Annotated in this window: 58 protein-coding genes (2 of these 58 only partly in view); 34 read left to right on the top strand and 24 right to left on the bottom strand. The window is 69.5% G+C overall.

The features are described from left to right. On the top strand, positions 1-25 hold the final stretch of the coding sequence (locus BLV57_RS29395; RefSeq protein ID WP_091294142.1) for a M28 family peptidase. Its footprint begins 1,571 nt before the window's first position; 25 of the gene's 1,596 nt are visible here — the last part of the coding sequence; its start codon lies beyond the left edge, outside the window; its stop codon occupies positions 23-25. 16 nt (positions 26-41) lie between these two features. Then, complete coding sequence (locus BLV57_RS29390; protein ID WP_091294141.1) at positions 42-1,286, top strand: helix-turn-helix domain-containing protein; 1,245 nt, start codon at positions 42-44, stop codon at positions 1,284-1,286. A gap of 32 nt (positions 1,287-1,318) precedes the next feature. On the opposite strand, the gene dapE is transcribed toward BLV57_RS29390, so the two are convergent. Next, positions 1,319-2,398, bottom strand: a complete 1,080-nt coding sequence (gene dapE / locus BLV57_RS29385) for a succinyl-diaminopimelate desuccinylase (RefSeq protein WP_091294139.1) — start codon at positions 2,396-2,398, stop codon at positions 1,319-1,321. 46 nt (positions 2,399-2,444) lie between these two features. Between dapE and BLV57_RS29380 the strand changes: the two genes are divergently transcribed. The 3 genes from BLV57_RS29380 to BLV57_RS29370 all read left to right on the top strand — a co-directional run bounded on the left by BLV57_RS29380 (position 2,445) and on the right by BLV57_RS29370 (position 4,913). Next, the gene (locus BLV57_RS29380) at positions 2,445-2,855 is read left to right on the top strand and encodes a hypothetical protein (protein ID WP_091294137.1); all 411 of its coding nucleotides are present in this window, start codon (positions 2,445-2,447) and stop codon (positions 2,853-2,855) included. Position 2,856: 1 nt separating this feature from the next. Continuing rightward, entirely contained in the window at positions 2,857-3,834 is a 978-nt protein-coding gene (gene dapD / locus BLV57_RS29375) for a 2,3,4,5-tetrahydropyridine-2,6-dicarboxylate N-succinyltransferase (protein ID WP_091294136.1), read from the top strand. A gap of 83 nt (positions 3,835-3,917) precedes the next feature. Continuing rightward, positions 3,918-4,913, top strand: a complete 996-nt coding sequence (locus tag BLV57_RS29370) for a CHAD domain-containing protein (RefSeq protein WP_091294298.1) — start codon at positions 3,918-3,920, stop codon at positions 4,911-4,913. Positions 4,914-4,974: 61 nt separating this feature from the next. Here the strand turns inward: BLV57_RS29370 and BLV57_RS29365 are convergent, their stop codons facing one another. Then, entirely contained in the window at positions 4,975-6,330 is a 1,356-nt protein-coding gene (locus BLV57_RS29365; RefSeq protein ID WP_091294134.1) for an FAD-dependent monooxygenase, read from the bottom strand. 71 nt (positions 6,331-6,401) lie between these two features. Between BLV57_RS29365 and BLV57_RS29360 the strand changes: the two genes are divergently transcribed. Further along, positions 6,402-7,016 carry a TetR/AcrR family transcriptional regulator gene (locus tag BLV57_RS29360; RefSeq protein ID WP_091294132.1) on the top strand — a complete coding sequence of 205 codons (615 nt, stop codon included), beginning with the start codon at positions 6,402-6,404 and terminating at the stop codon, positions 7,014-7,016. 3 nt (positions 7,017-7,019) lie between these two features. Here the strand turns inward: BLV57_RS29360 and dapC are convergent, their stop codons facing one another. The 3 genes from dapC to BLV57_RS29345 all read right to left on the bottom strand — a co-directional run bounded on the left by dapC (position 7,020) and on the right by BLV57_RS29345 (position 8,727). Then, positions 7,020-8,105, bottom strand: a complete 1,086-nt coding sequence (gene dapC, locus BLV57_RS29355; RefSeq protein ID WP_091294131.1) for a succinyldiaminopimelate transaminase — start codon at positions 8,103-8,105, stop codon at positions 7,020-7,022. Further along, a complete protein-coding gene (fdxA, locus tag BLV57_RS29350) occupies positions 8,102-8,422 on the bottom strand; it encodes a ferredoxin (protein WP_091294130.1) in 321 nt (106 codons plus the stop codon). Before fdxA ends, dapC begins: the two co-directional genes overlap by 4 nt. Before the next feature lie 116 nt (positions 8,423-8,538). Next, a complete protein-coding gene (locus tag BLV57_RS29345; protein ID WP_091294128.1) occupies positions 8,539-8,727 on the bottom strand; it encodes a hypothetical protein in 189 nt (62 codons plus the stop codon). A 35-nt stretch (positions 8,728-8,762) separates the two neighbouring features. Between BLV57_RS29345 and BLV57_RS29340 the strand changes: the two genes are divergently transcribed. The 8 genes from BLV57_RS29340 (at position 8,763) to BLV57_RS29305 (ending at position 14,534) form a co-directional block, all read left to right on the top strand. Next, complete coding sequence (locus BLV57_RS29340) at positions 8,763-9,467, top strand: GNAT family N-acetyltransferase (RefSeq protein WP_091294126.1); 705 nt, start codon at positions 8,763-8,765, stop codon at positions 9,465-9,467. A gap of 10 nt (positions 9,468-9,477) precedes the next feature. Next, positions 9,478-10,440 (top strand): 2-phospho-L-lactate transferase, encoded by a 963-nt coding sequence (gene cofD, locus BLV57_RS29335; protein ID WP_091294125.1) that lies wholly within the window; start codon positions 9,478-9,480, stop codon positions 10,438-10,440. Further along, complete coding sequence (locus BLV57_RS29330; protein WP_245757564.1) at positions 10,433-11,770, top strand: coenzyme F420-0:L-glutamate ligase; 1,338 nt, start codon at positions 10,433-10,435, stop codon at positions 11,768-11,770. Before cofD ends, BLV57_RS29330 begins: the two co-directional genes overlap by 8 nt. Next, a complete protein-coding gene (locus tag BLV57_RS29325) occupies positions 11,767-12,303 on the top strand; it encodes an NUDIX hydrolase (RefSeq protein ID WP_091294122.1) in 537 nt (178 codons plus the stop codon). The genes BLV57_RS29330 and BLV57_RS29325 overlap by 4 nt, the downstream gene beginning before the upstream one ends. Positions 12,304-12,333: 30 nt before the next feature. Beyond that, complete coding sequence (locus tag BLV57_RS29320) at positions 12,334-12,822, top strand: hypothetical protein (protein ID WP_143047174.1); 489 nt, start codon at positions 12,334-12,336, stop codon at positions 12,820-12,822. 69 nt (positions 12,823-12,891) lie between these two features. Beyond that, complete coding sequence (locus tag BLV57_RS29315) at positions 12,892-13,797, top strand: hypothetical protein (protein ID WP_091294119.1); 906 nt, start codon at positions 12,892-12,894, stop codon at positions 13,795-13,797. Next, positions 13,794-14,198: a GntR family transcriptional regulator gene (locus BLV57_RS29310; protein WP_091294117.1), complete on the top strand. Its 405-nt coding sequence runs from the start codon at positions 13,794-13,796 to the stop codon at positions 14,196-14,198. Before BLV57_RS29315 ends, BLV57_RS29310 begins: the two co-directional genes overlap by 4 nt. Positions 14,199-14,243: 45 nt before the next feature. After that, a complete protein-coding gene (locus BLV57_RS29305) occupies positions 14,244-14,534 on the top strand; it encodes a hypothetical protein (protein ID WP_091294116.1) in 291 nt (96 codons plus the stop codon). 369 nt (positions 14,535-14,903) lie between these two features. Here BLV57_RS29305 and BLV57_RS29300 read toward each other — a convergent pair whose 3' ends face one another. Together BLV57_RS29300 and manB are read right to left on the bottom strand one after the other, a co-directional pair. Then, the gene (locus BLV57_RS29300; protein ID WP_091294114.1) at positions 14,904-15,800 is read right to left on the bottom strand and encodes a DNA-3-methyladenine glycosylase family protein; all 897 of its coding nucleotides are present in this window, start codon (positions 15,798-15,800) and stop codon (positions 14,904-14,906) included. Between the two features lie 2 nt (positions 15,801-15,802). Next, entirely contained in the window at positions 15,803-16,879 is a 1,077-nt protein-coding gene (manB, locus tag BLV57_RS29295) for a mannose-1-phosphate guanylyltransferase (protein WP_091294113.1), read from the bottom strand. A 139-nt stretch (positions 16,880-17,018) separates the two neighbouring features. Here manB and BLV57_RS29290 point away from each other — a divergent pair, with 139 nt between their 5' ends. Continuing rightward, positions 17,019-17,459, top strand: a complete 441-nt coding sequence (locus tag BLV57_RS29290; protein WP_091294111.1) for a hypothetical protein — start codon at positions 17,019-17,021, stop codon at positions 17,457-17,459. Positions 17,460-17,540: 81 nt separating this feature from the next. On the opposite strand, the gene BLV57_RS29285 is transcribed toward BLV57_RS29290, so the two are convergent. Further along, the gene (locus BLV57_RS29285; protein ID WP_176968859.1) at positions 17,541-18,407 is read right to left on the bottom strand and encodes a glycosyltransferase family 2 protein; all 867 of its coding nucleotides are present in this window, start codon (positions 18,405-18,407) and stop codon (positions 17,541-17,543) included. A 134-nt stretch (positions 18,408-18,541) separates the two neighbouring features. Here BLV57_RS29285 and BLV57_RS29280 point away from each other — a divergent pair, with 134 nt between their 5' ends. Continuing rightward, positions 18,542-19,075 carry a hypothetical protein gene (locus BLV57_RS29280; RefSeq protein ID WP_091294110.1) on the top strand — a complete coding sequence of 178 codons (534 nt, stop codon included), beginning with the start codon at positions 18,542-18,544 and terminating at the stop codon, positions 19,073-19,075. Between the two features lie 263 nt (positions 19,076-19,338). Here the strand turns inward: BLV57_RS29280 and BLV57_RS29275 are convergent, their stop codons facing one another. After that, entirely contained in the window at positions 19,339-20,490 is a 1,152-nt protein-coding gene (locus tag BLV57_RS29275; protein WP_245757563.1) for a glycosyltransferase family 4 protein, read from the bottom strand. A 34-nt stretch (positions 20,491-20,524) separates the two neighbouring features. Further along, the gene (locus tag BLV57_RS29270) at positions 20,525-21,589 is read right to left on the bottom strand and encodes a glycosyltransferase family 4 protein (protein WP_091294295.1); all 1,065 of its coding nucleotides are present in this window, start codon (positions 21,587-21,589) and stop codon (positions 20,525-20,527) included. Positions 21,590-21,607: 18 nt separating this feature from the next. Between BLV57_RS29270 and BLV57_RS29265 the strand changes: the two genes are divergently transcribed. The 6 genes from BLV57_RS29265 (at position 21,608) to BLV57_RS42995 (ending at position 28,912) form a co-directional block, all read left to right on the top strand. Further along, on the top strand, positions 21,608-22,531 hold the full coding sequence (locus tag BLV57_RS29265) for a glycosyltransferase family 2 protein (protein ID WP_245757562.1): 924 nt from the start codon (positions 21,608-21,610) through the stop codon (positions 22,529-22,531). Between the two features lie 30 nt (positions 22,532-22,561). Then, positions 22,562-25,075, top strand: a complete 2,514-nt coding sequence (locus tag BLV57_RS29260) for a glycosyltransferase (RefSeq protein WP_091294107.1) — start codon at positions 22,562-22,564, stop codon at positions 25,073-25,075. After that, positions 25,068-26,153, top strand: coding sequence for a glycosyltransferase family 4 protein (locus BLV57_RS29255; protein WP_091294106.1), 1,086 nt, complete (start codon positions 25,068-25,070; stop codon positions 26,151-26,153). Before BLV57_RS29260 ends, BLV57_RS29255 begins: the two co-directional genes overlap by 8 nt. 147 nt (positions 26,154-26,300) lie before the next feature. Further along, a complete protein-coding gene (locus BLV57_RS29250; RefSeq protein ID WP_091294104.1) occupies positions 26,301-27,284 on the top strand; it encodes an ArsR/SmtB family transcription factor in 984 nt (327 codons plus the stop codon). Positions 27,285-27,365: 81 nt separating this feature from the next. Beyond that, positions 27,366-27,920: an RNA polymerase sigma factor gene (locus tag BLV57_RS29245; protein ID WP_091294102.1), complete on the top strand. Its 555-nt coding sequence runs from the start codon at positions 27,366-27,368 to the stop codon at positions 27,918-27,920. Continuing rightward, positions 27,917-28,912, top strand: coding sequence for a CU044_5270 family protein (locus BLV57_RS42995; RefSeq protein WP_143047173.1), 996 nt, complete (start codon positions 27,917-27,919; stop codon positions 28,910-28,912). Before BLV57_RS29245 ends, BLV57_RS42995 begins: the two co-directional genes overlap by 4 nt. 50 nt (positions 28,913-28,962) lie before the next feature. Here the strand turns inward: BLV57_RS42995 and BLV57_RS42990 are convergent, their stop codons facing one another. The 3 genes from BLV57_RS42990 to rfbB all read right to left on the bottom strand — a co-directional run bounded on the left by BLV57_RS42990 (position 28,963) and on the right by rfbB (position 31,765). Next, a complete protein-coding gene (locus BLV57_RS42990) occupies positions 28,963-29,508 on the bottom strand; it encodes a hypothetical protein (protein WP_143047172.1) in 546 nt (181 codons plus the stop codon). 372 nt (positions 29,509-29,880) lie between these two features. Then, positions 29,881-30,765, bottom strand: a complete 885-nt coding sequence (gene rfbD, locus BLV57_RS29235; protein ID WP_091294099.1) for a dTDP-4-dehydrorhamnose reductase — start codon at positions 30,763-30,765, stop codon at positions 29,881-29,883. A 7-nt stretch (positions 30,766-30,772) separates the two neighbouring features. After that, positions 30,773-31,765: a dTDP-glucose 4,6-dehydratase gene (rfbB, locus tag BLV57_RS29230; RefSeq protein ID WP_091294291.1), complete on the bottom strand. Its 993-nt coding sequence runs from the start codon at positions 31,763-31,765 to the stop codon at positions 30,773-30,775. Between the two features lie 153 nt (positions 31,766-31,918). Between rfbB and BLV57_RS29225 the strand changes: the two genes are divergently transcribed. From BLV57_RS29225 to BLV57_RS29215, 3 genes are read left to right on the top strand one after another with little or no spacing between them, the layout of a single operon-like run. Continuing rightward, on the top strand, positions 31,919-33,472 hold the full coding sequence (locus BLV57_RS29225) for an LCP family protein (RefSeq protein ID WP_425426050.1): 1,554 nt from the start codon (positions 31,919-31,921) through the stop codon (positions 33,470-33,472). Next, positions 33,460-34,716 (top strand): LCP family protein, encoded by a 1,257-nt coding sequence (locus BLV57_RS29220; RefSeq protein ID WP_091294096.1) that lies wholly within the window; start codon positions 33,460-33,462, stop codon positions 34,714-34,716. The genes BLV57_RS29225 and BLV57_RS29220 overlap by 13 nt, the downstream gene beginning before the upstream one ends. Before the next feature lie 10 nt (positions 34,717-34,726). Further along, entirely contained in the window at positions 34,727-35,416 is a 690-nt protein-coding gene (locus BLV57_RS29215; RefSeq protein WP_091294289.1) for a TIGR03089 family protein, read from the top strand. On the opposite strand, the gene BLV57_RS29210 is transcribed toward BLV57_RS29215, so the two are convergent. From BLV57_RS29210 to BLV57_RS29200, 3 genes are all read right to left on the bottom strand, one after another. Next, positions 35,413-35,838: a DoxX family protein gene (locus tag BLV57_RS29210; RefSeq protein WP_091294094.1), complete on the bottom strand. Its 426-nt coding sequence runs from the start codon at positions 35,836-35,838 to the stop codon at positions 35,413-35,415. The two genes, BLV57_RS29215 and BLV57_RS29210, sit on opposite strands and share 4 nt — an antisense overlap. Before the next feature lie 105 nt (positions 35,839-35,943). Then, a complete protein-coding gene (locus tag BLV57_RS29205; protein ID WP_245757561.1) occupies positions 35,944-36,735 on the bottom strand; it encodes a DUF1206 domain-containing protein in 792 nt (263 codons plus the stop codon). A gap of 201 nt (positions 36,736-36,936) precedes the next feature. Further along, positions 36,937-38,109 (bottom strand): acyl-CoA dehydrogenase family protein, encoded by a 1,173-nt coding sequence (locus tag BLV57_RS29200; protein ID WP_091294092.1) that lies wholly within the window; start codon positions 38,107-38,109, stop codon positions 36,937-36,939. A 115-nt stretch (positions 38,110-38,224) separates the two neighbouring features. Here BLV57_RS29200 and BLV57_RS29195 point away from each other — a divergent pair, with 115 nt between their 5' ends. Both BLV57_RS29195 and BLV57_RS29190 read left to right on the top strand, forming a co-directional pair. Next, on the top strand, positions 38,225-39,868 hold the full coding sequence (locus BLV57_RS29195) for a class I adenylate-forming enzyme family protein (RefSeq protein WP_091294090.1): 1,644 nt from the start codon (positions 38,225-38,227) through the stop codon (positions 39,866-39,868). A gap of 89 nt (positions 39,869-39,957) precedes the next feature. Further along, positions 39,958-40,980 (top strand): hypothetical protein, encoded by a 1,023-nt coding sequence (locus BLV57_RS29190; RefSeq protein WP_091294088.1) that lies wholly within the window; start codon positions 39,958-39,960, stop codon positions 40,978-40,980. Positions 40,981-40,982: 2 nt separating this feature from the next. Here BLV57_RS29190 and purE read toward each other — a convergent pair whose 3' ends face one another. From purE to BLV57_RS29165, 5 genes are all read right to left on the bottom strand, one after another. Next, entirely contained in the window at positions 40,983-41,480 is a 498-nt protein-coding gene (gene purE, locus BLV57_RS29185; protein ID WP_091294086.1) for a 5-(carboxyamino)imidazole ribonucleotide mutase, read from the bottom strand. 9 nt (positions 41,481-41,489) lie between these two features. Then, positions 41,490-42,674 carry a 5-(carboxyamino)imidazole ribonucleotide synthase gene (locus BLV57_RS29180; protein WP_091294084.1) on the bottom strand — a complete coding sequence of 395 codons (1,185 nt, stop codon included), beginning with the start codon at positions 42,672-42,674 and terminating at the stop codon, positions 41,490-41,492. A 13-nt stretch (positions 42,675-42,687) separates the two neighbouring features. Further along, positions 42,688-43,839, bottom strand: coding sequence for a glycosyltransferase 87 family protein (locus tag BLV57_RS29175; RefSeq protein ID WP_245757560.1), 1,152 nt, complete (start codon positions 43,837-43,839; stop codon positions 42,688-42,690). After that, complete coding sequence (locus BLV57_RS29170; RefSeq protein ID WP_091294082.1) at positions 43,820-45,145, bottom strand: glycosyltransferase 87 family protein; 1,326 nt, start codon at positions 45,143-45,145, stop codon at positions 43,820-43,822. Before BLV57_RS29170 ends, BLV57_RS29175 begins: the two co-directional genes overlap by 20 nt. Before the next feature lie 115 nt (positions 45,146-45,260). Next, a complete protein-coding gene (locus BLV57_RS29165; protein ID WP_091294080.1) occupies positions 45,261-46,100 on the bottom strand; it encodes a GGDEF domain-containing protein in 840 nt (279 codons plus the stop codon). Positions 46,101-46,319: 219 nt separating this feature from the next. Here BLV57_RS29165 and BLV57_RS29160 point away from each other — a divergent pair, with 219 nt between their 5' ends. The 7 genes from BLV57_RS29160 (at position 46,320) to BLV57_RS29130 (ending at position 54,328) form a co-directional block, all read left to right on the top strand. Continuing rightward, positions 46,320-48,518, top strand: coding sequence for a sigma-70 family RNA polymerase sigma factor (locus tag BLV57_RS29160; protein ID WP_091294078.1), 2,199 nt, complete (start codon positions 46,320-46,322; stop codon positions 48,516-48,518). Positions 48,519-48,537: 19 nt separating this feature from the next. Further along, entirely contained in the window at positions 48,538-49,056 is a 519-nt protein-coding gene (locus BLV57_RS29155) for a GtrA family protein (protein WP_091294077.1), read from the top strand. Between the two features lie 225 nt (positions 49,057-49,281). Further along, the gene (locus BLV57_RS29150; RefSeq protein ID WP_091294075.1) at positions 49,282-49,821 is read left to right on the top strand and encodes a GtrA family protein; all 540 of its coding nucleotides are present in this window, start codon (positions 49,282-49,284) and stop codon (positions 49,819-49,821) included. Between the two features lie 371 nt (positions 49,822-50,192). Beyond that, a complete protein-coding gene (locus BLV57_RS44035; RefSeq protein ID WP_091294074.1) occupies positions 50,193-52,439 on the top strand; it encodes a sensor histidine kinase in 2,247 nt (748 codons plus the stop codon). Positions 52,440-52,459: 20 nt separating this feature from the next. Then, positions 52,460-53,086, top strand: a complete 627-nt coding sequence (locus tag BLV57_RS29140) for a response regulator (protein ID WP_176968870.1) — start codon at positions 52,460-52,462, stop codon at positions 53,084-53,086. Between the two features lie 163 nt (positions 53,087-53,249). After that, on the top strand, positions 53,250-53,882 hold the full coding sequence (locus tag BLV57_RS29135; protein ID WP_091294070.1) for a helix-turn-helix transcriptional regulator: 633 nt from the start codon (positions 53,250-53,252) through the stop codon (positions 53,880-53,882). A gap of 5 nt (positions 53,883-53,887) precedes the next feature. After that, on the top strand, positions 53,888-54,328 hold the full coding sequence (locus tag BLV57_RS29130) for a Pvc16 family protein (protein WP_091294069.1): 441 nt from the start codon (positions 53,888-53,890) through the stop codon (positions 54,326-54,328). Here BLV57_RS29130 and BLV57_RS29125 read toward each other — a convergent pair. The 3 genes from BLV57_RS29125 to BLV57_RS29115 form a co-directional block, all read right to left on the bottom strand. After that, entirely contained in the window at positions 54,315-54,764 is a 450-nt protein-coding gene (locus tag BLV57_RS29125) for a hypothetical protein (protein ID WP_091294067.1), read from the bottom strand. The two genes, BLV57_RS29130 and BLV57_RS29125, sit on opposite strands and share 14 nt — an antisense overlap. 133 nt (positions 54,765-54,897) lie before the next feature. Further along, complete coding sequence (locus BLV57_RS29120; RefSeq protein ID WP_091294065.1) at positions 54,898-56,184, bottom strand: ATP-binding protein; 1,287 nt, start codon at positions 56,182-56,184, stop codon at positions 54,898-54,900. A 3-nt stretch (positions 56,185-56,187) separates the two neighbouring features. Next, on the bottom strand, positions 56,188-56,606 hold the 3' portion of the coding sequence (locus BLV57_RS29115; RefSeq protein WP_091294284.1) for a response regulator transcription factor. It continues 268 nt past the right edge of the window; only the last 419 of its 687 coding nucleotides appear in the window; the start codon falls outside the window, past its right edge; it ends in the stop codon at positions 56,188-56,190.

The following is a 56,606-nucleotide window of genomic DNA, read 5'->3' as shown; positions in this document are numbered from 1 at the left end:
GAGCAGCTGGACCATCACGGTCTAGTCCCTACGGAGGTGGCGTGACGGCGGAGGAGGTCGGCGCGCGACTGCGCAGGCTGCGTGCGGAACGCGGCCTGACGCAGCGGGCGCTGGCGGAACCGCACTACACGGCCGCCTACGTGTCCTCTGTGGAGACCGGAGCGCGCACGCCGTCCGGCGACGCGCTCCGGCACTTCGCCGAGCAGCTCGGCATCGACGCTGACGAGCTGCTCGGCGGAACCTCCCCGCGTGACGTGGTCCGCCTCGATCTCGACCTGGCCTTGGCCGCGAGTGACCTCCTCGACGGCGTCGACGCTTCGGTCCGCCTGCGCCGCATCGCCCGCCGCGCCGAGCGCATGGGCAGGCGCCGCCAAGCGGGCCTGGCCTGGCTCTGGCTGGCCCGGTTCGCCTCGGGTGACGCGCGCGCGAAGCTGGTCACGGCCGCCGAAAGCGCGTTCACCTCGGATGTGCCGCCGTATCGCGGACTGGTGGTGCCGCTGCGCGCGGCCGTGCTGACCGACTGGGGCGAGCCGCACTACGCGATGCATCTGCTGCAGACGTGTCACGACGACCTGATGCGTGACGGCTACCCGCATCCGTTGCTGCTCTTGACTTTGCGCGCGCATCTCGCCGACGGCCATCTGCGGCTGGGGAACCTGGCGCAGGCGGCGCCGTTCGCCGACGACGCGCTCCGGCTCGCGCGCGGGCGTGACGACGTGCTGTCGGAGCTCATCGCGTATCAGCTCGATCTGTGCCGGTCGTTGCTGGCGGACGAGCACTTCACCGACGCCGCCTCGGCCGTGGCGATCGCCCACGACCTGCTGCACGAGCGCGCGCTGCGGCCGTCGATCGCCCGCTGCCTGCTGGTCCGCGCGCGGGTCCGGCCGTCAGGGGCGCTCGCCGACCTGCTCGCGGCGCGCGAGGCGACCGAGCCGGGCGACACCCGCGCGATCACGCTCGAACTCGCGGAGGTGAGCAGGCGGGAGGGCAGGCTGGACGAGGCGCTGGCGTTCCTGTCGGAGATCGAGGTCGACTGCGACGACCCGCTGGCGGCCGCCGTCCGCTACCAGCTCGGCGCGCTGGCGGTCTCGCGCGGCGACGCGTCGTCGGCCGAAGCGGAGCTGTCCCAGGCGATCGACCTGGCGACCCGGCTGGACGCGCGCGACGTGCTGGTCCGGTCGCTCGACCACGCAGGCACGCTGCTGATGTCGCAGGGACGGCTGTCCGAAGCCGCGGATCTCCTGCGCGAAGGCCTGCTCAAGCTGGGCGCTGAACAGGAGTCGTGAGTGTTTAGGCCGGTTAGAACCGGCCGCATCACTCACGAGTCCTTGAGGAAGGCCTTCAGCACCTGGGTGACCTGGCGGATCTCGCCCGCGCGCACGTTCTCCTGGCGGGTGTGGGCCAGCGTCGGGTCACCGGGCCCGAAGTTGACCGCGGGCATCCCCATCGCCGCGAACCGGGCGACGTCGGTCCAGCCCAGCTTCGCCACCGCCTCGCCACCGGCCGCCGCGACCAGCTCGGCGGCCGCAGGCGCGCCCAGCCCGGGCAGCGCGCCGGGCGAAAGGTCCACAACGGACACATTGAAACCGTCGAACACCTCGCGCAGGTGCTGCTCGGCCTGCTCGGGCGAGCGGTCCGGCGCGAACCGGTGGTTGATCGTCAGCACGGCCTCGTCCGGCACGACGTTCCCGGCGACACCACCCGAGATCTTGGTCGCCTGCAAGCCTTCGCGATACGTCAGGCCGTCGATGTCGACCACTCGCGCCTCGTAAGAAGCCAAGCGCCGCAACGGTTCCGCCAAGGCGTGGATGGCGTTCGAGCCCATCCACGCGCGCGCGGTGTGCGCACGCGCGCCGGAGGTGCGCAGGTCGATCCGCATGGTGCCCTGGCACCCGGCCTCGATCACCGCGTTGGACGGCTCGCCGACGATCGCGAGGTCGGCCCGCAGCCACTCGGGCAGTTCGCGCTCGATGCGGCCGAGGCCGTTCTTCGTCGCCTCGACCTCTTCGTTGTCGTAGAAGATGAAAGTCAGGTCGTGCCGGGGGTCCAGCACGGACGCGGCGAGGTGCAGGAAGACGGCGTCGCCGCCCTTCATGTCGACGGTGCCGAGGCCGTGCAGTATCTCGTCCTCGCCGGAACCCTCGCGGCGCAGCGGGAGGTTCTGGTTGACCGGGACCGTGTCCAGGTGCCCGGCGAAGATCACCCGCGACGGCTTGCCCAGCGAGGTGCGTGCGAGCACGGCGTCACCGTTGCGGACGACCTCGAGGTGCGGCGCCTGCTTCTCGAGCGCGGCCTGCACGACCTCGGCGATGGCGGCCTCCTGGCCGGATTCGCTGAAGATGTCCACCAGCGTGGCGGTGATCTCGACGGGGTCGGCGTGCAGATCCAGCTCAGGCATGCCCCGCACGCTATCTGGTCACTGGACCGGGGCTACCGTGGCATGCGTGCGCAAGACCTTCGCCGTGATCGCCCTGCTGTTCCTGCTGACCGCGTGTGGCCGGGAGGCCGGGCCGAAGCCGAAGGCGCCCGCGCCGGAACCGGGCCCCGACGCGCTGCCGACCAAGCTCACCGCGCTCAGCGTCGACCAGTGCTTCCTCGCGCCGAAGACCGAGGCGCCGAAGGGCTGTGAGAAGTACGTCACCGAGGTGGGCAACACCACCGGCACCGTCCGCAAACGCGTCCCCGAGGCTGGACCGGCCGCCGACGCCGTCGACGCGGCCGTGAAGGTGTTCCGCACCAGCTCGTGCAAGACCGCCTCGGCTCCCGGCGGGGCCTGCACGCAGGCGCTGGTGGACATGGCGAACTCGCTCGAGTCGGTCAAGACCACGGTGAACAGGCAGGCCACCACGGGTTAGCCTGTCCACCGTGAGCAACGCAGAAACGACCGGCGCGCGCGGCGTCGGACTGGCCACCGTCACCCCCGACGGCACCGTGCTGGACACCTGGTTCCCGCAGCCCAAGCTGACCGAGGCCGGCACCTCCGGTGTCGAGCGCCTGTCCGCCGAAGAAGCGGCCGAGATACTCGGCGACGCGGCCGTGGCGCTGCTCGGCCCGGACACCGACCGCGGGGTCGAGGTCGTCGCGGTGCGCGTGACCATCGGCAGCCTCGCCGACGCGCCCGCGGACGCGCACGACGTCTACCTGCGCCTCCACTTGCTCTCGCACCGGCTGGTCCAGCCGCACGGGCAGAACCTGGACGGCATCTTCGGCCTGCTGGCCAACGTCGTCTGGACCAACCACGGCCCGTGCCCGGTCGAGGGCTTCGAGTCGACCCGCCTGCGCCTGCGCGCGCGTGGCGCGGTCACCGTCTACGGTGTCGACAAGTTCCCCCGCATGGTCGACTACGTCCTCCCTTCGGGTGTCCGCATCGCCGACGCCGACCGCGCCCGCCTCGGCGCGCACCTCGCCAGCGGCACCACGGTCATGCACGAGGGCTTCGTCAACTTCAACGCAGGCACGCTCGGCGCCTCGATGGTCGAAGGCCGCATCTCGGCCGGTGTCGTCGTCGGTGACGGCACCGACGTCGGCGGCGGCGCGTCGATCATGGGCACGCTGTCCGGCGGCGGCAAGGAGACCATCTCGATCGGCGAGCGCTGCCTGATCGGCGCCAACGGCGGCATCGGCATCTCGCTCGGCGACGACTCGGTGGTCGAAGCGGGCCTGTACGTCACGGCCGGCACGAAGGTCCACGTCGACGGCAAGGTCGTCAAGGCCCGTGAACTGTCCGGGATCTCGGGCGCGGTCTTCCGCCGCAACTCGGCGACGGGCGCGGTCGAGGTCGTGCCGCGCACCGGCGTCGGCATCGAGCTGAACGCGGCGCTGCACGCCAACTAGCTTTCCCCGGAGCCGCGGCGCCTCGTCGCCGCGGCTCCGGTTTTGATCTAGGCCTCGCGCTGGGTTCACCTAGTATTCATGTGGTGACCGCCGAAACGTTGCCCGCGAAGAAGCGGGCCCGCCGCCTGCCCAAGACGACGACGCCTGCCGAACTCGGTCTCGGCGATCACCCGGCGCAACCCGGTCCCGGCGATCCGCCGGTCGACCATCTCCGCGCCCAGCTCGACACCCAGATCCGCGAACTCATCGCCCGCGAACCCGGCACCCGCAGTGGCGCCGACCCCGAGGATCTGCACCAGATGCGGGTCGCGCTGCGGCGCATGCGCAGCACGCTGAAACTGTCCGGCGGCCTGCTCGGGCCCGAAGCCGAGACCGTGCGCGCCGAACTCGGCTGGCTCGGCCAGTCGCTCGGCGAGGTCCGCGACTACGACGTCCTCATCGAGCACCTGCGCGAGGTCGTCGCCGAATTCGAGGCCCGCGACCAGCTGGCCGGGCGTGAGCTGGTGTCGAAGTTCGTGGCCGAGCGCGGTGTCGCCAAGCGAAAGCTGACCCGCCTGCTCGGCACACCCCGTTACGCCGCTTTGCTGGTGAGCGCCGCTCGGCTGGTCACCGACCCGTCGTCCCCCGTCGCTGTGTCCGATGTGGAGTCGCCGCGCGCGGTGATCAGCCTCGACAAGCCCTACCGCAAGCTCGCGAAAGCCGTCGGCAAGCTCCCGCTCGATCCGCCCGACGACGACCTCCACGCGCTCCGCATCCATGGCAAACGTTTGCGGTACGCCGCCGAGCTGGCCCAGTCCGCGGCCAAGAAGAAGCAGGCGGCCAAGATCAAGAAGCTGATCAGCGCGACCAAGGACCTCCAGACCGTCCTCGGCGACCACCAGGACGCCGTGGTCGCGGCCGACCGCATGCGCGCCGCGCTCGACACCCTCACCCCCCAGGCCGCCTTCATCGCGGGCCGCATCGCCGAGCGCGAACTCACCCGCCGCACCCAGGCCCGCGCCGCCTGGCCAGCCGTCTGGGCCCAGGTCGACACCGCCGCCGCCCCCACCCTCACCGCCTCACCCCTGACCCCCGGCTGACGAAAGCCCGAAAGCCACTTTCGTCAGATGAGACCTGACGAAAGCCACTTTCGGGCTTTGCTCAGGGGGCCACGGCGCCCACGTAGCCGTCGGGGCGGATGTGGAAGCGGCCGGTTCCGTAAGCGGACAGGGCGTGACCACCGAAGTCGGTGAACTCCGCGTCGCCGACCAGGACCCGGCCGGATGAGACCACCAGGTCGGTCGCATGGGGCCCGCGAAAGAGGTCGAACAAGCGCACGCGCTTGCCGTTGGCGTCGGTCAGCGGGGCGTCGGGCGCACGGTCGCCCGAGGTCAGCGGGCCGGGAGCCGGGCGGGTGTCCGAGGCGAGCGGCCCACCCCGGTAACCGACGCCGAGCTGGTGCGTCGACTCGTCGCGCTTGAACGCGTCGTCCTCGCCGTCGACGTGCTTCTGGAGCAGTCCGGTAGACAGGCCGAGCACCTCGGCCGCGACGGCCCGGCGCTCGGCCTCGTAGCTGTCCAGCAGCTCGGGCGAACCGTCGGCCAGCTTCCAGCCCAGGTTGTAGGCGTCCTGGACACCCGTGTTCAGGCCCTGGCCGCCGGTCGGCGGGTGAACGTGCGCAGCATCGCCCGCGAGGAAGATCCGGCCGACACGGAACCGAGCCGCGAGCCGGACATTAGGGCGCCAGATCGTCGACCAAGCCAGGTCGTGCATCCGCAGCGAGCGTCCGGAATGCTTGTCCAGCAACGCTTGCAACTGCTCCAGCGACGGCTCCGCGTCTACGAGCGGCGCACCGAACTGGAAGTAGTCGCCGCCCGGCAACGGGGTCAGCGCGATCCCGTCGTGCATGGCGCCGCTCGAGAACCAATAGCCGTAGTCATGGTCGAGGCCGTCGACCTTCACATCGCCGAGCAGCATCCGGATCGACTCGTCGGTCGTGCCCTCGAAAGCGATCCCCAGCGTCTTGCGCACGAAGCTGCGCCCGCCGTCCGCACCCACCAGGTAGTCGACGCGGACGGTCTCACCCGGCAGCGTCACGTCGACGCCATCCGAGTCCTGCGAGAACCCGATGACCCCGGTGTTCAGCTCAACGCGCACACCGAACTCCGCGAGCCGCGCGCGCAGGATCGCCTCGGTGTCGTTCTGCGCCAGCACCCACGGGTTCGGGTACGGCTGGTCCGGCGTCGGCTCCTTGAGCTCGCTCATCCGCCTGACGGCGACGAGCTCGCCATTCGCGTAGGCCCGCATCTCAGACTGGTTCGCGCCCGCCGCGAGCACCGCGTCGAGCACACCGAGGTCTTCGAAGACCTCCAGCGTGCGCGGCTGGATGCCGTCGCCGCGCGAGCCCGCCAGGTGCGCGGCCGCCTGGTCGACGATGCGGACTTCGACGCCACGCCTGGCCAGGTCGATGGCCAAGGTCAGCCCGGTCGGTCCGCCACCCGCGATGAGTACCCTCATGACTGAATCTCCATTCACTGAATTGAGATTCAGTTTGACCACTGCTAGCGTCCCTTGTCAAGGAGGGGTGGATGAATCGCAAGGAGAAGGCCGCCGAAACCGAGCTGGCGCTCAAGGAAGCGGCCAAGCGGGTCTTCGCCACGCGTGGCTACCTGAACACGAAGATCACGGACATCACCGCCGAAGCGGGCCGCGCGGCGGGATCGTTCTACAACCACTTCTCAGGCAAGGAAGAGCTGCTCGAAGCGCTGCTCACGGACATGTTCACGCAAGGCGACGAGTATGTCGCCGGCGATGACACGCACAGTCCCGACTTCACCGACCGCGCGGCGATCCGCTGGCATGTGGCGCAGCACTGGCACTTCTACCGCGAGCACCGCACGGAACTGGTCGCGCTGCGCCAGGCGGCACTGGTCAACGAGGACTTCGCGCGCCGGCTGCAGCGGCTCGTGACCGAGGGCAGCGACCACATGCGCGACCATCTCGCCTATATCCCGCAAGCGGGCCTCACCCCGGCAGGCCCGACCGACCTGCTGGTCTCCGCGATCGCGAGCCTGCTCGACCAGTTCGCCTACACCTGGCTCGCCGCGGGCGGCGACGGCTCCGGCCGCGCGCTCGACGACGACGAGGCCATCGACACCCTCACCAACCTGCTCCACCGAGGCCTGGCGGGCCAGGCGACCTAGGACTCAGGAGGTCAGGCGCTCCGCGGCCGCGGCGATGCGCTCGTCGGTCGCGGTCAGCGCGATCCGCACGTGGTCACGCCCGGTCGGCCCGTAGAACGTGCCGGGCGCGGCGATGATGCCCCGTTCGGCGAGCCACGAGATCGTCTTCCACGCGTCTTCGTCCCGAGTGGACCACAGGTACAGCCCGGCCTCGGAGTGGTCGACCCGGAAACCGCTGTCCTGCAACGCCTTCCGCAGCACCACGCGACGGCGTTCGTACCGGCCGCGCTGCTCGGTGAGCGCCGCGTCGTCGGTCAGCGCGGCGACCATGGCCTCCTGCACCGGCCGGGGCACGATCATCCCGGCGTGCTTGCGCACCTCCAGCAACCGCGCGACCAGCGCGGGGTCACCGGTGACGAACCCGGCGCGGTAACTGGCCAGGTTCGCGGACTTCGACAGCGAATGCACCGCCAGCAGCCCGTCCAGCCGTCCACCGTGGACGGACGGGTGCAGCAGCGAAACGGGCTCGCTCTCCCAGCCCAAAGACAGGTAACACTCGTCGGACACGACGATGACGCCGCGTTCCTGCGCCCAGGACACGACCTTGCGCAGATGCTCGACCCCGAGCACCCTGCCGGTCGGATTGGACGGCGAGTTCAGCCAGATCATCGCCGGCTTCTGCGGCCCCAAGGCCACGAGACTGTCAGCGCGCAGCAGCGAAGCACCGGCCAGCAGCACGCCGACCTCGTACGTCGGATACGCGACCTCGGGGATCACGACCAGGTCGCCCTGGCCGAACCCGAGCAGCCGAGGCAGCCACGCGACCAGCTCCTTCGAGCCGATCGTGGGCAGCACGGCGTCGGCGGAGACGCCCTCGATGCCATGACGGCGCCGCAGCGCCTCGACCGCGGCTTCCCGCAGCGCGGGCGTGCCGTGCGTGGTCGGGTAGCCGGGGATCTCCGAGACCGAAGCCAGCGCGTCCTGGATGCTCCGCGGCACCGGGTCGACGGGCGTGCCGACCGAGAGGTCGACGAGCCCGCCGGGGTGGGCGCTCGCGGTGGCCTTGTACTCCGCGAGCGAATCCCACGGAAAATCAGGGAGAGAGATCATTCGCCCTGCGGGGGCAGCGCCTTGACGAAGGCGGGGTCGTGCGCGGTCTTGCCGACCTTGGACGCGCCACCCGGGGAGCCGAGCTCGTTGAAGAAGTCGACGTTCGCCTTGGTGTAGTCGGCCCACTGGTCGGGGACGTCGTCCTCGTAGTAGATGGCCTCGACCGGGCAGACCGGCTCGCAGGCGCCGCAGTCGACACACTCGTCGGGATGGATGTAGAGCATCCGCTCGCCCTCATAGATGCAGTCGACGGGGCACTCGTCGATGCACGCCTTGTCGAACACGTCGACGCAGGGCTCGGCGATCACGTAGGTCACGGGACACTCCTGCTTTTTCGTCTGGCCAAGTTCACATGCCGCGTCGGCGACATTACGCGGTCTCACCGGCCTTCGGCTGGTGAGGCCACCCTTATCCGCCGTCGGGTTAACAGCGTTTATTCGGACTGCGCGCGACGCTTCCTGGGCGGCGCCACGCGGCTGTCACCGGTGACGACGAAACGAGGTTTAGGCTTGTCAGCCTGGTCCTCGTCCCCCTGCTTCGCGCCGACCGCACGATTGAACCCGGCCGAGATCTCCTTGACCAGATCTTCGTTGTGCCGATCGTCCTTGCGCGCGATGCTCATCGGTTCCTCCCGAACGTCCTTGCCACAATCTAACCGTGAACGCCGCCGAAACGCTCGAAGTCGCCTGCACTGCCGCCTGGGACCCGCTGATCAGCGAATCTCTCGGCCAGTGGCGGCTGCGCTGGGCAGGCGGTTTCACCGGACGGGCCAACAGCGCGCTCGCCGTCGGCGACCCCGGCGTCCCGATCGGGCAGGCACTCCGCCGGGTCTGTGACTTCGCCCACTCGCGGCACATCGAGCCCCGTGTGCACGCGATCAAGGACAGCGACATCGAAGACGCGCTGGCCGCCGAGGGCTGGAAACCGGACATCGAGTACGCGAACGGGCACGAAGTGACCGTGCTGACCGGGCCGCTGGGCGACGGCGACACCACGCTCGTGCTCGACGAGCCGGCTCCCGCTTGGTGGGAACTGACCACCGGCTCCGCCGACCCGTCGCCCGCCCAGCGGCACGTCCTGGCCACGGGCAAGGTCGGTTTCGGCATGCTCGGCGACTTCGCCGCCGTCCGCGGCGCGGTCGCCGAGGGCATCCTGCTCGTCGGCAGGCTCGCCGTCCGGCCGCCGCACCGCCGCCAGGGCCACGCCGTCACGCTGATGAACGCGATCGGCGCATGGGGAGCCGGGCATGGCGCCGCCCGGTGTGTGCTGCAGGTCTCGGTGACCAACGCCGCCGCGCTCTCGCTCTACGCCCGGCTGGGCTTTTCCGAGCACCACCGGTATCGGTATTGGATCCCAGCCTAGGATCGGTCCCGTGAAGGTTGTCGTAGTAGTAGGCGGGGTCGGCGGGGCTCGATTCCTGCTAGGCCTCAAGGCCGCCGTTCCCGATGCCGAGGTCACCGCGCTGGTCAACACCGGCGACGACGTGTGGATGCACGGCCTGCGGATCTGTCCCGACCTGGACACCTGCATGTACACGCTCGGCGGTGGCATCGACACCGCGCGCGGCTGGGGACACGCGGGCGAAACCTGGACGGTCAAAGAGGAACTGGCCGCGTACGGCGCCGAGCCGAGCTGGTTCGGCCTGGGCGACAAGGACATCGCGACGCACCTGATCCGCTCGCGGATGCTGCGTGCCGGTTATCCGCTGTCCGCGGTGACCGAGGCGCTCTGCGACCGCTGGCAGCCCGGCGTGCGGCTGCTGCCGATGTCCGACGACCGCGTCGAGACCCATGTCGTCATCGACGACCCCGAGAACCCGGAGCAGCAGAAGGCGATCCACTTCCAGGAGTGGTGGGTGCGCTACCGCGCCGAGCCGGTGGCGCACTCGATCGTGCCGGTCGGCGCGGACGAGGCGAAGCCGGGACCAGGCGTGCTCGAGGCGATCGCCGAAGCCGACGCGGTGCTGTTCGCGCCGTCGAATCCGGTGGTCTCCGTCGGCACCGTGCTCGCCGTGCCGGGCGTGCGCGACGCGCTGCGCGAGACCAAGGCGGGCGTCGTCGGCATCTCGCCCATCATCGGCGGGAAACCGTTGCGCGGCATGGCCGACGCCTGCTTGACGGCGATCGGCGTCGAGACCTCCGCCAAGGCGGTCGGCCGTCACTACGGCTCGCGCAAGGCCGAGGGCGTGCTCGACGGCTGGCTGGTCGCCGAGGGCGAGACCGTCGACGTGCCTGGTGTCGAGGTGCGCGCGGTGCCACTGCTGATGTCCGATGTGGACGCGACGGCCGCCATGGCGCGGACCGCGCTCGCACTCGCGGGAGCCGACCTTGCCTGATCACGCCGCGGCCAAGCTGGAGATCCTGCCGGTCGGCGGGCTGCCGGAGTTCCGCCCCGGCGACGACCTGACCGGCGCGATCGCGAACGCCGCGCGCTGGCTGCGCTCCGGCGACGTCGTGGTCGTCACCTCGAAGGTGGTGTCCAAAATAGAGGGACGGCTGATCACCGTCCCGGCCGATCCGGAGGCCAAGGAAGCCGCGCGGCGCAAGCTCGTCGACGAGGAGGCCGTCCGGGTCGTCGCGCAGTTCCGGCAGACGAAGATCACCGAGAACCGGCTCGGCATCGTGCAGGCGGCGTCCGGCGTCGACAACTCGAACGTGGCGGCGGGCGAGGTGGCGCTGCTGCCGTCGGACCCCGACGCGTCCGCGCTGGCGCTGCGCAACGGGCTGCGCGAGCGGCTCGGCGTCGAGGTCGCGGTGGTCATCACCGACACCATGGGCCGGGCCTGGCGGATCGGGCAGATCGACGCGGCCATCGGCGCGTCCGGCGTCCGCGTGCTGCACGCCTACGCCGGCGAGATCGACGGCCAGGGCAACGAGCTGGCGGTGACCGAGGTCGCCGTCGCCGACGAGCTGGCCGCGGCCGCGGATCTGGTCAAGGGCAAGCTCGGCGGCACCCCGGTCGCCGTGATCCGCGGGCTGCAGCTGGTCGACGACGGTTCGAACGCGCGCAAGCTGATCAGGCCGGTCGACGAGGACCTGTTCCGCCTCGGCACGAACGAGGCCATCGCGCAGGGCCTCCGCGAGGCCGTGCCGCTGCGGCGCTCGGTGCGGCAGTTCACCGACGAGCCCGTCGACCCCGAGGTGCTGCGCCGCGCCGTCGCCGCCGGGTTGACCGCGCCCGCGCCGCATCACACGCGGCCGGTGCGGTTCGTGTGGCTGCGCAGCGACGACGTCCGCACGAAGCTGCTGACCGCGATGCGCGAGTCGTGGCGGGCGGACCTGGTCGCCGACGGGTTCACCGAGGAGCAGGTCGCGAAGCGGCTCAGCCGCGGCGACATCCTGTTCAACGCGCCGGAAGTGGTGGTCCCGTTCCTGGTGCCGGACGGCGCGCACGCGTATCCGGACGAGCGCAGGCTGGCCTGCGAGCGGACCATGTTCACCGTGGCGGGCGGCGCGGCCGTGCAGGGCCTGCTGGTCGCGCTGGCCGCCGAGGGGCTGGGCTCCTGCTGGATCGGGTCGACCATCTTCGCCGCGGACCTCGTGCGCGAAACGCTGGGACTGGGCGAAGACTGGGCCCCGCTCGGCGCGGTCGCGATCGGTCACCCGGCCGTGCTCCCCGGCCCCAGGCCGGTGCGCCCGGCGGGCGAAGGGCTGCTGGAACTGTGACGCTGCACCAGGACGCGGTCTCCACTTTGGACAAATGGCGGCCGTCGCTGCCCGGCCAGGAGTCGCTGCGCCAGGCCTTCCTCGGTTTCCTCGCCGCCCGCGAGGACGCGTGCGCGCGCTCGTGCGAAGCCGGTCACCTGACCGCGTCAGCGGTCGTGCTCGACGCGTCCGGGTCGAACGTGCTGCTCACCCTGCACCCGAGAGTCGGCCGCTGGCTGCAGCTCGGCGGCCACTGCGAGCCGGAGGACGTCTCACTGGCCGCCGCGGCGCTGCGCGAGGCCCGTGAGGAGTCCGGAATGGACGGCCTGGTGCTCGACCCGGTGCCGGTCCATCTCGACGTTCATCCGATCACCTGCTCACTCGGCGTGCCGACGCGACATTTCGACGTACGCTTCGCGATCCGTGCCCCGGAAGGCGCAAAACCGGTCCTCAGTGACGAATCGGATGATTTGCAATGGTGGCCCGTCACCGGTTTGCCTGACGGATCGGAGGATTTGACCGAACTGGTCCATTCGGCGGTCATGGCCGGTTAGGGTGACGGCATCAGACAGAGGGGTACTTCGATGTCGTCGTTCATGGGGCCGTCTCCCGCGCGCGTGCGGGTCCACACCAGTGGCAGCGGTGACGGATCAGGCTGGGTGGTCCTGATCATTCTGGGACTGATCGTCCTGGGCGTCATCATCTACTTCGTGGTCAAGGTCAACCAGGAGAAGAAGAAGCAGGGCTTCCCCCAGCAGAGCTTCCCTCCGGCCAACCCGAACTTCCCGCAGCCACCCCCGCAGGCCGGTTTCCCGCCGCCGCAGCAGCAGGGTTTCGACCAGGGCTTCCCGCCGCCGCAGCAAGGCTTTCCGCCGCCGCAGCAACCGGGATTCCCGCCCGCCCAGCCGGGCTTCCCGCCGCCCGCGCAGCCCGCTTGGGGACAGCCGCAGCCGCCGTCCGGCGGGTTCCCGCAGCCCGCGTTCCCGCAGGGCCAGCAGCCGTACCCGCCGCAGCCGGGCACGCAGCCCTACCCCAACCCCGGTCAGCAGGGCCCGCCGCCGCAAGGCTGGTAACCCCTTGACTTTGTATCAGACCTTGTGTCACATTGATGACACAAGGTCTGATACATCCGAGGGGGAGAAATGACCGTCGCCGACTTCACCGGACCACCATCGGCACAACCTGGCACACCGGCCAGGCTGATCGAACCCACCTGGCTCGAAGTCGGCCGGGCGGCGACCTGGCTGACCGCACGCGGCGCACCCGTCTCCATCCCCAACTGGCTGCTGACCGCCCGGCTGTCCCCCAGGCTGGTCAGATCCGTCGACCAGAAAGCTTCACAGCAGGTTCTCAATTTGCTGTGTTCGGTCGCGCTCATGGCCGGAATGGTGCTCCTCAGCACGCTGAACACGGAGTGGGCGACCAGGGTCCAGGGTGCCGGAGCAGCGCTGGGCGGAGCTCTCGCAGTGCTGCTCCCCTGGGCTCGCTGGTATGCCTTTTCCCGTATGGAACAGGAGCTCGCCAAGGTCCTTCCACGGCGGGCGGCCAGCACATCGGCACGCTCCATACCGCAAATCCTCGGCGGCTGGTTCTTGGTGACACTGACCGTCACCTTCCCCGGCGGGCTAGCGCTGGGCATCGTGCTGACGATGCGGTCGTCTGATGGAGACCAGCTGCGAACCTCGTTGCTGTTCACCGGTGCCGTGGTTCTGTGCGCCCTGATCTACGGCTCGATCCTCATCCGCACGCTGCGCAGGCCCGCACTCGCCGAAGATGCCGCGTCCCTGGCCGTGGACGACCTACTTCGGACCGAGGACATCCACCGCTACGTCTCTCCATGGGTGGCGGCGCTCGGCGGGCTTCTCGTCTTCAACTCCCAAATCGCCACACCACTACGGCTCGCCGCGGGTGCATACGTGGCACTGAGCCTGGTGCCCTACGCGGCCGCGCTGATCCAAGACCGCTACTTCCGTAAACTGCCCTCACCCGACCAACTCGCAGCCGTCACTTCTTCATCATCCACAAAGGACCGAAAGGCGGCTTCATGATCGTCAGCGTGGACAACACCTCACCGGTCCCGCCGTACGAGCAAGTCCGGTCTTCGCTCGCGCAGCAGATCAACGACCGCACGCTGCCGGTCGGCACGAAACTGCCGACCGTGCGCAAGCTCGCCGCCGATCTCGGCATCGCGCCGAACACGATCGCCCGCGCCTACCGCGAGCTCGAAGAGGCCGGGCTCATCGAAACCCGCGGACGGGCGGGCAGTTTCGTCGGGGCTTCCGGCGACCAGGGCAGGCAACGTGCGCAGCAGGCCGCGGCGGACTACGCGAGCATCACCCGCAAGCTCGGGCTCAGCCAGGGCGAGGCGCTCGCGATCGTCAGCGCCGCGCTGGAAGGCAACGTGACGCCGATCAAGGCGCTCGGACTCCGTGAGCGTCCCGCGCACTGACGGCTCTTCGCCTACGATGATCCTGAACCGGGTGGCAGGAGAGGCATGATCGGGCTGCTTGAACTTGTGATCCTGCTGGCGGTGCTCGCGGGCGGCGCCGTCGCGCTCGTACTGGTGCTGAAGAACAACAACAAGCCGAAGTATCCGCCGCAGCAGTACCCCGGCCAGTATCCGCAGCAGGGCTACCCACCCCAGGGCTACCCGCAGCAGCCGGGATATCCGCAACAGCCCGGGTACCCGCAGCAGCAGTACCCGCAGCAGCCTGGGTACCCACCGCAGCAGCCGCCCGGTCCCCAGTACCCGCAGCAGCCGCCCCCGCCGCCCCAAGGCTGGTAGCCGATCAGAGTCGTGCGCGTTGCGGGCGGTTCTAACCGCCCGCAACGCGCACGAGCACTTCGCCTCCCTCGCCCACTCGCGCAAACCACGCCGCCCGACCCAGCGAACTTGGCCGAAGAAGCCCACGCCGACCGGGCCAGAACACGCCACCTTTGGCTTTCCCCTCAATAGAACCCAATGCCGGGCAGTTAAGGCTTGGCTTGCGTTGTCAGTCGACGCGTGAGCACGCGAAACCCGGCCACAGCCAGCGGCCCGATCACAAGCCAGCCAACGTCCACACACGTAGTGAGCGGGGCGTATGCGTCGCTCAACGTTGCGAACGCCCCGTTCACAACGTTCAACCTGTGCGACGCTCGCGAACCCTATGTGTCACATCGCGCGGTAGTCGCGCAGTTCGATTCGCGGACCACGGCGCGGCGCGGAGACGCCGGCGGCCATGAGGTAGCGGATGGCGCGCTGGCGTTGCGGCGCGTACGGGGCGAGCACGGCGTGCATGCCGCGGTCATCCAACTCGGTGCCGAGCAGGGCGTGCCCGACCAGGCTCGGGATGTTGTAGTCGCCGAAGCTGACCGCGTCCGGGTCACCCCAGGCCCGCTGCGCGACCTCGGCCGCCGTCCAGACGCCGATGCCGGGCACCTTCCGCAGCAGGGTTCTTCCTTCCACGCCACGCAGTTCGGCGGCCCGCTCCAGTCCATTGGCGACCCGCGCGGCGCGGATCAGCGTGCCGCGCCGGGTGCTGTCGACGCCGGCCCGATGCCATTTCCAGTCCACAATGGAGAGAACGGCCTTCGGGCTGGGCGGTACCCGCAGTCCCGCCGGGCCGGGGCCGGGCGCGGGCTCGCCGAACCAGCGGCAGAGCTCCTTCCACGACCGGATGGCCTCCTTGCCCGCCACCTTCTGCTCCAGGATGGCGAGCACCAGGCTGTCCCAGACCCGCCCGGTCGAGCCGAGCCGCAGGCCGGGCATGCCGCGCCGCGCCTGCGCGATGACGTCGTGATGCGCGACGAAGTCACGCGGATCGTCGTCGGCGCCCAGCAACGCGGGCACCCCGTCGAGCAGGCGGTCCGCGCCGGGGCCCCAGGCCGCGGCCTCGATCTCGCCGTCGGGGCGGCGGCGCAGTGCGAGTGTGCTGCCGCCGTCGCGGGTGTTCGTCGCGTACCACCAGGTGCCCGCGGCGTCGCGAACCAGGTTCGGCGAGGCCGCGCCCCGGCGCAGCGGCGCCAGGACCCTCGCCAGGTCCAGTTCGAACGACGGCCGCCAGCGCATGGCTACGCGTCGCTCCAAAAGCGGACGGATCCGTCCGGCAGCTCGAATCCCGGCCAGACGCGGGCGCCGTCGAGCAGCTCACAGCCTGCGCCGACCGAGGCGCCGTCACCCAGCACCACGCCACGCAGCACCGCGCCGGCGCCGACCTTGGCCCCGGCGCCCAGCACCGACCGCTCGACGACGGCGCCGTCCGCGATCGACGCGCCGTCGAAGACCACCGACCCGGAGACCCTTGCGCCGGCGCCGACGATGGCGCCAGCGCCGATCGTCGAGCCGCCGGTCAGCACGGCGTCGTCGGCCACCTTGGCGCCGTCGATCAGCAGCGCCTCACCGACCGGGCCGGGCAGCGCCGACGTCGGCGCGAGGCCGCGCACGAGGTCGGACGAGCCCAGCACGAACGCCTCGGGGGTGCCGACGTCCAGCCAGTACGACGAGTCGACGAACCCGTGCACGTGCGCGCCCGAAGCCAGCAACCGCGGGAAGGTCTCCCGTTCCACCGAAACCGGTCGCCCGACCGGAATGGACTCGATCACCGAGCGCCGGAACACGTAGCACCCGGCGTTGATCTGGTCGGTCGGCGGATTCGGCGTCTTCTCCAGGAACTCCAGCACCCGCCCGGTTTCGTCGGTGGGCACCGAACCGAACCGGCTGGGGTCTTCGACCCGCTGCAGGTGCAATGTCACGTCAGCGCCCGACTCACGGTGCGTGCCGACCAGCGCGCCGAGGTCGGCGCCGGACAGGATGTCGCCGTTGAAGATCACCGCGTCGTTGGCGCGCAGCCGGTCGTAGACATTGCGGATGGCGCCCGCGGTGTCCAGCGGCACGTCCTCGACCACGTACTCGATCTCGAGGCCCAGCGCCGAGCCGTCGCCGAAGTATTCCTGGAACACCTCGGCCCGGTACGACGTGCCGAGCACCACATGGGTGATGCCGGCGGCCTTGATCCGGGAAAGCAGGTGGGACAGGAACGGCGTGCCCGCCGTCGGCAGCATCGGCTTCGGCGCCGACAAGGTCAGCGGCCGCAGCCGGGTTCCCTTGCCACCGACCAGCACGACCGCATCGACACCCAGCTCGGACAACCGTTCCTCCTTTATCACGCCCCACTCGGCGACAAGCCGCGGGAAACACTGACGGCGGACGCTCCGAGGGCCTACCCTAGATTGCACACAGGCGGCCCTCTTCCCAGAGGGCCTCGGGTCGAGTCGGGAGGCCAAGGGGATGGACCCCCGCGATCGTGCGGACGCCCTGCTGGCGCGTGCGCGCGCTCGGGGAGCATTCGTCGTCACGCCGGACAACGCGACGTCGCCGATGGACTCCTCCAACACCCAGCAGATCCCGAGATCCGTGGTCGCCGAGATCGACCGCGCGGACGACCCGGACACCACCACGCAGCTGCCCGCGTCGATGATCGAGGACAACGATCACCACCTGGCCAGGCAGCAGCCCACCAAGCGCCTCGAGGTCGAGCGCCGCCCGCAGGCCACGGCCCCGCTGGCCAAGCCCACGCCCCGCACCAAGCCGATGACGGTCCCGCTCCCGGCCGCCCGCCGCCCGGAGCCCGCCCAGGAGCCGCAGGAGGAGCAGGTCACCGGCCTGATCCCCACCACGACCCAGACGACCGGCGTCTCAGACCTCTCCCGCCGCCTCGACGGGATCTAACCCGGGATAAAGCGGGCTTTATCCCGCCGCAGCTCAAAGGGGGTCGTGAGTGGTATGGCCGGTTCTAACCGGCCGGAACACTCACGACTCTTTGCGGGTGGCGACCTTCAGGCGCAGCTTCAGGCCCGCCTTGATGACCGCGAGCACCGGCTTCCAGAGCAGGCCCTGGTGCCGGTCCGCGAGGTAGCGGTAGGCGCTGACATGGTGCGCGGCCAGCATCTTCGCGGAAGCCTGCTTGGTCGCGTGCCCGCCGATGTGCATCACGCTGGACGACGGCGCGTAGACGTTCAGCCAGCCCTTGCGCGCCAGCCGATCGCCCAGGTCGACGTCTTCGAAGTACATGAAGTAGCGGGTGTCGAACCCGTTCACCGACTCGAACGCCTCACGCCGGAACAGCTGGCACGACCCGGAAAGCCAGCCCGCGGTCCGCTCGGTCGGCGTGGCGTTCTCCTGCCGGTACTCCCGCGTCCACGGGTTCCCCGGCCAGACCTTGCCGAACACGGCATGCCCGATCCCCCGGCCGAGTGACGGCAGCAGCCGCGCCGACGGGTAGACGGTGCCATCCTGATCGTGGATCAGCGGCCCGAACGCCCCGCCCCTCGGCCACCGCTGCGCGACCTCGACCAGCGCGTCGAGCGACCCCGGCTCCCACTCCAGATCCGGGTTCACCACGGCCACCCAGCCGTAACTGTCGTCGAGCGCGGCGATCCCGCGGTTCGCGGCCGTGCCGTACCCGAGGTTCTCGCCAAGGCTGAGCAACGTGACGTTCTCCCGCTGCGCGGCCTTCTCGGGCGCGCCATCGGTCGACGCGTTGTCCGCGACGACGACCCGCACCTCGCGGTCGGTCGCCTTTTCGAGCGTGTCCAGGAACCGCTCGAGCGTCTCGCCGGGGAAGTACGTAACGGTCACGACGGCGAGCCGGTCACCATAGCGGGAATCCTCAGTCACCCGGCCATTGTCCACCGGTCACGCTCCGGCACGGGACTCACCCCATCGAGCTGAGCACGAATGCCACGGTCACATGACTACTCTGAGTCAACACCCGAACGCGGATTGTCGGACCTCTCCGCGAAAATGATCAGGTGCCAGTCCATGGATTCATCGACGAGTCGGTCCGCGACGACCACTATCTGATCTGCGTGACAGTGGTCGAACCGGCCAAACTTGTGCCCACGCGCAAGGAACTCCAGCATCTTCTCCTCCCTGGCGAGCGCGAACTGCACTTCAGGAAGGAAAAACCACCGAGAAGACGGCAGCTGGCGGACCGGATGAAAGCGATGCCGGTGTGCGCGCGGTTGTACTCGGCCACCTGCACCCGCAAAACCGAAGAATCTGCTCGCCAGGCATGCCTGTTCAGTGCGGTCACGGATCTTCTCGGCCTTCGAGCACATCGTCTCGTGCTCGATACCCGGGACGACCGAAACGCGCACGACAAGCAAACGTTGCGCAGAGCTCTGGGAAATCGGCCATCCGCAACGGAAATGACCTACGAGCATCTCGACTCGACCGCGGAACCACTGCTGTGGCTATCGGACGCGATCGCCTGGTGTCATGGGGCAGGCGGGGAATGGCGGCGCCGGATCGCACCCTTGGTCACCACGATCATCCGCCCCTGAACAGGCGAAAAGCCCGCAAGACGACCGTCCGGACGCGTCACGGGCTCTCATACTCGGCCCCACGGGGACCTCGCAGCACCGATCATACCAAATCCGCCCGCCAACCCACGAGCACTTTGCTTCCGAAAGTGGCGCTTGTGGCGTGGCAGCAGTGAAAGCGAAAAGCCCGCAAGACGACCGTCCGGTCGCGTCACGGGCTTACATACTCGGCCCCACAGGAGCCTCGCACCACCCAGTATACCAAATCCCCCCACCAAATCACCTCAACCCAATCGGCTGAGATGCCGCCCCCAAGCCTTCTCATAAGCCTCGCGATGCCGTTCCGCCGAAGTCGCCCACGAGAACTCCTTCGCGCGCAGCTGCGCCGCTTCCGCGAGCACCGCGCGCCGGGATGGGTCGTCGAGCAGCTCCGAGATCGCGGCCGCGACGTCGCCCGCGCCGACGCCGCAGTACGCCACCGCCTCGCCGCCGACCTCGGGCAGTGAGAGCCGGCGGGTGGTGAGCACGCAGGCTCCGCAGGCCATCGCCTCGAGCACCGGCAGCCCGAAGCCCTCGCCCAGGCTCGGGTATGCCACGAGCTCGGCCCCGCCGAGGAAACCGGCCAAGGTCCCGAACGGCAGGTAACCGGCGCGAATCACCCGGAACCGGTGCGGCACCGCGTCCAGTGCCTTCTCGACCTGGGAGTCCCAGCCCGGTTGCCCGGCGAGCACCAGTGCGGGCGGGGACGGGCGTGAGGCGACCGCGCGGGCGAAGCCCCGGATCAGCGCCGGGACGTTCTTGCGGGGCTCCAAAGCGCCCAGGAACGCCACGTAAGGCGTCGAGCCGAGGCCAATGGCGGCGCGGGCCGCCGCGACCTCCTCCGGGGAGGGTGGATGGAAGCGTTCGACGTCGACGCCGTGCTGGATGATCTCGAGCGCGGAGGCCTTGGCGCGGGCGACCTTCGCCAGCTCGTCGGCCGTCGCGACGCTGGGCACGATGCAGAGCGAGGCCCGGCGCAGGGCCGCCGCGGTCCACGCCCGGAAGAAGCGGGCCTTGACCGACGAGTGGAGCACCGCGTCGGTGAAGAAGGTGGCGTCGTGGAGGGTGACGACCGAGGCGACCGGGTTGGCCACCGGGAGCGTGTAGTGCGGCGAATGAACGACGTCGACGCCGAGCCTGCGGATCAGGCGGGGCAGGGTCGTCTGCTCCCAGGTGAGCCTGGCGGTGCGGGTCGAGGTGGCCTGCGAAGCGGGCACGATACGCGTGTTGGGCGCGATCTGGTCGTATAAGTCCAGGTCACGGGGCTGGCACACCACGGTGAGGCGGGCGCCGTCCGCGTCGAGTGCCGCCACGAGCGAATCCACGTAACGACCGACGCCACCCCGGTCCGCGGGGACTGCGGTCGCATCGATCAGGACGCGGGGTTCGTGCGGCACACCAGCAGAGTACGACCGATCACCGACAGCCAACTCAAGAACCATGAATCTGGTGGATGTCCCATACCGCGAGCGCGGCACGCTTCCAGGAGAACTCGCCCGCCCGCTTCAGCCCGCGCACGCACATCTCCCTGGCCAGCCACGGCGTCTCCAGCACCTCTGCCAGCGCGAACGCCAGCGCGGCGGCGTCTCCCCTCGGCGAGACGCGGCCGGCTCCGCCCGCGACCTCGACCAACGCGGGTGCGTCGGAATGGACCACCGGGACGCCCGCGGCCATCGCCTCCAGCACCGGGAGCCCGAAACCCTCGGCGAGGCTCGGCGCGGCCAGCGCGCTCGCCCGCCACAGCACTTCGCCCAGCTCGGCGTCGGAAAGCTTGCCGAGCACGCGGAGCTTGACGCCGTGCTCCGCGGCCAGCCGCTCGGGGTCGACACCGCCCCAGCCCTGCTGCCCGGCCAGCAGCAGCGGCGGCGCGTCGAACCGGCTCATCGCCTCGATCAGCACGTCGATGCCTTTGCGCGGCTCGATGGTGCCGATGGCCAGCACGTAGCGTTTGGGCAGGTCCATCCCGGTCGCCAGCGGCCACTCGGTCACGCCGTGCCCGGCGACCCGGACGGGAGCGTCGAGTGAGACGCGGGCCGCCAGGTCGCGGGCGACCGCCTGGGTGGGGACGACCAGCGCGGACGCCCGGCGCGCGGCCCGCGCGATCATCGCCTGGTGCCAGGCCACCCCGCGTGGGGTGAGCGTCTCGGGGTGGGTCCACGGCACCGTGTCGTGGACGGTCACCGAAAGCGTCCGGCCGCGCTTGGGCCGTGCGGGCGCGAGCGGCGTCGGAGCGTGCACGGCGTCACCTCGCCACCAGGGCATTCCCAGCTGCCAGGCGCCGATCAGCGCGCGCGGCGGCAGCGGCAGCCGGTGCGGCCCGTCGACGCCGTCGACCCGCGCGGCGCTGACGTCCGGGTGCCGCGCGACCACGCTCGACACCGACCAGCCGGGCGGCGCGGTCTCGGCCAGCGCGCGCAGCAGCTCACGCGTGTAGCGCCCGGTGCCACCTGGCACGGGCGCGAGCAGCTGCTCCGCGATGACGACGAGTTCGGGCACGCCCGTATTGTGCTCGGCGTGGGAAGTCCCGAGGTCAGCACTGTCGTGATCGTCACCTGGCGCGGTCTCGGCCACCTCGCGGCCTGCCTCGACGCGGTCGCCACCCAGGATCGTCCACACAGGACACTGGTGATCGACAACGGCTCGTCCGACGGCACCGCGCGACTACTCGCCGAGCACCCGTCGAAGCCACGGACACTACGGCTGAGCAGCAACAAGGGCTACGCGGGCGCACTGGCGGCCGCACTGTCTATTGTGGACACCCCGTTCATCGCCTGGCTGAACGACGACGCCGAACCGGTGCCGGGCTGGCTCGCCGCACTGGAGGACGAACTCGCGAAGGCACCGGAGGCGGCCGCCGCGGGCTCACGGCTGGAGCACGCCGACGGCTCGCCGCAGTCGCTCGGCGTCCGGCTCACCGCCGACGGCCACGGCGCGGACCTCACCGAACCGGCGCCGGACGTCTTCGGCTTCTGCGGCGGCGCCGTCCTGCTCCGGACGGACGTGCTGCGCGAGATCGGCGGCGTCCCCGCCGAGTTCTTCTGCTACTACGAAGACACCGACACGGCGTGGCGGCTGCGCCTCGCGGGTTGGGACATCCGGCAGGTCGCCGAGGCCAGGGTCAAGCACCTGCACGGCGCGAGCACCGCGCCCGGTTCGCCCCGTTTCCACCTCTGGAACGAGCGAAACCGCCTGCTCTTGCTGCTGCGCTGCGCCCCGGCGGCCGTCGCGGTCAAGCAGCTCGTGAAGTTCACCGCGCTGACCGCCGTGCTCCCGTTCCGAGGGGAACCCGAGGCGCCGAACTTCCGTCTCACGCTCCGCCTGAGGGTCCTCGCGGCGATCTTGACCAGGCTGCCGGCGACGCTGCGGGCCCGGCGCGAGATTGCGGCGGGTGCAACACTCGACCGAGGCGAGGTTTGGGACGCCTGGGCAGGCGGTTAACCTTCCTAACACCGGCAGAAGGAGCACGCTTTGGCGCAGGGGGAGACACAGCCACTGGTCTCGGTGATCGTGGTGAACTACCGCGGCGCCGAGGACACCTTGACCTGCCTGCGCGCGCTCAGCACCGAACCGGACTATCCGCGCCTAGAGCTCATCTGCGTCGACAACACCCCCGGCAGCGACGAAGCCGGCCGCATCCGCGCGGCGTTCCCGCAGGTCAAGGTGATCGACTCGGCGGAGAACCTCGGGTTCGCCGGTGGCTGCAACCTCGGCGCGAAGCACGCCGAAGGCAGCGTCCTCGCCTTCCTCAACAACGACGCCAAGCCCGCGCCCGGCTGGGTCAGCGCGGCCGTCGCCGAGCTGCGGGCGCAGCCGACGGTCGGCGCGGTCGCGAGCAAGGTGCTCGACTGGGACGGCACCGGCACCGACTTCGTCGACGGCGGCCTGACCTGGTTCGGCATGGGCTACAAGCGCCACGCGGGCAGCCCGCTGGCGGACGTGCCCGCCGCCGAGCACGAGGTGGCCAAGGACGTCCTGTTCGCCACCGGCTCGGCCATGTTCGTCCGCGCCGGCGTGTTCGCCGAACTGGGCGGGTTCGACGAGCGGTTCTTCATGTTCTACGAGGACGTCGACTTCGGCTGGCGGCTGAACCTGCGTGGCTGGCGTGTCCGGTACGTGCCGGAGTCGCTGACCTATCACCGGCATCACGCCACGATGTCCACTGTGGATGCGCCGGACTCCGGCCGTGAGACCTTCCTGCTGGAGCGCAACGCTTTGGCGGCGCTGTACAAGAACCTCTCCGACGAGACGCTGGCCAAGGTGCTGCCCGCCGCGCTCGCACTCGCCGTCCGGCGGGCGACCGCGCGCGGCGACCTGGACGCCACCCAGCTGGACCTCCAAAAAGGACAGCCGCTCGAAACGGACCCGGTGGCGATCCCGCGCACCACGCTCGCTGGCATGCTGGCGATCGACCAGTTCGTCGAGCTGCTGCCGTCGCTGGCCGAGTCACGCGCGGTCGAGCAGGCCGCCCGCGTCCGCACCGACGCCGACCTGATCCCGTTGCTGCGCAAGGCTTTGGAGCCCGCCTATCCGTTGCCGCGCTATCTGGCGGCGCACGAGATCCTGGTCGAGGCGTTCGGCATCGAAGGCGTTTTCGGCGAGCGCCGCAAGGTACTCGTGATCACCGGCGACGCGCTGACCGAGCGGATGGCGGGCCCGGCGATCCGCGCCTGGAACGTCGCGGCCGCACTCGGCGCCGAGCACGACGTCCACCTGGTCACCACGAACCCCCTGGTGTCGCCGCCGCCCGCGCCGTTCCGGGTGAGCGCGGCCAAGCGCACCGAGCTGACCGCGCCCATCGAGTGGGCCGACATCGTGATCCTGCAGGGTCACGTGCTCGAACTCGCGCCGACGCTGAAGAAGCAGCACTCGGCCAAGATCGTGGTCGCCGACCTGTACGACCCGATGCACCTGGAGCTGCTGGAACAGGGCAAGGGCGTCGCCGACGACAAGCGCGCGCTCGACCTGATCGGCGTCACCAAGGTGCTGGACGCGCAACTCGAGCGCGGCGACTTCTTCCTCTGCGCGTCCGAGCGGCAGCGGCACTTCTGGCTCGGGCACCTCGCCGCGCTCGGCAGGCTCTCGCCGCGCCTCTACGACGCGGACCCGACCACGCAGTCGCTGCTCGCGGTCGTCCCCTTCGGACTCTCGCCCGAAGCGCCCGTCCGCACCGGGCCGGGCCTGCGCGCGACGGTCGACGGCATCTCCGAGACCGACCACGTCGTGCTGTGGGCCGGCGGGGTCTACAGCTGGTTCGACCCGTTGACGCTGGTCCGCGCGATGGAGAAGCTGCGGCAGCGCCGCGGCGACGTCCGGCTGGTGTTCCTCGGCATGAAGCACCCGAACCCCGAAGTGGCCGAAATGGACATCGGCGCGCGCACCATCGCGCTGTCGGATTCGCTGGGCCTGACCGGGAAGCACGTCTTCTTCAACGAGCACTGGGTGCCGTTCGAGGACCGCCAGAACTGGCTGCTCGACGCCGACTGCGGCGTCACCACACACTTCGAGCACGTCGAGACCACGTTCGCCTTCCGCACCAGGGTGCTCGACTACCTGTGGGCCGGGCTGCCGATCGTCACCACCGACGGCGACGCGTTCGCGGACCTCGTCCGCGAGGAGCGGCTCGGAGTGGTCGTGCCAGCCGAGGACGTCGACGCGCTGGCGGACGCGCTGGAACTTTCCTTGTACGACACCGAGTTCGCCAAGGGCTGCGTCGAGCGGATCGGCGAGGTGGCTCAGCGGTACGCCTGGCCGACCGCGCTGAAGCCGCTCGTCGAGTTCTGCCGTGACCCGCGCCCCGCCGCCGACCGGCTGCCGGGTTCGGCCGATCTGGTCACCACGGAACCGTTACGCGGCAAGGAGTTCTTACGCCGCGACGTCGCGCTGATCAAGGAGTACCTGGCCGACGGCGGCCCGAAGGAGCTGGCCCGCCGGGTCGGCGGCCGGGTACTCAAGGTCGCGAAGCAGAGGATCCGCCGTGGCTGACCGGGCGTTGCGCGTGCTGCTGGACGGCACTCCCCTGCTCGGCGCCCGCACCGGCGTCGGGCGGTACACCGCCTCGCTCGCCGAGGAACTCGCCTCCTCGTCCGATGTGGACATTCGCGCGGTCGCGTTCACCCTGCGCGGCTGGCGAAAGCTGCGCCACGCGCTGCCACACGGCACTCAGGCACGCGGCATCCCCGTCGCCGCGCGGTTGCTCCGCAAGGCCTGGGTGCGGTCCCAGTTCCCGCCGGTCGAGCTGTTCGCCGGAGTGACGGATGTCGTGCACGGCACCAATTTCGTACTACCGGGCCGCCTGCGCGCGGCAGGCGTGCTGACCATCCACGACCTCGCTTTCCTCGACGTGCCAGGCGAACTCTCGCCCAGTGACCACGAGCTGCCCGAACTCGTCCGCCGCGGCGCGAAGAGCGCGGACATCATCTGCACGCCGACCGCGGCCGTGGCCGACATCGTCGCGGAACGCCTCGACGTCGACCGCGGCAAGATCGAGGTCACCCCGCTCGGTGTCGACCCGGCCTGGTTCACCGCGCGCCCGCCGAGCGACGAGCGCCGCGAACGCCTGAAGCTGCCCAAGGAGTACCTGCTCTTCGTCGGCGCTTCCGGGCCGCGCAAGGGCTTGGACTGGCTGCATCGCGCCCACGACGCCGACCCGGAACTGCCCCATCTCGTCTTCGTCGGCCCCGGCCCGTTCCCGCTGACCGACCGGTCGACCCATCTCGGCTATCTGTCCGAAGTGGACTTGCGCTCGGTGGTCGCCGGCGCGTCCGCGCTCGTGCTGCCGTCCAGGGACGAGGGCTTCGGCCTGCCGATCCTCGAGGCGATGGCCTGTGACGTGCCGGTGGTCTGCACGGACATCCCGGTGCTGCGCGAGGTCTCCGGCGACTGCGCGGGCCTGGTGCCCTACGACGACGTCGACGCGCTCGCCGAGGCGCTGCGCACGGCCGTGTCCGACCCGCACGTGGTGACGACCTCGGCGGCGAGGCGCACGCACGCGGCCGGCTTCACCTGGCGGCACACGGCCGAGCGGACGATCAAGGCGTATCAGCGGGCCGCCAATCGATAATGGGCGCTCCCGCCGCAGCGGAAACGCCCATTACCTACCCCCAGGTAACCGCGGTGGCGGCTACCTGAAGCCTGTCTCGGCCACTGCCCCGGCGCCACCTTTTCGATAAACTTGAAAACGAGGGCGGCGATTCACGAAGGGCACGAGATGCGTGGCTTCAGCGAACTGGACCTCGGTCCGGTCGAATCGCTCGGTGTGTCCGTGGTCAGCCAGCCCGGCGCCACCCTGCTCTCCCTCACCGCCGACGCGCTCGGCGGCCGTCCCCAGGGCATCCCTGCCGACTGGCGGGCGCACATCAGAGCCAACGCGCCCAGCGACAGCATCGACGTGCTCAGCCCGCTGTTCGCGCCGGACCACTCGGGCGTCCCGTACTGCCTGACCCCGGACACCACGGCCCGCTCGGTCCCCGACATCGCCACCTACCTCGAACAGGTCGCCGACCTGTCCCCCGACGTCCTCCTCGACGACCTGACCAGCGATTTCGACGGCGCCGTGCCGCCGCAATGGCGGCCGGTGGTCGACCACCCACGCCACTGGATCGCCTCCTACGTCCGGGTGCTGGAGGCGGTCTGGACGGCCTTCGCCCCCATCTGGCAGCGCGCGGACCCGCTGCTCAAACGCGAGACGGAACGCGTCGGCACCGCGGTCGTCGGCGGCACGCTGGACGTGCTGCTCGCGGGCATCAACTCGCGCTACCGCTTCGAAGGCACGAGCCTGTACGTGCCCGACGTCGACCCCGAGAAGTTCTCGCTGAACGGGCGGCGGCTGCTGCTCATCCCGGTGATCTCCGGCAGCAGCGCGTCGATCTTCAGCTTCGAGCAGCCGGACGTCGCGTGGATCGGCTACCCGATGCCGGGCATGGGCCTGTTGTGGGAAAGCCGGAAACCGCCTGCCGCGGGCGATCCGCTGACCTTGATCGTCGGCGAGATGCGCGCGCTGATCCTGCGCCGGGTCGGCCGCCCGGCCACCATGGGCGAGATCGCCTCGGTGCTCAACTGCAGCGCGAGCACCGCGACCTACCACTGTGGTCAGCTGGAGATGGCGGGCCTGATCGTCCGCGAACGCCACGGCCGCCACGTCCGGCTCCGGCGCACCGACCGCGGCGACTCCCTCATCGACATCCTCACCTGACCCCGATCCCGATGTAAGAATCGGCGACGCCCGCGACAGTACTCAGTGACAGCAGCCGTCGGACCGGGAGGACAACCGTCCATGGGGGTCGACCAAGAGGGTTTCACCAAGCTTTACGAAGCCCTCTATCCGCGAGTTCTCGCCTACTCCTTGCGCCGGGTCCCACCGGACGACGCTCACGACGCGACCGATGAGACCTTCCTCATCGCCTGGCGCAAACGCAAGCAGCTGCCGGATCCCGCGCTGCCGTGGTTACTCGTGACCGCCCGCAACACCATCGCCAACCAGCGACGACGCCGTGATCATCAGGATGTCATCGCCGCCGAGCTGGCGCGCTGTGGCGAACACGCCGCCCTGGACCCCGGCGCCGCGGTGGTCGAGCGGACCACCTTGCTGACGGCGCTGGCCACGTTGACCGACAAGGAACGCGAAGCCCTGATGCTGACCGAATGGGATGGCCTGTCCGGACGTGACGCCGCTCGGGTCGCCGGTTGTTCGGCGGTGGCCTTCGCGGTCCGGTTGCATCGTGCACGCAACCGGTTCGCCGACGCGGTGACCAAGCTCGACAGCAGGCTCCACGACGGCCGCGACCTCGCAGCGAGCACGCACTCCTCCGCAAAGGACGGAAGCCAATGAAGCGACACGTCGACGACACGCTGCGCCGACTTGCGGCGCTGGATTTCCCCCAGAACGTCCCGCCTCGCGCCCAACGTCCACCGTGGGAGCATGCATCCGAGATCATCGACCAGCCGCGCTTCACGCGACGGCGCGTTCTGGTCGCCGCAAGCCTCACTGTCGTCGCGGTTTCAAGCTCGGTTGTGGTGGCGAATAAGTTCGGCCCATCTTCGACGCCGATCGCCACACCGCCACTCCTCACCATCCAGCCTGCCTCCGGAGGCTCGCCGTTCACGGTGCTCACCGGCCTGGCCGACCGCGCTGGGAAGCAGCCCCCACCGGGCGGGCATGGCCAGGTTTTCTACACCAAGCTCCGAGAGTGGGCTTTTGGCACATCTGTGACCACCGCCATGCGATTCATCGATGCGGGTCTTGCGGAATACCACCAAGAGGTATGGCTGAACCCGGATGGCAAAGGCCGCATCCTTCGCGTCGAGCAAGGTCGCGAACCGGCTGCAGCCGGGGGCCCATCGAGAATCGACGCTCCGTTCACTTCGCAGCCTCATCCAGCCGTGGCCGACATGGGGAAGGCAACCACCGAAGAGCTGACGGCGCGGCTACTTGAGGAAGGAAAGGGGCGGACGACCGGCGACTGGTTCGAGACCGCGGCGAAAATCTGGACGGATCGGCTGGACGATCCGGCTACCGGAGCGGCACTGCTGCACGTTCTCGCTTCACTGCCGGATGTGACCGTCGAGGGAGCGACAACCGACCGCGCAGGCCGTGCGGCGATCGCCATCTCAACACCCGTGGAAAAACCTGGGGGCTGGTTCCCGAAGCAACGTCAGTATCTGCTGGTCGACCCTGAGACCGGCTATCTGCTCGCGACCGAGTCCGTGGGCCTGAGCTCGGACGAGGACGCCATCGGTGGCCCGGTCGACACACCCGCGACCATTCACTACAAGGTGTGGCTGAAGTCGGCCTTCGTGACTGACACACAAACCCGGCCGTGAGGCCCCGCGCAGGCCCGGTCCGCCGGCGGACCGGGCCTGCTTACGAATGATCAGCCGTTGTAGGCCTGAACAAGCCCCACATTGTCACTGTATCCGCCGAGCCACCAGCCGCTGCCGCCATAAGTGAGACCGAATGTCTCAGCCGAGCTCAAAGCACGATTGTGCACCTTGGCGGCATAGCAGTCGTTATTACCCAAGAGCGAAGACAGCCGCGCCTTCCACCAGGAAGATGGCTCAACTCGATAGCCCGATGAGTCACATGATCCGGAATTCCCGTAGATCGTAGTGAAACCACCCGGAGAATCGAGATTATAGTGGATGTTTTCATACCAGTACATGATCGGAATCGGAGCCGCCGCTTCAACACCCCGACTGGCGGCAATCCTGGCCGATTCGGCCACAATCCTGGCATCCACATCCGCAGCCGACGTATCCGAACAGATCTCCGCCAGAACCGGCGAGACCTTTCCCTCCGGAGCCTTGTCGACCAGCATCGCACAGTATTTACCCTGATTGAGGGCATCCACTCCTTCGGCCGCGGCGACGCCCGGCATCGCCGCGACCGTCGCGGCGCCCACCACGGCGGCAACGATCAAACGTCTCGTTCTCTCTCCCGAAATACTCCAATTCACAATTCCCCACCCTCTCCTCATGAGCCCATGGCACACGGAATAAACACGCCACCATTAGGTACCACTATCGCGTCGAAACTTCCCCCTGCGTGCACTCAAGGCGAAGCCCGAGTGATCTTGACGCTACCGACTTCGGCCACAGCCCTTCAAGTCATTTGCCGATCTCGCCGGAAAGTTGCCGCCAAGTTGGGCCAAAAGCCTGAAAAGCCCTGAACGAGCGGCAACTTCCGGTCAATGTCGATCAACCACTTGACAAGTCAACGCCAAATTCGCCACCCAGCCGATGGCGCATTCAATTCGCACAGCACGGTTCCACCGGTTACCGATGAACGGAACTCACGAGCCCTGGAAGTAGGCGGCCAACGCCTCCTGCCAGTGCCGCAGCGGCGTCAGCCCGGCCTCGGCCCACGAGGCGTTCGACAGCACCGAGTACGCCGGCCGCGCGACCGGGCTCGGGAAGTCCGCGCTGGTGCACGGCTTCACCCGCTCGGGATCCGCGCCGATCGCCTCGAAGATCGCCCGCGCGAAGCCGAACCAGGTCGTCTCCCCCGCACCCGTGCAGTGCAGGACGCGGCCCGCCGGTGCCTCACCCTCGACGATCCGGCCCGCCAGTTCCAGCAGCCCGGCCGCCAGGTCGGCCGAAGACGTCGGCGCGCCGCGCTGATCGTCCACAACGGACACCGTGTCGCGCTCGCCCTCCAGGCGCACCATGGTGCGCACGAAGTTATGCCCGGTCTTCCCGTACACCCAGCCGGTGCGCACGATCCACGCCCGCGCGCCCGAGCCGAGCACAGCGTCCTCGCCGGCCGCCTTCGTCCGGCCGTAGGCGCTGCGTGGCCCGATCGGGTCGGTGACCTCGTACGGCCGCGAGGCGTCGCCGGGGAAGACGTAGTCCGTCGAGACGTGCACCAGCGGCACCCGGCGTGCCGAGCAGGCGGCCGCGAGCACGCGCGGGCCGTCGGCGTTGACCGCGAAGGCGCGCTCCTCCTCGGTCTCGGCCTTGTCGACCGCCGTGTACGCGCCGGCGTTGATGACCACGGGCCGGTGCCCGGCGTCCTTCGCCGCGTCCGCGAACTCGGTCACCACGCGGATGACGTCACCGGTCCGGGTGAGATCGAGGTCCTTCGACCCCATGGCCGTCACCTTGACGTCGCCGTTCGCCAGCGCGGCGAGGTCGGTCCCGAGCTGTCCCGACCCGCCGGGCACCAGAACTGTCAGCAACTAAGACTCACTTTCCCGTCAGCGCGGCGCGGTCCTTGAGCCGCTCCCACCAGGGCCGGTTCTCGGTGTACCAGCGGACGGTCTCGGCCAGTCCGTCCTCGAAGGTCTTCAGAGGCGTGTAGCCGAGCTCTTTGTTGATCTTGGTGATGTCGACCGAGTAGCGCCGGTCGTGGCCCTTGCGGTCCTCGACCGGCTCGACCCGCTCCCAGCCAGCGCCGACGGCGGCCAGCAGCCGCTCGGTCAGCTCGCGGTTGCTCAGCTCGGTGCCGCCGCCGATGTTGTAGATCTCGCCGGGACGCCCGCCGTCGGCGACCAGCTGGATGCCGCGGCAGTGGTCGTCCACGTGCAGCCAGTCACGCACGTTGAGGCCGTCGCCGTACAGCGGCACGTTCCGGCCGTCGAGCAGGTTGGTGACGAACAGCGGGATGACCTTCTCGGGGAACTGGTACGGCCCGTAGTTGTTCGAGCACCGCGTGATGCACACCGGCAGCCCATGGGTGCGGAAGAACGACCGAGCCAGCAGATCCGAGGACGCCTTCGACGCCGAGTAAGGCGAATTCGGCTCCAGTATGTGATCTTCCGACCACGAGCCTTCCGCGATGGAGCCGTACACCTCGTCGGTCGAGACGTGGACGAACTTGCCCACGTTCGCCGAAAGGGCGGCCTGCAGCAGGGTTTGCGTGCCGAGCACGTTGGTCAGCACGAAGTCGGCCGACCCGAGGATGGAACGGTCCACATGGGACTCCGCGGCGAAGTGCACGACCAGGTCGACCCCGGTCATCACCTCGGCGACCACCACCGGGTCGCAGATGTCGCCGCGCACGAAGCGCAGCCTGGGGTCGTCGGCGACCGGCGCGAGGTTCTCCTCGCTGCCCGCGTAGGTCAGCTTGTCGAGCACCACGACCTCGGCACCGGAGAGGCTTGGATATGCGCCGGTCAGCACCTGTCGCACATAATGCGAACCGATGAATCCCGCGCCGCCGGTGACCAGTACCCGCATGTTCCGTTCCCTTCGCAACGTCGTGCCGCCTCGCCCAGTGTTCCACGGCCGCTGTCGCCGCACTCCCGTCGTACGGACGCCTTACATCAGGTCGGTAATCTGGACCCGGGGGCAAGCTCATGCCCAGGGGTTTGTCGGCGGGGAGGACCGAGCGTGACCGAGTGGCCACCGAAACCTATCCCCGCACCTCGTCGCCGTCGTGACCATGGTGCGGGCACCTTGGCGCGCCGTGGCGGGAAGACACTGGTGACACTCGTGTCCGTCGCGGTACTCACCGTCACCTGGTACGGCTGGCAGTTCATCGGTGACCCGAACGAGGGACTGGCCACCACCGACGTCTTCGAGAACAACCAGCTCCACGCGAAGCCGCTCGACGGCGCGATCGACATCCTCCTGGTCGGCCAGGACAGCCGCACCGACGCGCAGGGCAACCCGCTGTCGCGCGAGGTGCTCGACATGCTGCACGGTGGCATCTCCGACGGCGAGCGCCAGACCGACACGATGATCCTGGTGCACATCCCGCAGGACGGCAGGCGCGCGATCGCGATCTCGTTCCCGCGTGACTCGTGGGTCGAGATCAGCGGTGGCTTCGGCAAGCACCGGCTCAACAGCGCGTACGTGTACGCCTACAACGACACCTCGAAAACCCTGCAGCAACAAGGGAATTCGGATCTCAAGGACGTCGACGGCAAGGCCAAGATCGCCGGGCGCAAGAACCTCATCCAGACGCTGGAGACGTTCATCGGCAAGCCCGGCATGATCGACCGCTACGCCGAGGTCAACCTCGCCAGCTTCTACGAGGTGACGAAGGCCATCGGCGGCATCGACGTCTGCCTCAACGCGCCGGTGAAGGAACGACTGTCCGGAGTGGACCTTCCGGCAGGCAGGCAGTCCATCGAAGGCGCGCAGGCGCTCGCGTTCGTGCGCCAGCGGCACGGGCTGCCCAACGGCGACCTCGACCGCATCGTCCGGCAGCAGGCGTTCCTGTCCGGGCTGGCGAACAAGGTGCTGTCCGGCTCGGTGCTGGCGAACCCGTTCAAGATCTCCGAGCTGGTCGACGCGGTGAAGAAGTCCGTCGTGCTCTCGGCGGGCTGGGACCTGTTCGAGTTCGCCGAGCAGATGCGCGGGCTGACCGGCGGGAACATCGAGTTCCACACGATCCCGACCCAGGGTAACGCCGTCATCGGCGGCGCGGACGTGCTGCGCGTCGACCCGGTCGAGGTGCGGGCCGCGGTGGCCAAGCTCGTCCACGACCCCAACGCTCCGGAGGAGAAGCCCGGCGCGAAGCTCGCGGGCGCCGAAGCCGTGACGATCGACCTGTTCGACGGCACCGGCACCGGGCTCGGCGAGCAGACGCGGCAGGCGCTGTCGGAGAAGGGTTTCCAGCTCGGCGAGAACACCAAGCTCGCGCCGCGCGCCACCACGGTCGTCCGGTTCGCGCCGGGCGACGAGGCCTCGGTGGAGCTGGTGAAGCAGGTGCTCGGCGAGTCGGTCGAGCTGGAGCCGGACCGTGACGTCGCCAAGGGGCACGCGCGAGTGCTGCTCGGCAAGGACTTCAAGGGCGTGACGACCGCGACGGCGTCGGCGCCGCCCACCAGCAGCTCGGCGCCGAAGCCGAGTTCGACGCCGTCTTCGGCTTCGAGTTCGGCCTCGCCGACGCCCGAACAGAAGCCGATCACCGCGGGTGGCGTGCCTTGCGTGAACTAGACGGGGAGGAGCGTCCGAAGCCGACGCCCTACCCTCGTCCGAAGAACGAGGACGCCCCCACCCCGGAACCCGAAGCAGCCGAAGAAGCCGAGGGCGAGCCCGAAGCCGCACCCGAGGAGCCCAAGGCTCGTCGCGGGCACCCGCTCCGGCTGGCCGGGAAGATCGGGCTGGCCCTGCTCTCGGTGGTCGCGCTGGCCTCGAGCGGGTACGCGTACGTCGCGACCGAGCAGGTCCAGAACAACCTCCCGACGACGAACGCGCTGAGCAAGCCGGACGACCCGGCCGCGCCGCCCGCCGACGACGGCGCGAACGACATCCTGCTGGTCGGCAGCGACGCGCGGACGGACCAGCAGGGCCATCAGCTGCCGTTGCGCATGCTGAAGCAGCTGCGCACCGAGGAGAACCCCGGCGTCAGCACGGACACGATCATCCTGCTGCGTATCCCGAAGAACGGCGGCAAGCCGTCGGTCGTCTCGATCCCGCGCGACACCTGGGTCGAGGTGCCGGGGCGAGGCAAGACGAAGATCAACTCGGCGTACGGCGTCGCCAAGGAGAAGTTCGCCTCCGCGCGGCGCGGCGAGGGCGAGAAGGACCGCGAGAAGATCGAGCGCGACTCCGATCAGGAGGGCCGCCGCGTACTGGTCCAGACCGTGCAGGACTTCACCCAGGTCCGCGTCGACCACTACGCCGAGGTCAACCTGCTGGGCTTCTACCTGCTCACCGAGGCGCTCGGCGGCGTGACCGTCTGCCTGAACCACTCGACCTCGGACGCCGACTCGGGCGCCAACTTCCGCCGCGGCGAGCAGAAGGTGTCCGGCGGCGAGGCGCTTTCCTTTGTGCGCCAGCGGAAGAACCTGCCGCGTGGCGACCTGGACCGCATCGTGCGGCAGCAGGCGTTCCTGTCCTCGGCGATCAACCAGGTGCTGTCGGCAGGCACGCTGGCCAGCCCGTCGACCATGGGCAACCTGATCGAGGCGATCCACAAGTCGATCGTCCTCGACGAAGGTCTGGACCTGCTCGACTTCGCCCAGCAGGTCAAGAGCATCGCGTCGGGCAGCATCGCCTTCGAGACGATTCCCGTGGTCAACGCCAACGGCCGCAGCGAAGACGGCCAGCAGAGCATCGTCGAGGTCGACCCGGCCGCGGTCCGCAAGTTCCTGCTCGGCCTGGTCGGCCGCACCGCGCCCACCGGTGGCGGTGGCGCACCCGCGGCAGCGACTCCCTCGGTCCCCTGCGTCAATTAGTGTGGTGTTCGTGAGCCTCACCGAGCACCTCCTGCGTCCACTGCTGGCCTCGCCCGCGCGTCCGCTGATCACGCACTACGACGACGCCACCGGCAGCCGCATCGAGCTGTCCGTCGCCACCACGGTCAACTGGGCGGCCAAGACGGCGAACTGGCTGGTCGAAGAGGCGGACGTGGAAGCGGGCGACGAGGTCGGCGTGCGTCTGCCAGCGCACTGGCAGACGGCCGGGGTGCTGCTCGGCGCCTGGTGGTGCGGCGCCCAGGTGGTCACGGAGGCCCCCGGCGTCACGTTCGTGGCACCCGGCGAGACCTCATCGGCTTCGCTGACCCCCATCGTCGCGATGGACCCGTTCGGCATGGGCATGGGCGTCACCGGCGGCCTGAACTTCCTGGCCGACGTGAAGATGTACGGCGACGACTTCTCGCCGCTGTTCCCGATTCCCGGCGACTCACCGGCGCTGTTGTCGTCCACAGTGGACGAGGTAATCGCCGAAGCCCGTTCCAGGGCCGCGAAACTCGGTATCACCTCAGCCGACCGAGTGCTGTCCACAGTGGAGTGGACGTTCCCGGACGGCGTGCTCGACGGCTTGCTGGCGCCGCTCTCGGTCGGCGCCCACCTCGTGCACGTCAGCAACGCGAACCCCGAGAAGCTGGCCGACCGCCGCGCGGCGGAGCGCACGACGGTCGACCTGCTCGCTTAGGCGGGCTGCAGCTCGCGCCGTTCGCGCTTGCTCCAGAAAAGCAGGTGGTCCAAGGAAATCCGGCCGCCGTTGAACCCGAGCGCCAGCCCGGCGAGCGCGAGCACGAACACCAGCTCGTAGCCACCCTGCCCGGTCAGGCCGTTGTCGATGTGGACGGACAGCAGCGCGCCGACGGACACGACCACGTAGCCGATCGCGACCAGCGGCAGCGCGAACCCGACGATGAAGGCGATGGAGCCCAGAATCTCCACGGTCATCGCGAACACGGCGGCGACCTCCGGCAGCGGAATGCCCATCTTGCCGAAGAAGCCGGCGGTCCCTTGGATGCCGTTGTCCCATTTCTGCAGACCGTGCGCGAGGAAGACGACCGCGACCCCGATCCGGCCCAGCAGTAGCGTGACATCTTTGACGCGAGCGAACATCAGGCTGTCCCCGATCAGTGAAGAATCAACTTACCGGGCCCACGCTAAGAGGTTTTCCGCCGTTTCCGACAGCTATCCACGGGTATCGACAGGAACCCGACAGGATCAACTCCGATGCTCCTTGGCCGCCACGAAGCAGTACGCGCCAAAGGCCGCGAACCCCAGCGCGACCACCGTGAGCAGCACACTTCCGAACGGCTGAGCCGCGAGCGTCTTCAGCGCGACATCCAGCCCGCCCGCCTTGTTCGCGTCGGCGTTGAACCCGGCGATGATCAGCAGCACACCCACGATCGCGTACACGACGGCCTTCGCCAGGTACCCGGTCATCCCCAGCTTCTCGACCCAATCGCGGTTGGTTTCGAGATCCTCCATGAAGCTCTTCTTGATCGCCTTGACCGCGGCGGCCACCGCCACCCCGATCACCACGCCCCCGGCCAGCACCACCAGGAACGGCCCGGCCGACCACGACAGCACCTTCGCCGTCAGCCCCTGCGACTGCCCGGTCGACGAGCTCGACCCGCTGCCGATCGCCAGCTGCACCGCCGAGATCCCGATCCCGACCGCCACCACGCCCCGCACGCCGGACCCGATGCGCTTACGCACCTGTCTGCCCTTGTCGGTGACCCAGTGATAGCCGTTCGCGACCATGAGGCCTTGCCAACCCGCGAAGGCCAGCAGTCCGACCGCGAGCGCCCAGAGCAGGACGCCCCCGAACGTGCTCGACCCGACTTCGGCCAGCGCTCCCTTCTGGTCGGCGGATTGCCCGGTCTCACCGAACGCCACCTTGACGGCGATGTAGGCGATGACCAGGTGCACGAACCCGAAGCAGCCCATCCCGACCCGGCCCAGCACCTGGGCGACGTCACTCTTCTCAGCACGCGATGCCATGTCAGCCATCACTGCAGTCTCACCCGGCCGAGTGACCCTCGCCGATCGACTGCTCCAACCAGCCCAACGCCTCAGGCGTCGTGCGCGTTGCGGGCGGTTAGAACCGCCCGCAACGCGCACGACCCCCGGGCATGACCAGTGCATGAAAAAGGGTCGTGAGTGTTTAGGCCGGTTAGAACCGGCCGTACCACTCACGACCCCTGGGGAAACTCAGCCCCTGAGCAGGGCGCGGGCCATCACGACCTTCTGGATCTGGTTGGTGCCTTCGTAGATCTGGGTGATCTTGGCGTCGCGCATCATGCGCTCGACCGGGAAGTCGCGGGTGTAGCCCGCGCCGCCGAAGAGCTGGACGGCGTCCGTGGTCACCTGCATGGAGATGTCCGACGCGTACGCCTTCGCGGCCGAGGCCATGAAGCCGGCGCGCTTGTCGCCGCGCTCGGTCGCAGCGGCCGAGGCGTAGACGAGGTGGCGGGCGGCCTCGATCTTGGTGCCCATGTCGGCGAGCATGAACTGGATGCCCTGGAAGTCGGCGATGGCCTTGCCGAACTGCTTGCGGTCCTTGACGTAGGCGATCGACGCGTCCAGCGCGCCCTGCGCGATGCCCAGCGCCTGCGCGCCGATGGTGGGGCGGGTGTGGTCGAGCGTGCGGAGCGCGGTCTTGAGGCCCGTGCCGGGCTCGCCGATGATGCGGTCCTCGGGGATGACGCAGTTCTCGAAGTAGATCTCGCGGGTGGGCGAGCCCTTGATGCCGAGTTTGCGTTCCTTGGGGCCGACCGAGAAGCCCGGGTCGTCCTTGTGCACGACGAACGCCGAGATGCCGTTGGCCTTCTTCTCGGCATTGGGGTCGGTGACGGCCATGACCGTGTACCAGGAGGACTCGCCCGCGTTGGTGATCCAGCACTTGGTGCCGTTGAGGACCCAGGTGGAGCCTTCGAGGCGGGCGCGGCAGCGCATCGACGCCGTGTCGGAACCGGCTTCGCGCTCGGACAGCGCGTAGGAGGCCGAGGCCTCGCCGGAGGCGATCGACGGGAGGACGAGCTTCTTGAGCTGGTCCGAGGCGGACAGGATGATCGGCTGGGTGCCGAGCTTGTTGACCGCGGGGATGAGCGAGGCCGAAGCGTCCACCCTGGCCACTTCTTCGATGACGATGCAGGCGGCGATCGCGTCGGCGCCCTGGCCCTCGTACTCGTCGGGGATGTGGACGGCGTTGAAGCCGGCCTTCACCAGCGCGGCGTTGGCCTCCGCCGGGTACCGCTCCTGCTCGTCCACCTCGGCGGCGTACGGGAGGATCTCCTTCTCGGCGAGTGCGCGTACGGCAGCACGCAGCTCCTCGTGCTCCTCGGCCAGTTCGTACAGCCCGGGGCCTTCAGACACCTGCGTCACCTCTCTCGAGCAAGGATTTCCCAACCTCTCGATGTTAGCGCCCGTTCACTGACGTGGGCTGTGGCGTCCACCCCAGTTCTTGTGCTCCGCACCCCAGTTTTCGTAGGTTCGAGTGATGGATCTCACGGTCTCGCCCTCGGAGTTTCCCCGCTCACTCGACTACCCGGAGGCGCCCGTCGGGTCGCTGGCGGCCGGAGCCGCGCGCCGCTTCGGCGACCGGACGGCGTTCGCGCACGGTGACCGAAGCCTGAGCTTCACCGAGACCTACCGGGCCGCCTGCCGGTTCGCCAACGCGCTGCTCGCCGACGGGATCGGCCATGGCGACGTCGTCGCGATCCATCTGCCGAACTGTCTCGCGTACCCCGTCGCGTACTACGGAACCCTGCTGGCCGGAGCCACATTCAGCCCTGCCAACCCGCTGCTGCCCGCCGACGATCTGGCCTTCCAGCTCGCCGACTGCGGCGCCGTCGCGGTGGTCACCTTCGGGCCGTTTTCGCGGACTGTGGAAGCCGTTCGCGACCGGACTCGGGTACGGCGCGTCATCGTCGTCTCGCCGGTGAGCGAGGACCAGCTGAGCTTCGAGGCGTTCCATGACGGCCAGCCCGAAACGCGGCCTGACGTGCCGATCGACCCCTATCGGGACCTCGCGCACCTGTCCTACACGGGTGGCACCACCGGGCGCTCGAAGGGCGTGCGGCTGCCGCATCGCAACGTCGTCGTCAACACGCTGCAGTGCGCGGCGCTGCAGACCGGCTCGCTTCCCGCGGTCGACGAAGACGGCAATCCGATACTCGATCAAGTCGGTGACCCGGAAGAGTGGCCGACGCGGCTCGGCACCGGCGTGGCGATCAACCTGACGCCGTGGTTCCACGCGATGGGAACGATCGGCGGCCTGAACATCCCCGTGCTGACCGGCATCAGCATCCACCTGCACGACCGCTTCGACCCGCCCGCGTACTGCGCCGACGCCGAGCGCCTGCGCGTGCACACGATCGCGGGCGCGCCCGCGTTGTTCGCCGCGCTGCTGACCTGCCCCGACTTCCACACCCGTGACCTTTCGTCAGTCCAGGTGCTCAGCTCCGGCGCGGCGCCGCTGCCACACGAGATGATCAAGGCGTTGCAGAAGCGGCTGCCCGGCGTCCCGATCGCGGAAGGCTACGGGCTGACCGAGGTCACGATGGGCGGCGTGATCTCGCCGCCGTACCGGTCGGGACTGCGCAAGGTCGGCTCGGTCGGGACGCCGCTGTTCGACACCGAGGTCAAGGTGGTCGCGGTCGAAGGCGGCGAGGAACCGTTGCCGCCCAACACCGAAGGCGAGGTCTGCCTGCGCGGGCCGCAGGTGATGGCCGGGTACCTGAACCGGCCGGAGGAGACCGCGGCCGCGCTCGTCGACGGCTGGCTGCACACCGGCGACATCGGCGTGCTCGACGACGACGGCTACCTGTCCATTGTGGACCGCAAGAAGGACATGCTGCTGTACAAGGGTTACAACGTCTATCCGCGCGAGCTGGAGGAGCTGCTGATCGCGCACCCGGCCGTCACCGCGGCCGCCGTGGTCGGGCGGCCGCAGGCCGACGTCGGCGAGCTGCCGGTCGCCTTCGTCGTCAAGGCTACCGACACCACCGCCGAGCGGATCCTCGCCGACGTCAACGAGAAAGTGCTGCCCTACAAGCGGATTCGCGAACTCCGCTTTGTTGACGAGATCCCGGTTTCCGCGGCGGGCAAGATTCTCAAACGAGAACTCAGGCAGCAGCTTTGATAGTCGTTTCCTGAGAATCGAAACGAACACCTTGATCGAGCCGACTGGAAAAGAGGACCGCCAGACAAGGACGAGATCAGGTGAGTGGCATGGCCAAGAAGGAGAAGCCCGCCCCGAAGCCGAACACCGCGCTCGAGGTGCTCGCCGCGATGATCGGTTCGACACTCGTGCTGGCGCTGACCTTGCTGGTGACGAAGACCAATGCACCCGTCGGCGTTCAACTGGCGGGCGCGGCTGTCGGCGCCGCCATTCCGCCTTTTGTCGGCACCGTCGGCCCCCGGCGTCACCTCCGCGTGGCATTCGCGGGAATGGTCGCCATCGTCGCGGTATCGGCCACCTGCTTGACCGGCGTCATCGTGGGTAAAGCCACCGACTCGGCGCTCTTGCCGCTGCCGCCGTCCATCCCGATACTCGGCCGGTCGACCACGCCGACTACGCAAGGGAAAAGCCTGCTCGAAGCCAGTCCATCCGGGTTGGCCTGCACGCAGGCAGGCTGCCCCGGCAAAGTCACGATCAAGAACTCTGGGGAGACATCGGTTCAGCTCATCGATATCGAGTCGAGCGCGGAGAAGACGAGATTCAAGGTAACCGGCGACTGCGCGAACAAGACACTGCAGCCTGCTCAGAAATGCGCGTTGGCAGTGAGTTTCACACCGGTGAGCACGGACACGACGGTCACCGAGACACTCGTGGTCCGCACCTTGCCGTCCACCGCCGAAGTACGCATCGTGCTGATCGGGACGGTGAAGACCCCGCCCCTCGATTTGACCGTCGACAAAGCGGCTTTGAAATGCGAATACAGCCCGGGTCAGCTGAAGGTCACCTTCCGGCTGACCCCGACAGGCGCCAGTCCCGTCACGGGCATCGGAGCCACGGTCGTGAACGAAACGACCGCGTTCAGCCTGTCCCGCACGGTGAACGCGGGCCCATCACCTCAGCCGCCGACCACTGTCACCTTGCCGGTCCCCGTCGGCAGCCATCCCAGGATCACCATCTCGGTCGATCCTGGGAACGCGGTCAAGGAGGCCGACGAAAGCAACAACCGGCTCCAGCTCACACCCGTCATCCCGGCGACCACGTCCGGCGTGCCGAAGACGGTGAGCTGCGGCTGAGCTCAGCCTTGGACTTTGGATCGCAGGGCGGCGTCCTTGTCGAGGACGAGCTTCTCGAGGTCGGCCTGGAAGCGGGTCATCTTCTTGCGCAGGTCCTCGTCGAACGCGGCGAGCATGCGCACGGCCAGCAGGCCCGCGTTACGGGCGCCGCCGACGGACACGGTCGCGACCGGGACACCGGCGGGCATCTGGACGATCGACAGCAGCGAGTCCATCCCGTCCAGGTACTTCAGCGGGACCGGGACGCCGATGACCGGCAGCGGCGTGGCCGAGGCGACCATGCCGGGCAGGTGCGCGGCGCCGCCGGCGCCCGCGATGATCACTTTGAGGCCGCGGGTGACGGCCGACGTCGCGTAGTCGAGCATCCGCTGCGGGGTGCGGTGCGCCGAGTAGACGCCGACCTCGTAGGAGACGCCGAACTCGTCGAGCGCCTGACCGGCCGCCTCCAGCACGGGCCAGTCCGAGTCGCTGCCCATGATCACGCCCACCTGCGGCGCCATAACGTTCTCCTAGTGGATCTCGTAGCCGTCCAGCCAGACGGCGTGGGACAGCCAGTGTGCGGACAGCAGCGCGCGGTCGCGCAGCTCTTCCATGCGGTCACCGAGGAAAGTGACGTGACCGAGTTTGCGGCCGGGGCGTTCTTCCTTGCCGTACAAGTGAACCCGCGCGTCCGGGTAGCGTGCGAAGAGGTGGTGGACGCGCTCGTCGGGCCCCATCGACGGCTTCTCGTCCGCGCCGAGCACGTTGCCCATCACGCAGGCGGGCTTGAGCAGTTCGGTGGCGCCGAGCGGGTAGTCGAGCACGGCACGCAGGTGCTGCTCGAACTGCGAGGTCCTCGCGCCGTCCATGGTCCAGTGGCCCGAGTTGTGCGGGCGCATCGCGAGCTCGTTGACCAGCAGGCCGTCGGCGGTCTCGAACAGCTCGACCGCCAGCAGGCCGACGACATTGAGCTGGGAAGCGATCCGCAGCGCCAAATCCTGCGCCAGCTGCGTGAGGCCTTCGCCCAGGCCCGGCGCGGGCGCGAGCACCTCGGTGTTGATGCCGCCGCTCTGCACGGTCTCGACCACCGGCCACGCGGCGCCCTGGCCGAACGGCGAGCGGGCGACCAGCGCCGACAGCTCGCGCTTCATGTCCACTTTGGACTCGACGAGCAGCGGGGTGCCCGCGGCCAGCAGCTCGGGGACGACCTCGCGCGCGTGCTGCGCGGTGTCGAGCATCCAGACGCCACGGCCGTCGTAGCCGCCCTCGGCCGCCTTGAGCACGACCGGCCACGAGTGCGCCTCGGCGAACGCGGCCACGTCCTCCACAGAGGACACTTCGGCGAACGCGGGGCCCGCGATGTCCATTCCGGCCATCATCTCGCGCATGACCAGCTTGTTCTGCGCGAACGCCAGCGCCTCGGGGCCCGGCCGGAGCGTGTGGCCCTCCTGCGCGAGCTGGTACATGTGCTCCCACGGGACGTGCTCGTGGTCGAAGGTCACCACGTCCACTTCCTTGGCGAACGCTCGCAGCGCGTCGAGGTCCGTGTGGTGCCCCTGGACGACCTTGCCCGCGACCAGCCCGGCGGACTCGTTCTCGCCCGCCGCCATGACGTGCAGCGACTGGCCGAGCGAGATGGCGGCCTGGTGCGTCATCCTGGCGAGCTGGCCGCCGCCCACCATGCCGACGATCGGAAGACCCGTGTGTTTGTCCATAGCGGGTTAAAGACTACTTAGCGGGTAGAGGCGCGCTGCGCAGGAGCCGGACTTCGCGGGCGGCGAGCACCACGAGCACGAGAGCCGCTGCCAGCACGTACGCGTTCCCGAGCACGGAAAGCCCGATGCCCCAACGGAATTCGTGGTCGCCGCCGTTCGGCACCAGCATCACCACACAACTCGCGAACAGCGCCGCGACCGCGAACCCGGCCAGCCGGTGCCCGCGCGTGACGAGCAGCACGACCAGCGGCACCGACCACACCCAGTGATGCGTCCACGAAACGGGCGACAGCAGCAGCGCGTAGAACGCCGTCACCAGCAACGCGCCGTAGTCGTCGCCCCGCGTGTGCAGCCGCCACACCAGCCAGACGGCGGGCACGGCCAGCACGGCGCCGATGGCCAGTGCCACGGTCAGCGACCAGGGCGCGAGGTGCGAGGCGCGGCTGACCATGCCGTTCAGCGACTGGTCGAAGATCCAGTGCACCGCACCGACCCGGCCGGGGTCGCCCATGACCGACCAGTACTTGGCCGCGTCCGACGGGATCACCACGAACATCAGGCCCTGCAGCGCCACGAACGTGCCCAGCGCGCGGACCGCGTCCGCGCGGCGCCCGGTCAGGAACAGGTGCGGGATGAAGATCAGCGGCGTCAGCTTCACGGCCGCTGCGACACCGACCAGCACGCCGCCCCAGCGCGAGCCGCGGCGGCACACCACCAGCACGTCGACCACGATGACGGCCATCAGGATCAGGTTGATCTGCCCGAGGAACAGCGTCTTCCACACCGGCTCCAGCGCCAGGGCGCCGACCACGGCGGCGGGCAGCCAAAGCGTCCGGACGCCGAACACGCGGATGACCACGGCCAGCGAAAGCACCGAGAGCGCCGCGACAACACCCCAGATCAGCCCCGGCGGGATGGCGACCAGCGGGAGGAACAGCAGCGCGGCGGCTGGCGGGTACGTGAACGGCAGGTTCACCCACGACGGCAGCGTGGTCAGCATGCGGTCGCTGTAAAGCTGCTCGCCCTTCAGCATGGTCAGCGCGCCCGCCCGGTACACAGCGCTGTCCGCGCCCAGGTGCCACCCGGCCAGCCAGGCGACGATCCCGACCGCGAGCGTCGCCGCGACGAGCCCGGCGACGAGCGCCTTAGCCGGCTTCGGCAGCACTCGCCCGCCGTTTCTGGAGCCCCCACCGCAGCGTGATCGCGGCGAACAGCACGAGCGGCATCAGGATGTACGCGCTGCCGAGGATGTTCTGCCACACCTTCCAGTGCAGCTCGACGTTGCGGCCGTTGGGCAACAGCAGCAGCACGCAGCTCACGAAGACGTAGAACACCGCGGCCGTACCCAGCCAGCGCTTCCACGCCTTCGCCGGTGACGTCTGCGGCAGGCGCGAGACCAGCAGCACGATCAGCGGGACCACCCAGACCCAGTGATGCGACCACGAGACCGGCGAGATAAGCAGGATCCAGAACGCGGTGACCAGCAGCGCGGCCAGCGCCTGGCCCTTCTTGTGGAACTTGAGCATCAGCCACAGCGCCGGGATGGCCAGCACGATGCCGATGCCCATCGCCGCCTTCGACGCCCAGGGCGCGAGGTCGGAGGCCCGGTTGAGCAGCGCGTTCAGCGACTGGTTGCCCGCCCAGTGCACCGGGCCGATGCGGCCGGTGTCGGGCAGCGTGACCGTCCAGTAGCGGGCCGCGTCGTGCGCGTTGATCAGGAACATCGCGCCCTGGATCACGATGAACGTCGCGAACGCGCGCACCGCGTCCATCCGGCGGCCGGTGACGAACAGGTGCCCGATGAAGACCAGCGGGGTCAGCTTGATGGCGGCCGCGATGCCGACCAGCACGCCGCCCCAGCGCGAACCGCGGGCGCCGATCACCAGGATGTCGAGCATGATCAACGCCATCAGGATGATGTTGATCTGACCGAGGAAGATCGTCCGCCAGACCGGCTCGAGCGCGAAGAAGACCAGGAAGAACGCCAGCGTCGAGCGAGCGGGCGAGGCCCACCAGCGCGGGCCGTCCTCGGCGGGGCGCGGCAGCGCGCCGATCGCGATCCGGATGACCAGCGCCAGCGCGGCCAGCGAGACCGCGGTCAGCAGGCCCCAGGCGACCTGGGTCGGGAAGAACGCCAGCGGGATGAAGAAGGCCGCGGCGGACGGCGGGTAGGTGAACGGCAGCAGCGCCCACCACGGCTCCGGGATCAGCGTGTTCGCGTCGTAGAGCGGGTCGCCGTGGAGCAAGGTGAGCGCGCCGGCGCGGTAGACCGCGCTGTCCACGCCGAGAACCCAGTCGTGCTGCCAGCCCCAGAAGCCGACCCCGATCGCGACCAGCGGCGCCAGCGCCAAGATGAAGATCGACTTCGGGCGGTGGAACAGGCGCGCGATCGACCTGCGCAGGGCGAGGCGATCCTGGGAAGGGCTGGCCGAAGCTTCGCCGTCAGCGGCGGCGGGAACGGTCCGGGTCACCCCATCAGGAAATCATGGCGGGCACTTCCCCGGTCAGGAAGCCCCAGCTCAGAGCTCGTGAGCGTTGCGGGCGGTTAGAACCGCCCGCAACGCTCACGAGTCCTGACCAGGCGTTTTAGCTACGGGAATGCTTTCCGAGCAGCTCACAGGCGCCGTGGTGCGACGGAGGCAGCCGCACGATCGAAATCCGCGCCGGTTCGATGTCGCGCAGCTGCGCGTCGACGGAGAGCCGTTCGTTCAGCTCACGCCGCAGCAGCACGCCGCGCGAGGCGATGCGGCCGTCACGCGGGACCAGCGCCGCCGCGGTCGACGGCCCGAGCGAGGCGACGCTCTCGCCGCCGTCGAACACCGCGCGGATGGCGTCGGCGACCAGGATCATGCCGGTCAGCCGCGACCAGCCCGCGACGCCGGAGAAGTCCATCGAGACCACGAGCAGCAGGTGCTCCTCGGCCGCCGCGCGCTCGTCGCGCTCGGCCTGCCGGTAGACCTCGCCGAGCCGGGTGCGCAGGTACGCGGCGGTCGGCAGGCCGGTCAGCGGGTCGGTGACCTCGGTGTGCGCGATCTGATCGGTCGCGACGTCCGCCCACGCCAGCGCCGTGAGCCGGAGCAGGCGCGCCGGGGTGGCGTCCGGGTCCGGTGCGACGAAGCCGTCGACGGCGTCGGGTTCGGCGAGCACCGCGTGCAGCGCCGCCAGGTCGTTGAGGGTTTCCGCGAGCCCGGCGCCCGCGGCCGCCCTCGCCCGGCCGAGACCGGCGAGCGCCACCTCGGCGCGGCCGCCACGCAGCAGCGCCGCGCAGACGGCGTCGACCTCTGGCAACGCCCAATCGCTCGGAAACCGCCAGCCCGCGGCCATACTGGCAGCGCGCCAACGCGCTCGCAGTGTCCGAAGCGGAGTGTCCACATCGCCGGGTGACGACGCGGGTTCGCCGTTTCCGAACAGAGCCGGCACATCCACTGGCTACGCCCTCTCGTTTGATCTTCCGACGAGGGGACGCGACCGGCGGGCACACGTGACGGTGATTTCGAAGGAAGCTTTTTCGCGTTTTGCGCAAGCTCACCCCCGGGGGTGGGTGAAATTTTTGCATCCTCCGGGTCATCGGCCGCCCCTTTCCGTGACGACGGCCGCCCCGTCCGTCACACTGAGCGCTGCGTCAAGTCCAGAACAAGGAGTGCCGTGTCCACCGTCCCCGCGGATCTCAGCAGCAAGAGCGATGCCGAGCTCATCGAATCCGTGCGTCACGGCCAGATCGCCGCCTACGGGACGCTGTACGAACGGCACGCCGGCGCGGCGCACAACCTGGCGCGCCAGCTCGCGCGGTCGGGTGCCGAGGCCGACGATCTCGTGTCGGAGGCGTTCGCCAAGGTCCTCGACACTTTGCGTGCCGGAAAGGGTCCCGATTCAGCCTTCCGTGCCTATCTGCTGACCGCGCTGCGTCACACCGCGTACGACAAGACGCGCAAGGACAAGCGCGTCGACCTCACCGAGGACATGACCGACGTCGGCGGCGCCGTCGGCGAGGCGCTGACCGTCCCGTTCTCCGACACCGCGGTCGCCGGGCTCGAACGCACGATGGCCGCGAAGGCGTTCGCGCGGCTGCCGGAGCGCTGGCAGGCCGTGCTGTGGCACACCGAGATCGAGCAGCAGTCCCCCGCCGAGGTCGCGCCGTTGCTCGGTCTGACCGCGAACGGCGTCTCCGCGCTGGCTTACCGCGCGCGTGAGGGCCTGCGGCAGGCCTATCTGCAGGTCCACCTGGCCGAGACGTCCGCGGAGCGCTGCCGCGCGACCGCCGAGCGGCTGGGCGCGTGGACCCGCGACGGACTGTCCAAACGGGAGAAGAACCAGGTCGAGACCCACCTCGACGAATGCGAGCGCTGCCGGTACCTCGCGGCCGAGCTCGCCGACGTCAACGGCGGCCTGCGCCTCATCATCGCGCCGATGGTGCTGGGTGGCGGGGTGCTCGGGTACCTCGCGGCGGTCGGCGCCGCCAAGGCGAGCGCCGCGACGGCAGGCGCCGTCTTCGGCGCGGCCGCGGCCGCGGGTTCCGGTGGCGCGGGTGGCGCCGCGGGCGCCGCGGCGGCCGGACCACGTCAGTTCGCCAGCGTCGCCGCGTCCGGGGTGGCCGTCGCCGCCGCCGTCGCGGTGGCACTCGCCGCGGGTGGCGGCACGCAGGAGATCCCGGCGGCGGTGCAGAAACCCGCCGCCGTGGCCCCGGCGACGCCACCACCTCCGCCGCCTCCGCCTCCCCCGAAACCGGCAGTGCCTACGCCGAACCCGCCGGCGCCACCGCCCGCACCGCAACCGTCTCCGACGCCGACCCCGACACCCGCTCCGCCCGCGCCGTCGGAAACCCCCACGCCGACGCCGGAGCCCCCGCCTCCGCCGCAGCCCGCGAAGGTCATCGCGGCCGGGCCCGCGCAAGCCGTTCAGCTGCAGCCGGGCTCCGGCCCGGTGAGCATGCCGATCACCGTCAAGAACGACGGCGGCACGAAGTCCGAGCCGGTGCAGGCCGAGCTGAAGCTCCCGCCCGGTGTCACGGCCGTGCCCGCCGGCGGCGGCAACGCCCCGCAGAGCTTCGCGCAGGAGCAGCCCGGCCCGATCGCCGTCGCGTGCCCCGGCGGCACCGGCACGGTCGTCTGCAAGACGGGCACCGGGCTCGAGCCGGGCCAGACGGCGGTCCTCACGTTCCGGCTGGTCGCCGACGAGACCGCGAAGACCGGCACGCTCACCGGCTCGGTCAGCGCGGGCACCGAGATGCAGGTCGAGGTCCAGGTCAAGGTGGACGTCAAGCCGCCGCCGGACGCGCTCGCGCTCAAGGTCAGCAGCGCGTGGGACTCGGCACTGCCGTGGGTGCGGCACCCGGTCGTGCACGTCTCGGTGCGCAACACCGGGCCGACCACCAAGCCGGTCACCGTCACGTTCGACTACCCCGGCCAGCTGATCCTCGGCAACTGGCGCGCCAAGTGCGCCCCGATCGCCGACGGCACCTCCTGCGTGAGCAAGGACTCGCTCAAGCCGAACGAGCACCTGGACCTCTGGCTCGCGCTGGACCGCCGCCCGCCGCGGGAGCAGGGCGTCACCGTCTCCGCGCAACTCGGCGTGGCCTCGGCTTCGCAGACGTTGTACTTCGACTGCCACGGCCGTCTGTGCGACGGCCCGACTCCGCCTTCGGAAGCGACATTGACGCCGACGCCTTCGCCCTCACCGACGAAGAAGCCTTCCAAGACGAAGACCCCTGAGTCGACGAAGCCTTCCGAGGAGCCGACGACGGAGAGCAAGCAGGAGCCGACCACCAGCGCTCCGCCGACGCCAGAGCCGTCTCCACCTGGGGAAACAGGTCGCGAGGTACTCCCCGGTATCAAGCTGCCGTTCTGACGGGAGTAGCTTCTGGCGCATGCCGAGCCTGCGGGCGCAGCTGACCAAGCACCGCGAACTTCTTCGTTTCGCGATTGTCGGGGGAATCAGCTTCGCGATCACCACGGTGATCAACTATGCGCTGAAACTGACCATCCTCACGGACAAGCCGACCATCGCACTGGCGATCGGCGTACTGGTCGCGACGATCTTTTCCTACGTCGCGTCCCGCGAATTCGCCTTCGACACCCGAGGCGGCCGCGAAAACCGGCACGAGGCCGCGCTGTTCTTCATCATCAGCGCGATCTCGCTCGGCCTGAACGCGCTGCCGCTGTTCCTGGCGCGCAACCTGTTCCACATCCACACGCCGAACGTCACCCTGGTCTTCCAGGAGACCTCCGACTTCGTCTGCGGCATGATCCTCGGCACCCTGCTCGGCACGGTCTTCCGCTTCTGGGCCCTGCGCAAGTGGGCCTTCCCCGAAGCCGACGCCCGTCCCCGCGTCGTCCGCGGCGGCAACCGCCCGGTCCCGGGCCTCGCCGACGAAAAAGCCGCCTGACCCAGCCGAAACCCCGAAAGGGGCGTTCGTCAGGTGCGATAGCCCGAAAGCCACTTTCGTCAGATCGCATCTGACGAAAGTCACTTTCGGGGTTCGGACCGGGGGGGCGAACCGGACATTGGGGCGGGAAAGCCGCCTGACCTGCGCCGTGACCGTCACCACTGGGTTTTCCTCCTGGTGCACAGGTCTGTGAACGCGTAACCGGCGATACGTAGACTGCGATTCGTGGCCGTCGTCGAAACCGTGCTCGCGCACACGCCCGAACCACTGCGCCGTGTGCTCATCAAGCATCGCGAACTGCTGAAGTTCGGCATCGTCGGCGGCACGACGTTCGTGGTCGACAACGGCATTTGGTACCTGCTGAAGCTCAGCGTGCTGTACTCGAAACCGACCACCGCGAAGGCGATCGCGATCATCATCGCGACCATCGTGTCCTACATCCTCAACCGCGAATGGTCCTTCCGCACCCGCGGCGGCCGCGAGCGGCACCATGAGGCCGCGTTGTTCTTCCTGGTCAGCGGGACCGCCGTGGTGGTCAACCTGATCCCGCTGTACGTGTCGCGGTACGTGCTGGACCTGGAGGTCCCGCATGTCACCCGGTTCGTGCAGGAGTTCGCGGACTTCGCCAGCGGGTCGATCATCGGCATGCTGCTCGCGATGGTCTTCCGGTTCTGGGGCTTCAAGCGCTGGGTGTTCCCCGACGAACTCGGCAAGCGCCGCCGCGACGAGGAGCCGGAAGCCGACGTCACGCCGCTGCGCCCGTAGCTGACACGACTCGCTCGTGAGTGGTACGACCGGTTCTGGCGCCTGAGCACACGAAACCCGAGTTTGGGCCATTGGATGGCCCAAACTCGGGTTTCGCGAAGGCCGGGCCACCGCCAGCGGTCCGTCCGCAGCAAGTCAACGTCCACAAAGTACGCAAGTCGTCAAATTTGTCAGGCGATGTCTTATTTGCCCGCTTTTTCGGGTGAGTGTGGACGCAATGAGCGGGGCGTATGCGTCGCTCAACGTTGTGAACGCCCCGTTCACAACGTTCAACCGCCCCAGCGGGGGGCATTGGGTTCTAGCCGTCGGGGGCACTCACGACACCGTTAGCCCGTTTGGCGAAAGAGTGGGGCTGCGAGAGACTTCGGCACGTGTTCGATTCAGGGGGCAGATGGCCGCGCGACTCCGTCGCCGTCATGCTGCTCTCGCTGGCGTTCCTCGCCATCGCGGTGGCCGGGATCGCCTGGCGCGCGGCGGCGCCCTCCGACGGGACCAAGATCAACGTCGGCGACTCGGTCACCTCGACCGAAGCCGTCACCGTCCAGGCGATCGTCGCCGACACCCCGCTGAAGGTCGGCGACCGGATCGTCGCGATCGACGGCAGGAAACCCGAGGACGCGGCCAGCCACGGCATCGGCGGCCCTTCCGTCGAAGCAGGCCAGGTGTTGCGCTACGACATCATCCGCGACGGCCGCGCCCAGTCGATCGACGTGACACTGCGCGAGTACCCGGTGCTGGCGAGCGTCGTGCGCGGCTGGCCGTCGCTGCTGGTCAACGTCGTCCTGCTGGGCACGGCCCTGGTGATCTTCCTGGTCAGGCCGAGGGACCAGGCCGCACACGCGGCGATACTGCCCTCGTCGATCGGGGCGGCGACGCTGGCCTGGTCCGGCTACTTCCAGCTCCAGGCGCTCGACCTGGTCGCGGGCACGCAGTTCTGGCGCTGGTGGGGAGGCCAGCTGACCTTCGCGCTGCTCTGGGGCGGGATCCTGCACTTCGCGCTCGCGTTCCCGGAAACCTCGTCCTACCGCCACTACCGCCGCGCGGTGATCGCGGGCTACGCGGGCTCGATCGCCTGCTACGCGCTCGTCGCCGCGTTCGCGCTGATCGCACTGGACAACCCGCTGGCGAAACTCGCGGTCGCCGGGTCGCCCGCGCTGCCCGCGGTGGCGATCTACCCGGCGCTGATCGTGGTCACGCTGGTGACCAGGTACGTCCGCACCCGCGACCCACTCGTGCGCCGCCGGATGCGCTGGGCGGCGGCCGCGGTGGCGGGCGGTGCGCTCATCTACCTGTTCGTGTGGATACTGCCCGCCGCGATCTTCGGCAGCCCGCCGTTCCCGATCCAGTACCAGACGCTGACGTTCCTGCCGATCCCGCTCGCCGTGACCGTGGCGATCCTGCGGCACAAGGCGCTCAACATCGACGTGGTGCTGTCGCGCTCGCTGGTCTACGGCACGCTCAGCGTCGGGCTGGTGGGGCTCTACATCGGCGTCGTCACCGTGCTGAGCCAGGCGTTCCCGCCGATGGACCGGCTGTGGCAGCAGGCGATCGCCGCCGCGGCCATCGCGATCGCCGTCCAGCCGCTGCGCGCGTGGCTGCAGTCGATCATCAACCGGCGGCTGTTCGGCGAGCGGACCGACCCGTATCACGTGGTGTCGTCGCTGGCGAAGCGGCTCGAAGGGGTGCGCGCGCCCGCCCAGCAGCTCGACGCGATGGTCGAAACGATCGGCACGCAGCTGCGATTGTCCTATGTGGCCATCGAACTCGATCGCGCACGCGGCAGTGAAAAAGCCGCGAGTTTCGGGGAGCCGACCGCCGAGTCCCATCGGCTCCCGCTGACCTACCAGGGCGAGCTGGTCGGGCAGCTGGTGATCGCCCGCCGCGGCCAGCGCGAGGTGCTCGGCCGCAAGGAGCGCTCGGTGCTCGCCGAGGTCGCGCTGCACGCCGGGACCGTGGTGCACACCGCGCGGCTGACCGCCGACCTCACCCGCAGCCGCGACCGCCTGGTCTCGGCGCGCGAGGAGGAACGCCGCCGCTTGCTCCGCGAGCTGCACGACGGCGTCGGCCCGACGCTCGCCGCGGTCACGCTCGGCCTGCACGCCGGCCGCCGCAGCCTGCCGGCCGGCACGACCGCGGAGCCGCTGCTCGAGCGCCTGCAGCAGACGCTGAGCGGCGCGATCACCGAGATCCGCCGTCTCGCGCACGACCTGCGCCCGCCCGCTTTGGAGAGCCTCGGCCTGCTCGGCGCGGTCGAGGAGTACATCGGCAGCGTCGACGGCCACGGCATGGCGATCACGCTGGAGACCCCGCAGGAACTCCCGCCCATGCCGCCCGCGGTCGACGTCGCCGCGTACCGGATCATCTGTGAGTCGCTCACCAATGTCACGAGGCACGCACGGGCCAACAACTGCACGGTACGTATCCAGGCGGGGTCCGAGTTGCTCTTGGAAGTGATCGATGACGGTGTCGGTATCCGGGAGCACGGCGGTGGCGGGATCGGGCTCGGCTCGATGCGCGAGCGGGCCACCGAGCTCGGCGGTGAGTTCAAGGCGGAGAAGATGACTTCAGGCGGAACCCGTATCCGAGCGACGTTGCCACTTCCGGGAGACAGCAAGTGAGCGACGAGTCGCTGAGAGTGATGGTGGTCGACGATCACCCGCTGTTCCGGTTCGGCGTCTGCACGCTGCTGACCTCGGAGCCGACCATCGAGGTGGTCGGCGAGGCGGCCAGCGGGGCGAGCGCGGTCAGCGCCGCGACGGCGCTGAAACCCGATGTCGTGGTGATGGACCTGCACCTGCCCGACATCAGCGGGGTCGAGGCGACCAGGCGGATCGTCGCCGAATGCCCGGAAGCTGGTGTGCTCATGCTGACCATGTCCGACGACAGCGAGTCCGTGTTCGCCGCCATGCGGGCAGGCGCGCGCGGCTATCTGCTCAAGGACGCCGAGCCGGACGAGATCATCAGGGCCGTACAGGCGGTCGCCCGCCGCGAGGCGATCTTCGGCCCGGACATCGCGACGCGTGTGCTCGGTTTCTTCAACAATGCCCAGCCCAGCGCCGATCCGGTGTTCCCCGAACTCACCGGCCGCGAACGGGAGGTGCTCGCGCTGATCGCGTCGGGGCAGAGCAATTCGGCGATCGCCCAAGCGCTGTCGCTGAGCCCCAAGACAGTGCGCAACCACATCTCCAGCGTGTTCAGCAAACTCCGCGTCGCCGACCGCGCCGAGGCCATCATCAGGGCCCGTGAAGCCGGTCTCGGTAAGTGATTTCGCCGAGAGCGCAACTGATTTACGGCCCCGGGTACAGAGTCCATCAGGCGGCTTTTCGGGCAAGTCCGGGACACCGGTCCCATGTGTCCGGGACACCCGGGCGGGCACAGTAGCGGTATGCGCGTGGGGGGACCTCGCGTGACAGAGGGGAAGTACCGAAATGCTAGACACGAACAGGACGCCCGTTGTAGTTCGTGCGACGGACCCGATTCTCCACAGCGGGGTGTGCATGGCACTGCGCTCCCGCGACGACGTCCGGCTGGTCGACGGCGAGTCGGCCGACGCGTCGACGGTCGCCCTGCTGGTCACCGACCGGCTCGACGACGCGATGACCAAGCTGCTGTCTTCCTTGCACCACCAGGGTTTCACCCGCATCGTCCTGGTGGCGGGCGAGGTCGACGACAACGAGATCCTCAGCGCCATCGAGCACGGTGTCTGCGCGGTCGCCCGCCGCGCCGAGGCGGGCCCGGAGGTGCTCGTCCGGCTCATCAAGGCCGCGGCGGCCGGTGAGGGCGCGCTGCCGCCGGACATGCTCGGCCGCCTGCTGAACCGGGTGTCCAAGCTCCAGCGCCAGGTGCTGCAGCCGCGAGGCCTGCACATCGGCGGGATGAGCAAGCGGGAGACCGAAGTGATCCGGCTGGTCGCTTCCGGGCTTTCGACGCAGGAGATCGCCGATGAGCTTTGCTACTCCCAGCGGACGGTCAAGAGCATCCTGCACGACGTGACCAACCGGTTCCAGCTGCGCAACCGCTCGCACGCCGTGGCGTACGCGCTGCGCGAAGGGCTGATCTGATTCCCTTGATCACTCAGGTCGACGACGCGCTGTGCAGGCTCATCGGCGGGCATCTGCCCGCGGGCACGGCGGTCAGGCTGGACGCACCGAAGCCGACATGGCAGACAGAGGCGGACATCCAGAGTGTCGATCTCTTCCTGTTCGGGCTGCGCGACGCTGGGGAGAGCGGCGCGCAGCCCGGCAAACACTGCGTGCTGACCTATCTGGTCACCGCGCGCGCCGGCAAGGTCCACGAGGAGCACCTGCTGCTGCAGCGGGCGCTCTGCGTGGTCATCGGCACCGAGTTCCTGCCGGCCGATCTGCTGCCGGACGGGTTCCCCGGCCGGGTTTCCGTGCGGATCGCCGACCAGGACCCGACCCGGCTGTGGACGAGTCTCGGCATGCCAGCACGTGCCGCCTTCGTCCTCACGTTGACCGTGCCGGTGGTCGAGCTCATCGAGTCATGAGCTCGACCGGAAACCGGCCCATCACCAAGCCGCCGAGCGAGGCGAGCGGGTCGCCGAAGAACTGGGCCCACTGCTCGGCCGAAGCCGGGTTTTCCCGCTGCACGCGGCCGTTCCAGGTCGCGGTCACTTCGAGCCGATAGCCGAGCACGCCCTTCAGCTCGAGGCCGTGCGCCGACGAGTCCACTTCGCACCGTCCAATCGAGACTTTGGTGTCCGGTGGCCGGAAATCCAGATCGGTCTGACGGAAGCGGGTGCCGGTCCCGGCGCGCACCACGGGCGCGGCGGTGTCCAGCCCGCTGACGAACAGGCCCTTGAGCAGCGTGTCGAGCGGGTCGGGGCGGTCGCGGCCGCCATGCCAGATGGCGACGAGCTCACCGTCGAACGAGAGCAGCACGGAGACGGTGACTTTCCCCAGTCCGGTCCTCGCACCGGCCACCGGACCCCTCGGTGGCTGATAACCGCATGTCCACAAATGCACACACAAACGTTAAGTGGCACCGGCCACGCGCGTTGTGCCCGATCGGGCAGACCTTGGTGCCGAGTACTCGTGCGGAACTATCACGCCACCGTCAGCGCGGAACCCTTTCCGCAGGCCAGCGCACCTCCGGCACGTCGCCGGGGCGCGGCACCCGCAGGAATAGGCTGAAAACGGCAGGTCTGCTGCTGGACAGTTCCAGCCTGCCGCCGTCGGCCTCCACCAGGGCCCTGGCCAGCGCCAGCCCCACCCCGGTCGAGCCGCCGCCGGAGAACCCGCGCTCGAACACGTGCGGCGCGAGCTCGTCGGGCACGCCCAAGCCCGTGTCGCTGACCTCGACCACCACGGTGCCCTCGGCGTCACCACGCCTGGCCGCGATGGTGACCGTGCCCGCGCCGTGGCGCAGCGCGTTGTCCAGCAGCACGCCGATGACCTCGCGCAGGCGGCCCGGTGTCACCCGGGCCATCAGCCCGTCGGCGACCCGGACCCGCAGGTTGCGGCCCTCGGCGCGCAGCAGCTGGCGCCATTCCTGGCAGATCTCCGGCATCGCCGCGGCGAGTTCGACCGGTTCGGCGCCGACCTCGCTGGCCGCGCGGGCGGCGGCGAGCAGCTCCTCGAGTGCCTCGGCGAGCCGGTCGGCCTGTTCCTGCGCGGCACGCGACTCGTCGACGACGTCCGGATCCGGGTGCACGGTGAGCGGCTCCAGCCGCAGCTGCAACGCCGTCAGCCTGCTGCGGAGCTGATGGGAGACGTCACCGACGAGCTGGCGTTCGCGCTGCACGATCTGGGCGAGCGCGGTGCCGGAGGTGTCGAGCGCCTCGGCGACCATGTCCAGCTCGCCGACCCCGTACCGGCTCGGGTCGGGACGGAAGTCGCCGCCGCCGAGTTTCGCCGCGCGCTCGGCGACGTGCCGCAGCGGCTTCGCGAGCTTGCGCGCGGTGACCGTCGCGACCACCGTGCCGGTGCCGACCGAAAGCGTCACGATCAAGACCACCAGCAGCACCACCTGCCCCTGCCTGGTCCGCATCGGCTGGGCGGGGATCGACAGCGTGACCGAGCCCTCGTGGGCGATGGGCGCGGACTCGGAGATCTGCTCGGCACCCGGGTCGACGCCGGTGCGCAGTTCCTTCTCCCTTTGCAGCTTGACGACCATGAGGCTGTCCGACGGCGCGGCGAGCTTGGCTGATGCCAGGTCGATGGTGCCTTCCTGGGCGGTCAGCTGGTCGTCGAGCACGGTGGCCACCCGCCGCACCGACGCGGCGAGGCTCTCCCGCTGCAGTGTCTCGACGAGCTGCCAGGCGACCACGCCGAGCGGGATGCCCAGCGCGGCGCCCGTCACGGCGACGGCCAGCAGGATGGCCAGCAGGATGCGGCGGCGCACGGCTTATTCGGCGTTGAACCGGAAGCCGACGCCGCGGACGGTGGCGATCTTGCGCTCGCCGTCCGCCTGCTTGCCGCCCGCGTCCTCGGTGGCGATCGCGAGCTTCCGGCGCAGCCACGACATGTGCATGTCGAGTGTCTTGGAGGTCTTGGACTCCAGGTCGTTCCACACCTCGGCGAGGATCTCGTCGCGGCTGACCACCTGACCGGCCCGCGTCATCAGCACGCGCAGCAGCTCGAACTCCTTGTTCGCCAGCTGCACCTCGCGGCCGTCGACCGTGACCAGCCTGGCGCCGAGGTCCATCCGGATCCCGCCGGACTCGAGCACCTCGGGCACCCGGCGGCGCAGCAGCGCGCGGATCCGGGCGAGCAGCTCGGCCAGCCGGAACGGCTTGGCGACGTAGTCGTCGGCGCCCGCGTCGA

Origin of the sequence: Amycolatopsis xylanica, assembly GCF_900107045.1 — a bacterium.
GTDB classification, from domain to species: domain Bacteria; phylum Actinomycetota; class Actinomycetes; order Mycobacteriales; family Pseudonocardiaceae; genus Amycolatopsis; species Amycolatopsis xylanica.
This window is presented reverse-complemented; position numbering and strand designations above follow the sequence as displayed.

What these genes read in the sequence shown, in the direction of transcription:
- rfbB (WP_091294291.1), bottom strand. Translation starts at nt 31,765, where the DNA reads ATGCGGGTACTGGTCACCGGCGGCGCGGGATTCATCGGTTCGCATTAT.
- BLV57_RS29205 (WP_245757561.1), bottom strand. Translation starts at nt 36,735, where the DNA reads ATGGCTGACATGGCATCGCGTGCTGAGAAGAGTGACGTCGCCCAGGTG.
- BLV57_RS29320 (WP_143047174.1), top strand. Translation starts at nt 12,334, where the DNA reads ATGTCGTCGTTCATGGGGCCGTCTCCCGCGCGCGTGCGGGTCCACACC.
- BLV57_RS29365 (WP_091294134.1), bottom strand. Translation starts at nt 6,330, where the DNA reads ATGAGGGTACTCATCGCGGGTGGCGGACCGACCGGGCTGACCTTGGCC.
- BLV57_RS29305 (WP_091294116.1), top strand. Translation starts at nt 14,244, where the DNA reads ATGATCGGGCTGCTTGAACTTGTGATCCTGCTGGCGGTGCTCGCGGGC.
- purE (WP_091294086.1), bottom strand. Translation starts at nt 41,480, where the DNA reads ATGGCGCCGCAGGTGGGCGTGATCATGGGCAGCGACTCGGACTGGCCC.
- dapC (WP_091294131.1), bottom strand. Translation starts at nt 8,105, where the DNA reads ATGATCTCTCTCCCTGATTTTCCGTGGGATTCGCTCGCGGAGTACAAG.
- BLV57_RS29155 (WP_091294077.1), top strand. Translation starts at nt 48,538, where the DNA reads ATGCCGAGCCTGCGGGCGCAGCTGACCAAGCACCGCGAACTTCTTCGT.
- BLV57_RS29250 (WP_091294104.1), top strand. Translation starts at nt 26,301, where the DNA reads ATGCGTGGCTTCAGCGAACTGGACCTCGGTCCGGTCGAATCGCTCGGT.
- BLV57_RS29195 (WP_091294090.1), top strand. Translation starts at nt 38,225, where the DNA reads ATGGATCTCACGGTCTCGCCCTCGGAGTTTCCCCGCTCACTCGACTAC.
- BLV57_RS29140 (WP_176968870.1), top strand. Translation starts at nt 52,460, where the DNA reads ATGGTGGTCGACGATCACCCGCTGTTCCGGTTCGGCGTCTGCACGCTG.
- BLV57_RS29245 (WP_091294102.1), top strand. Translation starts at nt 27,366, where the DNA reads ATGGGGGTCGACCAAGAGGGTTTCACCAAGCTTTACGAAGCCCTCTAT.
- BLV57_RS29300 (WP_091294114.1), bottom strand. Translation starts at nt 15,800, where the DNA reads ATGCGCTGGCGGCCGTCGTTCGAACTGGACCTGGCGAGGGTCCTGGCG.
- BLV57_RS29190 (WP_091294088.1), top strand. Translation starts at nt 39,958, where the DNA reads ATGGCCAAGAAGGAGAAGCCCGCCCCGAAGCCGAACACCGCGCTCGAG.
- BLV57_RS42995 (WP_143047173.1), top strand. Translation starts at nt 27,917, where the DNA reads ATGAAGCGACACGTCGACGACACGCTGCGCCGACTTGCGGCGCTGGAT.
- BLV57_RS29210 (WP_091294094.1), bottom strand. Translation starts at nt 35,838, where the DNA reads ATGTTCGCTCGCGTCAAAGATGTCACGCTACTGCTGGGCCGGATCGGG.
- BLV57_RS29135 (WP_091294070.1), top strand. Translation starts at nt 53,250, where the DNA reads ATGCTAGACACGAACAGGACGCCCGTTGTAGTTCGTGCGACGGACCCG.
- BLV57_RS29290 (WP_091294111.1), top strand. Translation starts at nt 17,019, where the DNA reads ATGGACCCCCGCGATCGTGCGGACGCCCTGCTGGCGCGTGCGCGCGCT.
- BLV57_RS29310 (WP_091294117.1), top strand. Translation starts at nt 13,794, where the DNA reads ATGATCGTCAGCGTGGACAACACCTCACCGGTCCCGCCGTACGAGCAA.
- BLV57_RS29180 (WP_091294084.1), bottom strand. Translation starts at nt 42,674, where the DNA reads ATGGACAAACACACGGGTCTTCCGATCGTCGGCATGGTGGGCGGCGGC.
- BLV57_RS29315 (WP_091294119.1), top strand. Translation starts at nt 12,892, where the DNA reads ATGACCGTCGCCGACTTCACCGGACCACCATCGGCACAACCTGGCACA.
- dapE (WP_091294139.1), bottom strand. Translation starts at nt 2,398, where the DNA reads ATGCCTGAGCTGGATCTGCACGCCGACCCCGTCGAGATCACCGCCACG.
- BLV57_RS29360 (WP_091294132.1), top strand. Translation starts at nt 6,402, where the DNA reads ATGAATCGCAAGGAGAAGGCCGCCGAAACCGAGCTGGCGCTCAAGGAA.
- BLV57_RS29345 (WP_091294128.1), bottom strand. Translation starts at nt 8,727, where the DNA reads ATGAGCATCGCGCGCAAGGACGATCGGCACAACGAAGATCTGGTCAAG.